The organism is Fredinandcohnia quinoae, from assembly GCF_022427965.1.
Lineage (GTDB): Bacteria > Bacillota > Bacilli > Bacillales > Bacillaceae_L > Ferdinandcohnia > Ferdinandcohnia quinoae.
In genome coordinates, this window is the sequence record NZ_JAKTTI010000003.1 from 57,672 (window position 1) to 114,509 (window position 56,838).

Sequence of the window (56,838 nt, forward strand, 5' to 3'; positions counted from 1 at the left end):
AACTCAACAATTCCAGTGATTGTGATTTCAGCAAAAAATGACCAACACTCAAAATTGGAGCTTTTGACAAATGGAGCAGATGATTACATCACAAAACCTTTTGATGTGAAGGAGCTACTTGCGCGAATTCACATTCAATTACGCCATGCAACACTAGCTTCAGTCAGTAGTCGAAAAGACATTCAATATAAAAATATTGACGTAAACTTAGACACACGTGAAGTGAAGGTAAACAATCAAACTCTACATTTTACTGGACGCGAATACGCCATACTTCTACTTTTTCTAGAGAATCCACAAAAGGTATTCAGTCGCGCCAATATTTATGAAAGTGTTTGGAATGAACCCTATTTTGATAGCGATAAAACAATTAACATGCATATCAGTAATTTACGAAATAAACTCAACCGTGAAGACACAAACTACATTAAAACGATATGGGGCATAGGCTTTAAATTCGATTAAGGAGCGTGAATGTGATGTGGGGATGGATATTTGTATTCATAGCATTGGCGCTTCTTTTTTATATTATTTTCTTAAAGAGAGAACTACGGAAATTGAAGCATGGGGTCAAAGGCATTCCTGCTCGTGCCAGTTATGGTAGTAGACTATATCTCGATTTTCGTGAAAAGACACTAATGAATTTAGTTGATGAATTGAATCGAATGATCGATGCGTTCGAAGAAAAACAGCAGCAAGCAAAGCAAATGGAAGAGAATGTGAAGCTATCAATTGCTGGGCTCTCTCATGATTTACGGACTCCCCTTACGTCCATTAATGGCTATGTTCAACTTTTACATGCGACCACGGATGAAGCGAAGAAGGCACACTATCTGAAGATTATCGAACACTCGGTTATACGTCTGATTGAAATGACCGATGAATTTTATGACTTAGCCCGCATTGAAACAAACCAAAAAGAAATCACATTATCTTCAACTTCTCTCTCCAACCTAGTTGAGGACATCTTTTTATCGTTTTATGAACAATTTGAGGAAAAGAAAATTGAACTGCAATTTCAAGAACAAGTATATGATCCGCAAATTATAGCCGACAAATTGATGCTGACACGTGTCATTCAAAATATCGCTCAAAATATACTTCGCTATGCTAATAGTAAAGCAGTTATTGCCTATGAAAATGCAGAAAACCATCTGATTTTTACCGTTAAAAATGACATCAAACAAGAAAGTAAGGTTGCCATCGAAAAGGTATTTTTGCGTTTCTATACAGAAGTCACCAGTAGAACAAATACTGAATCAAGTGGGTTAGGCCTTTATCTTTCTAAAAAGCTAGTTGAAAAGATGAATGGGAAAATGGATGCAGACCTGAATGATAACTGGTTTATCCTAAAAATTCATTTTCCGACTAATGGAAATCAAACATAATAGAAATTTAACGACCTTTCCTTCTATTTTATAAGGATACAATTGCAATTAGCTGCTGATTGAGCTCTTGGATCGGTGTCTTGAATTCCTGCCGGTGCCATTCGATTAAGATTCCTAGAATCGCATTCGTCTGATAGCTAATCAGATAGTCTATCTTTATACCATGTTCTACTTCCAGCACACTTTCCTTGATTGATTCTTTTATAAATGAACGCAATGTATCAAAAAGTAAATAGTAATACATCATTGGAATTCGTTGATCAAAGATAATTTGATAGAAATCTTGATATTTCTCTACATGATAAAAGATTTTAATCATGTCAGCTTCAATATTCTCAATCGTAAAGTTCGTCTTATAATAGGGTTCCTCATAGGACCGTCTAAAATCTTCAACAATGACCTCAAAGTAATGTTTGAAAACACCATGAACATCGGTATAGTGCAAATAAAATGTGCCACGATTAATGTTTGCTAAACGACATAGCTCAGCAATTGTGATCGACTCTAATGGTTTCGATTTTAATAAGGTTAATAGAGCATGGCGTAAACTTTCCTGTGTTTTAATAACCCGAAGATCCTTTTTCAAAATAATTTCACCCCATTATTGAACAATTTTCGAATTATGTGTTGATTACTCAACATTTTTTGCCTTTTCTGTTGTTTGTATTTCTATTTCCTTTCTATTATAATTTTTATTGCACAGGTGTTCAATATCTATATTGATTATTTGGAGGGGTTTAGGATGAAATTAAAAGATAAAGTTGCTGTTGTAACAGGTGCTGCTTCAGGAATGGGGAAAGCAATCGCTGAATTGTATGCTAAGGAAGGTGCAAAAGTCATCGTTGCAGACCTTAACCTAGAAGGCGCAGAAGCAGTAGTGAAAGAAATCACTCAAAACAATGGTGTTGCAAAAGCAGTTCAAGTTAACGTTGCGAAACAAGAAGACATTGACAACATGATTGATACTGCAGTTAACGAATATGGAACATTAGATATTCTTGTGAATAATGCAGGTATTATGGATGGATTCGAACCTGTTGGCGATATTCTTGATGAACGCTGGGATTTAATCTTTGATGTGAATACGAAAAGTGTTATGAGAGCGATTCGTAAGGCATTACCAATTTTCTTAGAAAAAGAAAATGGTGTTATCATTAATACTGCTTCAACTGGTGGATTAAATGGTGCACATGCTGGAGCAGCATATGGCGCATCTAAGCATGCAGTTATCGGCCTTACAAAAAATACAGGTTATATGTATGCACCAAAAGGCATCCGTTGTAATGCGATCGCACCTGGTGGTGTTGCAACAAATATTGCATCCTCTATGAAAGGTTTCAATCAATTAGGGATGGAACGTACGAAAGCTGTACAAGCCGTAATGCCAAGAATAGGACAACCAGAAGAAATTGCTCAAGTAGCGCTATTCCTAGCATCTGATGATTCAAGCTTTGTTAACGGTACGGTATTCACAGCTGACGGTGGATGGACCGCGGCATTTTAAGATATAATGAAAAATAAAAGGCTCTTAAAAGATTTTTCTTTTTGGAGCCTTTTTTATCCTCATTTTTCTCATAACCAACAGAGTTATAAAAAGTTCCTACTCGAGCTGCTATTCTCACCACTATGAAAAAACCACACACAAAATATACGCACTAAAAAGAATGAAAGAAAGATGGTAATCCAACTAATATACCATTCCCAATGTATGTAATCGATGAGGGCAGTGTATTTTTCGATCAGTACTTCACCCGCAGTCAGCACAGAGGTATACCCGACATAATATCCCAATTGAACGAGTACACTTCTATCACTGGGATACCATACATTAAAAAGGGCACATACAGCTGGAAAAGCATAATACTCATATGTGAAGCTCGTCCGATTAATCGCACTAAATAAACGGACAGGATATTCAATCATGTCAAACTCAACGACTAATAATCCAAAAAGAAAAGTAATAACCTGTTTGAACAAAAAAGCTACTGCAGCAAGTCGAATTTGTTTTACCGCTGTAAAGATAAGAATTCCTGTAGCCATTGCATTCACGATGATGAGAATCCACCATTCAATTCTCATTTACCCAACCGCCAATCTATTAAAAATGAGGCTTTTTCATTATAGAATAAGCTGCAACAAACTCTACTTATATAAAAGAGGAACCCCAAATACAACCACATCCAATACCAGGTTAAGTATCCATATTCTAATAAATCTGTATATCTCTCAATGCATACATCAAACAATGTAATAACAGAAACCCAGGCAAAAAAGTACAAAATTTCATACCACTGACTACTCATTACTTTCTTATTGACGTAATAAATCGAAAACAATACAGGATAAAAAAAGTAATCAATTGTAAGGGGGAGATCTGTTGCTTTAGGAAGCTCCCGCACAGGAGCCGTTAGCCAATCTAATTGAAAAGCAGGCATATCGAAAAGCCAAATCCATGCTTGAAATACCAATATTGCCATTAATCCCCTACGCCACTTTTTTCGGGGAACAAACAGAAGAAAGGATGCAAAACCAATAACCCACATTCCAATTAGTATCAAGTGCTCAATCAGCATGTTTCAGTAATGCCCCCCACCAATAAGATAATGACTCTTATATTATAAGCAAAAAAAGGATTTTCTATTTTTATGAGTCTTATTCCATATATCCTAGCAGATTGGTAAATTGTGTATTTTCTTGGACTCATTCAGCTCAGGGAATCCAATGAAAGCTTTTCCTTTGTATAAATTTATACAAATAGTGAAATCTAAAGAAAAAGTGGAAAGGAGTGCTAAAAGATATGCTTGTATCCGTGGTTCGGATAGGCTTCATATTATCCTGGCTAACTGTTTTTTTCATTCCTAAACAAACAGTGAAAAGATACCTCCCCTCCTCTATAATGGCTGCATTATTAGTGATGACCACTGTATTTATTGGGTCACATTACAATGCTTGGGAAGTGAAAAGCGGCGGGACAAAAACGAGGATTTACAACATATTAAGTGTCATTTTAGGGCCTTTCTCAGTAGGAACCCTATGGATTTTGCGTCTTACCTATGGGAAGTTTTGGCTATATGTATTGATCAATTTCATTCAAAATCTAATTTATGCTAATCCTATCTTAAATTATTTGGATAAAATACGTTTCATAAAATACGTTTCATTCACACGAATTCATCATATGATTGCCTCCATGTCTTACGCCTTGATCGTCTATGGATTTCAATCGTTTCTTGAAAAACCTGTTTCAGATTATTCGGATTGACTAGAAAAAGGAAATGTCCAGAAAGTCAGTAAAAGCTGACTTTTTGGATATCCTTTTTTGTATTAATCTAGCATTTCTTGGTTGAACCCTTGTCACATATACAGTCCTTTTCAGTCTTTGTTAAGCCTTCTTCATGCCTGAACCAATTGCTGTAACACCTCCGCTGTATCGCCATCAATTCCAATAGATTTAGAAGCAATTACTTCTGGAATATATAGCTCCCCTTTATTAAGCGTGATGTAGGTCGCATTTTCTTCATGGCTAGTTAACTTCATAAATGGTGCTTTTATCAATTGGTTTCTTACACCCACACCTAGTTCAAGCAGAACTAACTTTTTACCATGCGCTTTTTCGATAAAATCCTGATAAGCTTGATAGTTTGTTAGCCAAGCTTCACCTCTTAGAAAGTTCTGATCGACTTCGACATGAACCTGCATTGGCCCGCCACATTCTGGACATTTAGGAATCAGATCCGTAGAGACTTTTCCATTCTCTTGGTTTTTGGCCATTTCACTCAATATTTTATCACCTGGATAAATTTGATTATGACAACCATACGTACATTGCAGATTCCGACAATTTCCTTCAATTTCAAATAGACGTTCCTTTGGAAATCCTGCCTGTGAGAAATGGTCATCAATATTAGAAGTGACTACAAAATAGTTTTTCTCTTTCACTAGTTCAAAAAGATTCTTCATAACTGGACTTGCTTCCTCATCATATAAAAAGTAGTCGTACATCCGGCTGAAAAACGCCCACTTTTCTTCTTGAGATGGAAATGGATAAAAGCACCCTTGGATGATGCTTCGAAAACCATACTTTGCACGGAAATCTCCAAATTTCTCTAGAAAGGCTGTGTTCTCTGCAAAAATATGAATACCTTCCGAAATAGAAAGGCCGTTACTTGCCCCGATTACAATACTATCAGCCTCTTGTATTTTTGTTATAGCCTTATAATATTTATCTTCCATATGATTCACCACCCTTAAGCGATTGTGATTTCGTGGCTAGAACATCTCTTAGTACTTGTGCGATATCCTCATGAATGGCAAGTCCTTTATTTTTTAATTGCTCTGGCAGCAATGCGTCGTTTGGATTAATAGTAATATAGTATGCATCCGGCCAGCTGTAAGTCATGTTCCAAAAGGGTTCTTGGATGAACATTGGCGTCATTCGTCCGACGCCCAACTCTAAAAAGAGGACTTTTTTATTATGATTTTCCAGAAGAAATTCACGATATTTACGGTGTTCATCTTTAAATTTAGACCCTTCTAGAAATACAAAGGAACGCACCCATAATTCCATATGACCGCCACACTGTGAGCACTTGGGAACCATGCTGGATGGAATCCATGTCCCTTCGATGTGGGTACACAGTTCCTTTGCCTGTTCCGCGTATGGATAAACACCATCATGGCAGGGGTTTCCACATTGTAAATATGTCCAGTTCCCCTGAATGGCACTAACCTTTTCTTCCGGGAATTCTTGTGAAAATTGGGTATCTTGATTTGTCGTAAGAATATAATAGTTTTTGCCACGTAGGATTTGATTTAAATCCTTATAAGGCTGGCCAATAGGGACTTGCGTTACAAAGTTAATCAAAGTAGCAAGATATGCCCACCGTTCTTCTTCTGTTCGGAATTTATAGTAAAAGCCCCCAAAGATGCTATCAATTCCATATTCTTCAGCGAAAACACCAAAGTACTTTCGGAAGTTTTCATCGTCCAGATACCAGTTATATCCTGCAGCAGCAGACATGCCAGAGGCTCCACCAACTACAACCGCGTCAGCTTCTTCAATTTTTTGTAGCAATGTATCTATATTGTCTTGATATTGTTGTGTTAACATATTTTTCCTCCTATCAATCTATCTAAAATCACCCACGCATACTCCCTCATATTCATAGTAGAATCGTGAGTTTTCTGTTTTAGAAACACAGCTTTACTTGCTTCTGAATGTATTATATAGTTGATATACATTAACGAACAAGTATGCACTTTTTCGACGCATACTATCTTGGAGGATAGCGTAATTATGGTAAAATCAAAAGATACTGATTCAGATAGCCAAGAGCCCTTTTTTGGCTACACACTCTCTATTATTAGCGGCAAATGGAAGCTGCTAGTTATATACCATTTATCGAAAAACGGTACAGTTAGATATAATGAACTTCAGCGTATGTTAGGGAAAATAACGTATAAGACACTTAGTACTACATTAAAGGAAATGCATAGTGATGGCTTAATTCATCGTCAGGAATATCCACAAATTCCCCCAAAGGTCGAATATAGCCTTACTGAAAAAGGGCAAACTCTCTGGCCTATTATCCAAGAAATGTGCCAATGGGGGGAGCATAATCAAGAAAAGTAAAGAAGCAAAAAGGGCATAATACCTCAGTTTTTGAGGAATTATACCCTTTTTTTGTTGATTACGGCCATAAGAATGTACCCACTTACGAGAATAGCCTTAACTCAAATACCCTTCATAAATCTTCTGTAATCTCTGTTCGAATTGACTCATATGGACAATACGTGCTTCCCGTAAGTATTCTTTTCCGTCTATAAATAGAAGCAGCGCCGGGACTGAAAAAACAATGAACCGTTCTGCGATCTCTTCCACTACTGAAGAATTGATATGTGCGAGCTGGATTTCCGGAAACTTTTCCATTAGTTTCTCGACCTGCGGTAAAAGGGCATGACAAACACTACAGTCTGTATGCGATATATAAATAAAAGATAATGGATTGCTGGAAATGAAACTGTCCACAGCATCAATCGTGTGGAGTTCTTCGAAAGTTCTCATCCTGCACCACCTTTCTGTTCATTATATTTTAAACACTCATTAATAATTAAGATTTCTTCCTACTCGCATGGGACCATTATATATGTGAATTACATTCCCATTCAAGCTGAACATTAGACGTATATCTCTTCACGATTTTATCTTGTCGCAGCTAACGGATTCTGTTGTTTAATCTCCTTTATCGATACATGCATCGTATAATTTCCATATTCAAGTAGTTCATTAAGAAAAGAATTTAACTGCTCTTGCGATTTAACTTTTATTTTTATATGGTAACAGCCTTCTCCTGATACCCGGTGGACTTCTAGTACATCGTGGCGATCTTGAACAAAACGGATAAACGATTCATGGTTTGCAGTTTTCATATAAATAATAACAAACGCTGTGTAAGTTAGTCCTACTTTCATTTCATCTACTATTACAGAGTAGGCTTTAATGACACCACTATCCTCTAGTTTTTTGATACGATTTCCTACTGCCTGTCCTGTCATATGGATTTGCTCACCGAGGTCTTTCCATTGAATACGTGCATTTTCGGATAATAACTGAAGGATTTGAAAATCAATGTTATCTAGTTCCATCATAAATTCCTTTCACCATGAAATGATTTAATACATAAGTGTTTCATCAAAGTATCGATAGAAATAACAATATTATTTATCATTATATTGTAACAAAAATTTATGAATGAGGTGGATAAAATGAGTACAGCTTTAATCATTGTAGATATACAGAACGACTATTTTCCAAATGGTAAGATGGAGTTAAGCAATCCTGAGAAGGCAGCCGCTAATGCTGCAAAAGTTCTTGATTGGTTTAGACAAAATAACAAAGATCATATTTTTCATGTTCAGCATATCGCAGGCAGTCCAGAGTTAGGCTTCTTTCTTCCAAATACGGAGGGAGCTGAAATTCATGAAACTGTTCAACCATTAGAAAACGAAAGCATCATCGTGAAAAATTTCCCTAACAGCTTTTTGAAGACTGATTTAGAAAGCAAGTTAAGAGAAAAAGGTGTAACCAAGGTAGTTGTTGTTGGGATGATGACACATATGTGTATTGATGCAACAACCAGGGCTGCAGTTGATTTAGGTTTCGATACTACATTAATCGCTGATGCATGTGCAACTAGAGATATGGCTTATCAAGGTAATGTCGTTCCAGCTGAACAGGTGCAAAATGCGTTTGTCAGCGCACTTGAAAGTATGTACTGCGATGTAAAATCAACTGAAGATTTCCTAAAACAATAAGCTAACTATTAATTCTATATTAAAGGGAGTTTGTTTAAAAACAAGCTCCCTTTTTATTGCATTTGCTTATTTATGCTATTGATTCTTTTATATTTTCTAATCCATAACGATTAATAAATTTAAAAAAGGGTTCTCTTTTCTTGCCCTGCTCAGCATAAATCGTAATGATTTTTTCAACAGCATCATAAAGTTGTTCTGGTGTTAGCTGTTCCATCAAGAGAGTACCTGTTTTGGCATCCTTTCCTTTAGCTTTTCCACCAATATATAGGTCATATCCGTCTCTAACCTTCATTACACCGATATCATTCACTAATGGTTCACCACATCCAACCGGACATCCTGTATAAGCAGGGCGAAGTGTGAATGGTACTTCTTTTCTAGCTATTCGTTTATTAAGTTCAATGGCTACAGGCATTCCTTCTTCTTCCTCACCTTTACAAAAATTGCAGGTTCGTAAGCTTTTTACATAATTCCCGACTGGGTAACATGACAATCCGACTTCCTTGAATTTTTCTTTAACGAGTTCAACCTTCGTTTCTAATACTTCAATGTAAAGCTGCTGGAAGGTTGTTAATTCTAGTTCATCACCATCATTCATGTATTCGGCAATGACAGTCAATTGTTTTGCATTTAATTTTGCACCAAATGAGATTCCACCGTTCACGGCCAATTTGACCTTCTTCTCTTTGTGATCCACTGACATTCTCACATCCTACCAATCTATTTTTCAAATTATTTTAGATATAATCGATAGAGAAAACTACGTAAAATTGTAGTTTTCTCCATGAGTCTTTATTTGTTTAATTTTACTCGTTGTAGTCGTAGTGCGTTTAAGACAACTGATACGGAGCTGAATGCCATTGCTGCACCTGCTACCCATGGTGCAAGGAATCCTACTGCAGCAATTGGAATTCCAATTGTGTTATAGGCAAATGCCCAGAATAGGTTTTGCTTAATATTACGCATTGTTTTACGACTCATTAAAATCGCATCGGCAATACTATTGAGATCACCGCGAATTAATGTAATATCCGCAGCTTCCATAGCTACATCAGTACCTGTACCAATCGCCATACCAATGTCAGCTGTAGCAAGTGCTGGTGCATCATTTATACCGTCACCGACCATTGCTACTTTTTTACCCTGTTGTTGTAGCTTTTTCACTTCATCTGCTTTACCTTCAGGAAGGACTTCCGCAATAACCGAATCAACGCCTACCTCTTTCCCGATTGCCTGTGCCGTACGTTCGTTATCACCTGTCATCATAATGACATGAATCCCCATGCCTTGTAAGCGTTGAATCGCTTCCTTAGATGTATCTTTAATTGTATCTGCTACAGCAACTAGCCCTGCGTATTGTCCATTGATACCAGCTAACATCGCTGTTTTCCCGTTCCGCTCTAATTCTTCCATTGCTGGGAGAACGGATTGTATATCAATACCATATTGCTGCATGAGTTTACGTGTACCAATGACAATACCTTGACCTGATATCGTTGCTTGCACACCATAACCTGGAATTGCTTCGAAGAATTGAACATTTCCGAGTTCAATGCCTTTCTCTTGGATCCCTTGAACAATTGCTTCTGCTAACGGATGCTCGGATTGCTTCTCGGCTGCACCGATTAGTGATAAGAATTTCTCTTCATCTTGACCAGCTGCTACTAAAACATCAGTTAAAACTGGTTTACCATGGGTAACAGTACCTGTTTTATCGACAACTACTGTATCAATACCTTGTGTTTGTTCTAAATGCTCGCCACCCTTGAACAAAATACCAAACTCAGCTGCACGACCAGATCCTGCCATAATAGAGGTCGGAGTTGCTAAACCAAGGGCACATGGACACGCAATAACAAGAACCGCAATTAGTACTTCAAGTGCTGGTGTAAACTCACCAGGTTGAACCCATATAATCCATACTAGGAATGTGAGGACGGCAATCCCTACTACGATTGGAACGAAAATACCTGAAATTTGATCTGCCAAACGTTGGATCGGTGCTTTTGAACCTTGTGCATCCTCAACTACCTTAATGATCTGCGCCAAGGCTGTGTCACGACCTACTTTTGTTGCTGTCATTTTGATGAAGCCATTTTTATTAATGGTTGAACCGTATAAGACGTCACCAGCTTTTTTATCTACAGGTAAACTCTCACCTGTTAACATAGACTCATCAACTGCTGTTATGCCCTCTAACACTTCACCATCAACGGGAATCTTTTCACCCGGCTTCACTAAAATAGTGTCACCAATGACTACTTCCTCTAACGGTACTTCTTTTTCAATCCCATCACGTACAACAATAGCTGTTTTTGCCTGAAGACCCATTAATTTTTTGATCGCTTCTGATGAACGACCTTTTGCTCTTGCTTCAAATAATTTACCTAAAAGAATAAGGGTAATCAGTACCGCACTTGTTTCAAAATAGAGATGTGGCATATGGTGTGTTCCGGCTGTAATAATGGCTTGATACACACTATAGAAATAAGCTGCGGAAGTACCCATGACGACGAGTACATCCATGTTAGCTCCACCATTACGAAGTGATTTATAGGCCCCCACATAGAACTGTTTCCCGATAAAAAACTGTACGGGAGTTGCCAAAATTAGTTGGATCCATGGATTCATTAAGAAGTCCGGTACATATAAGAACGATGTAAAGGAAAAATGTCCAACCATTGTCCATAATAATGGTAACGATAAAATCGCCGATATGATGAATTTTCGTTGCTGGTCTTTAATATGCTTCTCACGGTGATCTACCTGTTCTTTATCTTCTTGTTTTTGGTGTGCCCCGTAACCAAGCTTCTCAACTTTTCCTATGATGTCTGCAATCGTAACTTCCGATGGATTAAATTCAATCGTCGCCTTTTCAAGTGCCAAATTGACGTTTGCTGTTGCAACACCTTCCATCTTATTTAATCCTTTTTCGATACGTGTTGCACAAGCTGCGCAAGTCATCCCTGTAATATCAAATTCTGCTTTTTGCTTTACTACACCATAACCGAGGGCTTCAATTTTCTTCTCAAAGTCAGCCTCACTCAGTTTTGACGGATCATATTTAATTGATGACTTTTCAAGAGCTAGGTTGACCGAAGCTTGCTCGACACCCTCCATTTTATTTAACCCTTTTTCAATGCGAGTCGCACAAGCTGCACAAGTCATCCCTGTAATTTGTATACTCGCTTCCTTTACTTTACTAGCTTCTAGTGTCTCTGTACTCATGGTCTTTTCCACCTCTATCATACCTATAAGGGGTATATTTTTTTGAAAATGAGAGAGTGCTATGAAAGCACTCTTATTCTACGTCATATCCTTGATCTTCAATTGTTTCCTTTATTTTATCTAGAGATACCTTGGATTCATTAAATGCGACTTCAACCAAAGCTTCGTCTAATTTTACGTTTACTTGGTTAACACCTTCTAATTCGCCAACGCTGCCTTCTACTGCTTTTACACAATGTCCACATGACATTCCTTGTACGTTTAATGTTACTGTTTGCATATTTATTCTCTCCTTTAATAGAAATGTTAATTATCACACTATACGATATAGGGGTATAATAACTTTAAATCCGTGTTCAAAAAGGAGGATGAAAAGGACCGAGAAGTTCGAGGCGGCGCAGCTTTGAGTAGCGGAACGTATGTAGTTAATACGTGAGCAACGGAAAAGCAAGCCAACGAAGAAATTCGATGTGTCATATTCACCGGACTTTTTGAACCTCTTTAAAAAAATTTATTTTCTTATTTTTTCATTAGTTTCTGGATGGTAACGACTAATTCGTCTAGAACCTCATTATCACCTTCCGAAAGACGGTCTACGACACACCCTTTTAAATGACCTTCTAGAAGGATTCTTGCTACACTATTTAAAGCAGACTGTGTTGCAGAAATTTGAGTAATCACATCATCACAGTATATGTCCTTCTCGATCATTCCCTTTATGCCCCGGATTTGTCCTTCGATCCGATTTAATCGAGTTGTTAAATCCTTTTTCACACGTTCAGGATGATGGCTTTTTCGACCAGACGTATGACATGCTACTTCTTCAGCTTTATTTTCCATAGCTCAACCTCCTATCTTGATACCATCATAGCATACCCACGAAGGGTATGTAAAGTACTAGTATCAAATTATTAATATAATTTCCCATTACATACAGAATATAATTTGTTATATATGATTACCAAATCATAAAAATATCGGATACTTAATGTAGCAGAACGCCACTCCGTATCCGACCTTACTCTCATCTATTCAATAAATTAGCGAGGATTCCCATTCGGGTTTCCTAAATCATTCGTGGCAGTTTCCACTTCAACATCTATATTGCTGCCATAGACAGATGAATATGTTTTCCAGCCACCGTCGACATTTTTTACAGAGAATCCGTTATTTTTTAAAATACGGCTAGCTAAATAGCCTCTCAAACCAACCTGACAGCTTACGTAAATGGTTTTGTCTTTTGGCAGTTCATGTAATCTATTTCTAAGATCATTCAATGAAATATTGATAGATCCATTTATATAACCAAATTCACGTTCCATTGGTTCCCGGACATCAATTAACAATCCACCATTAGCTATAATTTGATTGACTTCATGCCACTGAATTTGTTCTAATTCGCCTTCCATTACATTTGTTGCAACATAACCCGCCATATTTACAGGATCTTTTGCAGAAGAATAGGGTGGAGCATACGATAATTCAAGATTTGTTAGATCTTCTACTGTTAATCCACCTTTTATTGCAGTTGAAATGACATCCATTCGCTTATCGACTCCATCAGCACCTACCGCTTGAGCACCAAATATCTTTCCTGTCTCTTTGTCAAAAATAAGCTTTAAGGAAATTGGCGCTGCACCTGGATAATAACCCGCATGGGAGCTTGGATGAATATGAATAACCTCATAGGCTGTCCTATTTCTTTTCAATGTTTTTTCATTGTTTCCGGTTGAAGCGACTGTTAAGTCAAATACTTTTGCAACGGAAGTTCCAAGTGTTCCATGATATTTCTCTTTGTGTCCCATCATATTTTTCGCAGCAATACGGCCTTGTCTATTCGCTGGCCCCGCAAGAGGAATTGCCGTATTGGTGCCATTAATAAAATCGACTACTTCAATCGCATCTCCTACAGCATACACATCTTCATTCGATGTTTGGAGGTATTCATTTACAATAATATGACCCCGTTGACCTAATTCAAGTCCGGCATTTTTGGCTAGCTCAGTTTCAGGTCGCACTCCAATTGAAAGAATCGTCATATCTGTTTCGACTTCTGTTCCATCCGATAAGATTATCTTCTTACCATTGTCTGTAAAGAACTGAACTCCATTTTCTAAAATTAAACGTACACCTTTTTCTTGTAAGTGTTTGTGTAAAATACTTGCCATTTCAAAATCAATCGGGGCCATGATTTGATTAGCCATTTCAATAATTGTAACTTCAATACCGCGGTCAACTAGGTTTCTGTTTCATGGATTACTCCCCCCATAAAGTTGGTATTTCCAGCCCCTGTATACCCGTACGGGTATATAACAAGTTAAAAAATTTAATCACATTTAGGTTTTAATACCTTTCTATGTTATTATGTTTGTTTGTATACCCCAATGGGTGTAACGCCATTGGGATAAATCATTACTTTACTAAGCTCATGACCTTTTCTGGGTCAAAGCCTAAAACCCATTGGCCATTTATTTCAGTTTGCGGCATTCCTAATTGACCTGTTGTTTTTACTAGACGATTTGCAGCAGCCTGATCCAATTGTACATTTACTTCATTGAATGATAGTCCTTGTTCTTTTAAAAAGTTTTTCATCATATCACAATATGGACAAGTGCTAGTCGTATAGACAGTAATTTGATTCATAAATTACGGCTCTCCTTTTTCTATTCCTATATTCTTAAAATTAATCCCAAAATTAAGAGGTTGAACATTAATTAACTACTATACTTAGCATTCAACACCTCAAACATTCGAACCGGATCAAATCCAAAAATCCATTCCCCGTTAATACTAGTCTGTGGAACGGAGAATCTTCGTGTTTTCCCTATGAGTTTAATCATTACTATTGGATTAAGATCGACATTTACCTCTTTAAATTCGATATCCATATTGGTTAAAAAACTCCTAACCATGCCACATACTGGACACATCGTAGAGGTGTAGAGTGTGATATCTTGTTTCATTATAGGTAGACCTCTATTTCTTATTTTTGTACTAAAATAAGGGAATCCTGGTTCTTCTCAACCCTCTTTTATCTGTCCTTCAATTAATTCGTGTTAATCGATTACTTCTTGCCTCTGCAAGGACAGTTACTTATTTGATAACTGGCAATATGATATCCCTTGCTTAATAAAAACCTAATCCCTAAATTAAGCTCAAGGTGATCATTTGCAATCACATGTAATTTTTCATTTGGAATTTCTTGATTAAATCGTTTTAAATATGAAAATGGTATACGCAAATCACTTTCATTGTGATTGACATCAATATTATATTCCCTTATATCTAGAACCACAGTGTTTGACATAATTTGGCCGACTTTTTTACAAGGAATGCCTATTACAGGAAAATATCTTTTATATAACATTATACTCAGAAGTAAACCCACAACAATTAATATAAGATAGGTACTCATAGTCACCACCCCTTATACATTAGGATATACCCAATATATACCCTAGTGGGTATTAAAGTCAAGTTCATTTATTCATAAACTTTACACTAACTTCTATTTGTTCTTTCGTTAGTTTTAAAGCTTTTATGAGACCCATCCTCAAAAAACTTTAGTATATTGACTCTCATTTTTTATTCATTACGAGTTATTTCTATTGTCCATCGGTTTTTTGACCTACAAATTGGATGACATGTGACAAGCCATTATGAAGTTCACCTTCGTTACGGGTAACCTCGCCCATGAAGAAGTGAACAATGCGCCACTCAGCAAAGATTTTTAAAAACTCTTCAGGTTTATATAGAAAGTCCAAATCTTGCGGTCCGCCACTTCCCTAGCTTACTTGAAATAAAAGAGACTATCCGTCTGCTTAAGAGGATTGTAATAATGAGGAAACACCCTAGTTATTGGGTTTTGGCTCTTCTATAACTGAATCTATGCTGTGTTGAAAAAATAAAAGGAAAAATTTCCTTTATTTTGTTAAATACTGATATTTCCCTTAAAATACAGGAAGATTTTCCGCTTATATTACCAAAATCAAAAGTTTTTGTCATATTTAGAGCTGATAAGCGGAAAAACTCCGCTTATATCAGCATCTTAAGCCCAAACATATACAATAGCAGGAAATTCTCCGCTTATGAATTCTTGTCCCTCACCAAAATCACCAAAAAATATTGCTTCGTAATACATATGATACAAATAAAGATATAAAGAAAAATAATATAATAAAGGAATCACTTAATTGTATTCCAAAAGTCTTTCTTAGAAATGTTCCAACAAATAGATAGAACTGATTCCAATATGAACCAGCCCCATCCACTTATATATTTCATTTTTACGGATTCCTCACAATTCATAGCCACTCATCAGCTAGTATTCCATAAACAACATGGTCAACATAATGATCATATAACCATTCTGCTTTTCTAATAGTGCCCTCATTTACAAAACCTAGTCTTTCCGGAATACCTCTGCTTTTCTTATTTCCTTCAGCAGCCCTAATTTCTACTTTATTTAATTTTAGTTCAGCAAAAGCATAATCAGTTAATGCCCTTACTACCTTAGTCATAATACCATTTCCTTGATACCCATGCCCTAGCCAATAACCAATATATGCTGTTTTGTTTGACCAATTAATGCTATTAAAGCCGGAAACTCCAGCAATATCCCCTTTAAATTGAATAACTGCATGTAAACTTTTATTTTCGGCAAAGCCGTTAGTACACATTTTTATAAATCCAACTGTATCTTCAATTTTTGTCGTACCATCCAGCCATGGAAGCCATTCTCTTAAATACTCTCTTGAATCATTCGTTAATTCAAAGATTCTTTCTGCGTCACTTAACCCGATTAGCTTTAATGACACATCCTCATCAATTTTATGTATAAACACATGAATCACTCCCAACAATTTAATCTAGCAAACTAGTAATTGTGAATATTCTAACATACAATATAAAATTAGAACCAGCTCCTGGTACAGTAATGCTTTGATACCTCAGGATGATGGTCCTAGTTATACACGTTCTTTCTAATTTCCTTTACTTCCTCAATACTTAACCTTGTCATTTTTGCAATCTTTTCATCTGGAAAATTTTCGCGAATTAGTTCCACAGCGAGATTTTTACGCTCCTCTAATTTTCCTTCTTGTCTTCCCTCGTATCTCTCCTGTTTGAAGGCATCTGCTAGTGTTGGTGATTTTTTCATTTGCTTTGAATGAATCATGTGATTAGCTCCCTTCTGGATTAATGGCACGATTTCTTTTCTTAATTCCCTTGTCAGTTCGTGTGGAATTTGTAATAGATAATCAATGAAGTAACTAACGTATTATTTATGAATCATGGAGTACGATGTCTTTTCTTACTTCCGTTCTGCCTTATATTTTCAAACATCGTTTCAACAAAAAATGGGACACGGTTGTTGCCCCCGAGTCCCACCATCCTTCTCATATATATTTCGCCGTTACGGATCGTTCGCAATCTAAAATGCCTGCAGGTGGACCTTCGTATAGGATTTCTCCACCGCCTGCGCCACCATCTGGACCCAAATCAATGATCCAATCACTATGACGGATGACATCAAGGTTATGTTCAATGACGACGACAGTATTGCCCTTTTCTACTAATTTATCGATAATATTAAGAATTGTAGAAACGTCTGACATATGCAATCCAGTTGTCGGTTCATCTAAAATATAGATACTCCCCTTCGTGCCTAGTTCCTTTGCTAGTTTCAATCTTTGACATTCACCACCTGATAATGTGCTTAGTGGTTGGCCAATTGACAAATAGCCTAGGCCGACTGTCTCCATGCTTTTCAGCTTCGTTTGAATACTCTTCACTTCGAAGAATTCCAAAGCTTCTGTGACGGACATTTCCATGATTTCCACAATATTTTTACCTTTGTATAAGTATTTGAGCACATCCTGCTTGAAACGATCCCCTTTACACTCACTGCATTCTACTTCCATGACATCCATGAAGGATAGATTCAGTTGTACAGATCCAGTTCCACCGCATGTTTCACAAGCTCCCTTTGAATTATAGCTGAATAACCCACTCTCTACTTTATTCTCATCTGAGAATGCCTTGCGAATCGCATCCATAATGCCTGAAAATGTTGCCGGGTTTGATCGGATATTAGCATGAACTGGGCTTTGATCAATCCGAATCGCTTCTGGAAAATCCTTAGCAAAAACTTTATTTACAAGTGTACTTTTACCCGAACCAGCTACACCAGTAATCGACGTGAATACCCCTGTTGGGATACGAAGGCTCTCGTCTTTCAAATTATGTAGACTGCTTTTTCTACTTACTAGAAAATCAGAAACAGGTCTTGGCTTTGCTTTTCTTTCCGATTTACGGTTTAGATAGTTTCCAGTTAGTGTATCTGAGGCTAATAATCCCTCGTAACTACCGCTATACATAATGTTTCCACCACGAGCACCTGCTTTCGGTCCAACATCAATAATATGGTCTGCAATCTGGATGACGTCAGGATCATGCTCTACTACTAAAATGGTGTTGCCCTTGTCGCGGAGCTTAACAAGCAATTCATTTAATCGGTACACATCACGTGGGTGGAGTCCAGTGCTTGGCTCATCAAATATGTACATTAACCCTGTTAGGTTACTGGACAAATATTTCACCATTTTTACCCGCTGAGACTCACCACCAGATAAGGTGGGTGTTTCCCTTGTAAGGGTCAAATATCCTAGACCAATCTCACATAGATTTTTCAAACGTTCGACGATACCGTCAATAATTGGTTTGGCATTTGGCTCGTCTATTTTTTGAAGAACTTCAATTAATTCATCCAATTGTATCGAGGTGAGGTCATAGATCGAATAGCCCTTATATGTAGACGACATCACTTTCTCGTTATAACGAGTTCCTTCACAGGAAGGGCACGTACGAGTTGTAGTATAATCTTTTAGCTTCTTCGCGGCAGCTTTCGTAGTGTCTTTTTCACGATTCACATTTTGCCGCATGAATTTGACAGCTAATCCTTCATACGTAGTGTTCATTTCTTTACCCATGTAATCTACCTTAACTTTTTCTTGCTCAGCATAAACCAGCTTATCAAATTCTTCTTTTGTATAGTCTTTTATTTTTTTATCATTGTCGAAAAAGCCAGATTCTGCATAGGCTTTCCATTGCCATGTTCCTGGTCCAAAGCCTGAAAGTAAAATGGCTCCTTCATTCAGTGACTTATCCATATCGATTGCTGCATCTGTATTTAATGTAATAATTTTCCCAAGCCCTTCACATTTCGGGCACATCCCAATGGGATCATTAAAGGAATACGCATTTGTATAGCCGATCTGTGGTTCGGCAAAACGAGAAAACAGCAATCGCATTAAAGGGTTAATATCTGTAGCCGTTCCAAGTGTAGACCTGGCATTACCGCCTAGTCGCTTTTGATCAACAACAATAGCAGTTGAGAGATTGTTTATTTCATCTGCTTCCGGCCTGCTATATTTCGGTAGAAACTGACGAGCAAAGCTACTAAACGTTTCGTTTAACTGACGTCCTGCTTCTTGGGCAATTGTATCAAACACAATCGATGACTTTCCTGAACCAGATACCCCTGTAAAAATCGTAATTTTACCTTTTGGAATCTGTAGATTAACATGTTTCAAATTGTTTTCTCTGGCATTAATCAGTTCGATATACTCCTGTGTCATTCATTCTCCTCCTTTGGTTTTAGAAATAAGGCATATGTAAATGTTCAATCTGGGAATTCCAATCTTAGCAGTAGAGGGTTTGGAGTGCAAGGGGAATTTTAAATATTTTCATAAATATGAAAAAGCTCCTTATCCCCATTATTGGTAAAATTCGGGAGAAACAGACACTGGAATATAATTTTCAGGAATTGTATATTTTTACAAAAAATAAAAGCTGCCGTAGCAGCTAAGTCTTGAAATACTTTATCCATGTTAGTAAAAGCTCTGTTACCTTTAATTGATATTAAAATGATGGATATGTAATTTTTCCTGTTTCGACTAGTTCCTTCAAACCTAAAAACATATAATGCCAGCCTTGTTCGGTCTCTTTTTTCCAAGCTTCATGTGCTTTTTCAATATCTTTTATGGTCCAACCTTCTTCATGGGTCACATTAATTTCTTGTGTGAAGTTCATTTCGCAGCCTAATTCAAGCGATTGGATCTCCACTGTAATGTCGTCTTCTAAATCACTAAATTGAGGCATTTTGAATGTGAAAACAAGTTTCGTAGGTGGTTCCACCACTTTGTATTCTCCAATAGCTCGGTAATCTTTTCCACCTCGATGATCCACAATTTCCCATGTACCGCCGACACGAGGATCACTCTTCGCCACTTTATTTGTATGTTCCATGGTGAACATCCATTTTTTAAGCATTTCTACCTTAGTCCACGCATTAAACACTTTTTCTGCTGGAACATCAAATTTGCGTTTCATATTAAGGGTTGTTATTGATGTTTTTGTCATACAATCCATCCTCTTCAACGATTATTATTCTGCTATTCTCTAAACCCAATCTTATGTTCTAGTTCATACTTCTGACGCAAGTGATGGCGAAAATGCATACCGACAAGATCGAACCACTCGCTTGCGTTCAGCCATCCAAATCCATCATGCTTAACTTTGTAGTTTGGATTTATAGCATCTACTCTAGATTCCCATTGTCTCAATCTCTTCATTACTTGATCTAGCCTACTCGTAAGGTCTTCTTTACTATCTGAATTACTTGGTGGGGTATTTAGTTCGTCAGGTAACCTGATTTTAATTGGCGGGAACCCTCCAATTTTAAATAATTGCTCACCAAAATCCGTTTTTCCAAGCTCTTGCTCAACCTTTAATGTCGCACAAGTTTCCACATGATCGAGGTACTCCATAGCAACGAGAATCACATGGTCATACATTTGACCAATGGACCAAACCCCTTCTGCTGTTATAGATCTTAGTTGCTCAAGTGAATAGTTTTGCAGTTCGCTTTTGTATGTTTCAATCAGCTCCAAATTGCTCATTTAATCACTCCAAATTAATCCTACTTAGATCAACACACCAGATAGCTTAAAATCCTGCTTCTTCTTTCCTTAAATTGTTTATACACTAGTGAACCTTCGTATACTTTATATTTTCTTTTAGAACTATAACAAAGTACCTCATAGTAAATCATTGTTATCCTCCGGAGACTATATGCCAATGGAGATGTTTGGAGTCTTGATAATCTCCTAAGTTAGTAATAACTCTACAAGCCCCGTTTTCTTCCGTAACCATAGTCGCAACCTTTTTAATCACTCCCAGTAGTTCTAATAATAGTTCGTTATCATTTTCTTCCAATGTAAGTAAAGAAGGAATATGTTTCTTAGGTATAGCAACAATATGGACTGGATAAAAGGGTCTTGTATGATAATAGGCTAATACATTTTCTGTTTCCAACACTTTATTTACTTCGGTTTTTCCACTTAATACTTCATCGCAATAAAAATCTTCAGTCATAATGCCCTCCCAAAATTACTTTATTTTCTTTTATAGCCGATTGGTTTTTTTATAACCTATCGGCTTTTAATTTACTAAATAAAAGGATTTAATACGTTCTAATTTTCATACAAAATAACAGTGCTTTATTCTCTTAGTACGGTAGATAGGGAAATAAGAATTGGTCCAGCGAAATCGGATGCCTCCGCCCCTTTTGGATTATGAAGGCGGAACAGAAAAGCATCGCCCGATTCCGAGGTCCATACGATATAATCACTAATGCCTTCCTTTCCGGAAGCTTGAAGGTAGAGATCCGCGAAACCAAGTGGATGTTCAACCAACTCGCCGCTAAAATTGGACACATCACCGATTTGACTTAGCTCTTCCATACCCGCTACTTCAAGTTTAGTCAAATCATAATCGGATGGAAGTGGTTCAATATCAACGTAATATCCTGGATTACCACTCAATGATAGGTGACCAGTAGTTGCATCAAATGTAAATTTGTCAAAGACATACAAAGAAAATCCTTCCCCTTGGTGTAAAGTAGCCTCTAGTTTCTGATTCCCCTCAGATGTTAGCAATTCAAAGCTTTCGACTGCTGGGCGAGTTTCTTTAGCAGTTGGATTTTGCTCGGAAGAAGAAGGCGAAACCGATTCAGTTTCTGGGGTCTCCTTTTTCGTAGTACTGGAAGGCTTTGTTTCTCCCGTACAAGCACTAAGCATGAAAACGATAACGAGTGCCGAGATACTTTTCCAAATGGAATATCGGCTTTTCATTGTAATCGCTCCTTTCAAATTAGAACTTTTTTTCTAAAGTGTATTTACTCTTACTTTATGCTCCTTAAATATTAGACGGATAAAGGTTAAATTAGTTACTTATTTATTCCCTAAAATTGGCCCATTTCAATGAATTTTTTTACTCATTTTCTTTCACCACATTCTGCCGCTTTCTTTGCCTGGATATATTTTTGTTTTAAATGTTTTTATTAAAAAAACTCTTTAAGAATTGTTTGGATCTTATAGATGGGTGAATTTTTGTATCTTGTGGACTGGTATCAAAGTTGAATAAATCAAATCTTATAGGTAAAAATACTATTGATTTAAATGCACTATATTTTTATTCAAAAGGAGGTTGTTTATGATAAGGAAATGGAAAATGTATTTGATACTGGTTCTGCCTTGGTTAACTGTAAAAAAACTTGGAAAAAACTCATTACTCCGTTTCCTGCCAACTATTGTTTTTAGTGACTTAGTTATTGCATTAATAAGTGAACTATCTCAAAAGTTAAAATGGTGGAAAGTAAAAAATCCGTTATTTCCAAAATTAGCAACTGATGTCTCTTTTGTTTTTGGTCCTTTTACTATTATAAATTTATGGATCTTTAAACTGACATTCAAAAGATTCTGGTTATATTTATTGACCAATATATTTGCCGACTACTTATTTGCCTATCCATTAACAACCTTTGCAGAAAAACTACGCATATATAAAATGGGAAGAATGAGCCGAAAGCAGCTTTTCCTTTTAAGCCTCGCGGTAGCAGTACTTAACTACTTGTATCAATCATTATTTGTTGAACCTTTAAGGAGGAATCAGACGACTGATGATAATAAAGAACCCTAGTTTAGTTGTTATTCAAAACTAAGGTTCTTTTAATAAATATACCCTTTACTTTAAATGTTCTTTCTAATTCCCCTAACTTCCTCCACACTTAATCTAGTCATCTTTGCAATCTTTTCATCTGAAAAGTGTTCACGAATTAGTTCCATTGCAAAATTTTTACGTTCCTCTAATTTTCCTTCTTGTTTTCCTTCATATCTCTCTTGTTTGAATGCATCCGCTAGAGTAGGTGATTTTTTCATTTGCTTTGAATAAATCATATGATTAGCCTCCTTCTCAATTAATGGTATGATTTCTTTCCTTAATTCCCTTGTAAGTGTATTTGGTATTTGTAGTAGATAATCAATGAAGTAAAATAATGCGGTAATGTACAGTTCATGGGGATATTTGTCAGTGTCCAAAGCTGCTTCAAGTAATTTTCTTTTGATTTCAAATCTTTTATTATAGTCTGTCTTTGTTAAATGTAAGTGAATCCCCGCTAAGATTGCTAAGGCGATTGGATTTGATGAGGTTTCTAACGATGGAATAGCTTCATGTGTAAATTTGTACGTATTGTAATGGTATATTACTTTTGTACCGTAAAAGGAATATTGATATGGTTCAGGTTGAAATGAATGAGAAACATCTGTAACAACTGCAATTGCATAGACTTCCGTTGAAAATCGATCATACAATCGGTAGAAATATTGGAACATCCTTTTAGAAAGTTCGGGATCTTGACTTCCCTGAACTTCAATATGGATAAGGATATATTTTTCCAAGCCATCCTTTAAATATACCTTAACAACCTTATCTACATAATTTCTTCCCTTTTTTACTTTTATAATTTCTTGAAACAATTCTTGTTCCAAAAAATCATGTCCCTTCATAAAATCAATTGCCTCAAAAAGATCCGGAGCAAAAAATAGAATAAATTCTTCGAACAAGTCACCAATGACTTTCTTCCAAAGACCATCATAATCAGTTTGTTGATGATTGTATTCGCTAGATTTTTCAAGCACTAGTAGATTTGTCATTAGTTTACCACATCCCTTTTGGAAATATAAGTATTCAAAAATATTATACCAATTAAGAACATATGTTTCTATATATTTTCCGATTTAAAATTTTATACTCTCTTCAATCTATTTATTTTTCATTTTCTCTTTACTTAAGCATAGTTAAAAAATATTAAAAATAAATAACTGAGGCTTAATGAGAGAGGGTTTAAACCACGAAGATATCGAGGGAGAGTTTAGAAAATCAACAAATTTGGATATATGGGATTTCTATACTAGCCGGAGGAGTTTTTGGTCTTGCATACGAGGAGGTAGCGACCAGATTAAGCTGTACAATTTCTCCACTTATAGCCTTTCTCTTGTATGCCATGTTTGCACAAATTCCATTTTTAAAATTGCGTGAAGCTATTTCAAATATGAGATTCATAGTAGCACTGCTAATTAGTAATTTTATAGCAGTTCCTCTCATCGTTTGGTTATTACTATTACTATTTCCACAATCCCCGCCTATTTTATTAGTATTTGTTTGGTTCTTCTTACACCCTGTATTGACTATGTAATAGTCTTTACTCAATTAGGAAAAGGAAATGAGAAATTAATGCTCGCCTCCACACCTATTTTATTTGTCGTCCAAATGGTATTACTACCATTATATTTATGGCTATTTATCGGTGAAGAAATGATAGGAGTTGCTCATGCAAAGCCATTCCTGGAGGCATTTTTATTATTAATTGTTGTACCTCTTCTAGTCGCTGTAATGACCCAAATATATGCTAAAAAAAGCGAGCTCGGAGAAAAAGTATTAGGCGTGACAGCATGGTTTCCCGCTCCATTTATGACCTTTGTATTAATTGTAGTAGTAGCTTCACAAATTGGGAAGGTATACAGTGACATCTCGATTATAGTTCGAGTAATACGATATATGTTTTGTTTTTAATCATTACACCACTTGTATCTTGTCTAATCGCATCCATTTTCGAATTAGATAGTGGGGCAGGAAGATCTTTGATTTTTAGTACAGGAACAAGGAACTCCCTTGTCGTCTTTCCTTTAGCGTTAGCTCTACCTGATCTTGACCATTTCTCAATTGGTCCTTGGTCAAATCGTATAGTTTAAGTAGAACACAAAAGCCGATTCCATCACATACGGGAATTCGGCTCTTTTAGGTTGTTATAACAAAAGATTGTAAAAGATAAAGTCAACTTTTATTATCATTTACTTCAACCGATGTTGGTCCGGTTAAAGTTTTCATTATCTTTGAACGCTCTTCTTCTTTTTATGTGCAGGATATTCTGCAGTCTTTCGTCTCTAAGGTAAATCCCTGCCCATGTTAATATCCCTAAATATACAGGAAATAAAGTATGAGAAAATAAGGGATTATCGATGCGAACGTGTGAAGCGACTACCCCACCCAAAAAACCTGTCAATAATATGGCTCCAAGTATAGATGTTTGTGGAATTGCATATAGGATTACTGAAAGAAATGCAAGAAGACCAATGATTGTAACATGATTTTCAGCAAAGCCCATTTCAACCGTTCCTTCTACACTAACCGTAAGTTTAAACAGCTTCGTAATGCTATCAAACAGCATAAATAGAATAACAATTCCACTCATCACACGCGCCGTCCAGAGCCGACCTTTAGAAATAGATTGATTCATAATATCCTCTCCCTGCTCTTATAAGTTTGATGAAGCAAGTTGAACTAAGGAAATAAGCTGATTGTAATCAGGTTTCTCACCTTTAGCGATTTTCAATGTTTTTCTTTCTGAAGGACCATCAAAGTTTTTAGGAATATCAAGGTCTGTCGTATTAAATATCGTAAAACTGACAGCCTTCTTGGATGTTGAAATTACAGCAGCATATTTACCATTCTTCAAAAAATGAGGCTTTTTGTATTGCATTCTTTCCTGGGCTTCCGGGATAGCTTGATGCACTGCTTCACGAAGATCATCACATAGCTGTAATTGCCAAGGTTCCTCCAAGCTTTTAATAAAATCTGTAACTTCCAGATTCATGAACCACTCCTCCTTCTTCATATGATTTTTAAAAATATTGCCTACTATAACTTTACTAAAGGTAAGTTATTAATCATTATAGTAAATCTTAACTTTACATTTGTCAAATTAAATTAGACCTAATTTTCAGTTAAACTTGACTTTAAGTAATATTATTTATAACATTAAGACAATAAAGGATTATGGAAGGTGAATAAGATTGGGGAAGATCCGCAACGCAGAACGCACTCGTAAATCAATATTAGAAGCAGCAAGAGAAGAATTTTTCGAGAGGGGATATTCAGGGACACGTATTGAATCAATCGCCAAAAGAGCTGGTGTTAATAAACAATTGATTTATCATTATTTTAAGGGGAAAGATCAGCTCGTCAATGAGACCATCAATGACTTTCTTACCTCCTTGCCAGCGGAGCATCTCGCATTGCCAGTTAATCCAGTACAAATTGCTGAGTTCAGATATCATGTAAACCAGGAATATTTGATGGATTTTCTTAAATTTACAGCTTGGGAAGCAATTGAAAAAGGTCCAAATAACTTAAAAGGGGTTCAACAACGCGAAAAGGTTCTTCAGTCATACAACGAAGATATGAAGGCCAAACAAGAAATGGGGTTAGTTCCAAAGGAAATCGATCCTACAATGATTACATTAATGATGTCGAGCATAACAATATATCCTCTTCTTTATCCTGACGTAACTCGTATCATAACTGGTTTAGATCCAGAGGAACCTGAATTTAAAGAAAAATGGACACATTTCCTTCGCCAGATAAGCGAACGAATCTTTCAGTAAAATATCAGAAGTACGTGCTACCGAAATAATATAACAAGTTCTCTTTTGAAGTACAAAAAGAGGAAAAACAATTTAAATGGTATCAACAAAAGTTGTAGATTGGTGAGCAATTAAGGAGACAGAAAAGTTGTAGCTGCGCTTATTCGGATAGATATAAGTTGCCGATTGGCGAACTCTACGGGCGAAGACAGGTGCGTAAGTTCGAAAAAGGCAGAGATGTAAAATTAACTAACGATAATAAGCGCATCTTGTTGAGAGATATGGTCTAGCTAAAAAGATAAGGAATGCATCTCATCTCTCACTGGTTCAACCAACAATTAAACTAAATATACGTTCGTATGCATCATAAATTTTATTTGCCTCTTGATGTTGTTTGAACTCATATTTATATTGACCAACAAATAAATCTAATTCACGAAGTTCAATAAAAATATTCACTAAAACCTTTGGAACCTCTTCCCACGAATAAATCTCGTCGATAATATCGGATATTTCATGATAGATTCTTTCGAATTGTTGTTCATCCATTCCATTGCCATTTTGTAGTTTTTGAAAAAAGTTTCCGTTTTCGTTGATTTTTTCAATCAACCCATCAATCACTTTCGCTTTTTCGGGCTCTACTTCCCCCTTTTCCTTCATACATCTTTGAATCAGCTTTTTAGTATAGTCAGCTGCATTCTTGATTCGGACAGATTCTTCATTACCATATATTAAAGAAAAGTTGTACAGTTCATCATACAGGCCAATTAAAGTATGGACGATTTCTCCCGGAATGCTTGGCCGATTTTCCCATTCATCCGCACAACCGGTGAGTGCCTTAATTAACTTTTCATATTCATTTTCATCGAAACCATTTCTCATTCGCAGCTCTACGAGTAAATTTATTTCCGCCCGTTCTAAGTCTTCTATTAGCTTTTTGTCTTTCACAATCCCACTCTCCCTGAAAAGATCTTTCACGAACTTGCATCAGTTTCATATGATTGCTTATCCCATTTGAATAATCCCTCCAGAGATATTAAAGCTTAAAAAGGGATTTCCAAATACTCGATTAAGTGTTGGCTCTACTTACCGTAAGTGTTACATCATTATCAACCAATGATCCCGTTACATAATCGCGTCCTATACGGACCACTTCATACCAGGATACTATCATTTTAGTAAAGGCTTAATATAAAATATTAATTACTTATTTGTTACCGAGTTGTTCCGCCAATCCGTTCATTATATGATATCAAAAACACTTTCTATCCACTAGTATAGTAATGCTTTTACACACTAGGGATCTTGCATTATTATCGTTCCGGGGAGTGCTAACTTAGTACAAAGTCTATTAAATGCTGACTTTGTGAATGACATCAACATGATTATCCGCCCTGTTATCCTCGGAAGCGGTAAGCGATACCTTGGTTGCATTGGCGCAAGGAACGACTTTAAGCCCATTTATACACAACTCTATGAAACAAGTGGCTCAATAAGACTTTGATATGAGATCGAAAGTAACCAAATAAAATAGACCTAGTTTAACAGCAGAACAAAAAGCCAATTCCTTCGCACACGGAATTTGGCTCTTTTACATACACTTCTTTTATAGTGATTTATTAAAATTTTGGATGGTTTACGGTTTGGTTATCATCCATGTAACACCGAATTTATCAATAACTTCCCCATAATATGCTCCCCATGGCTGCATTGAAAAGGGGTACTTGTTTTCTCCCCCCTCGCCAAGCTTGGCATATGCCTCTCCTGCCTCAGACTCATTGTCATAGGTTAAAGCTAAACTGATGCTACGGCTAGTAGAAATTGGCTCAAAGGAATCGGAGATCATGAGCATATTACTTCCGGCTACCATTAATGACAGATGCATAACTTTATCCTTCATTGCTTCCGGAGTTCCCGGTGCCTCTCCGAATGTTTTAAGTGATACAATTTCCCCACCTAATGACTCTACATAAAAATCCGCCTGGCTTCGAGCATCCTCTGACATTAAATAAGCGTTTAATTGTGTTCCCATTTTTTCAACAACCTTTCCATTTTAATTTGTCTTTCTATATATACGACGAATAGTACTTCATTAAATCGACATAGGAAAAAACTTTTTTATATTTTTTTCAACATAGTAAGATGATCCTGTAAAGCGTCTTCTAGCGCTTTTAATCCTGGGTCTTTTTTGGATTCTAGTTTCTCTTTTAGTCTTCGAATTTCTATCTCATACTTACCTTTTGCCTCTGGAACCGGCATGCTTAACGCCCAATGTAGTGCCTCGTCCTCCGTACTCGCATCAATCACCATATATTCCGTGATAAGGTCTTGATTTACCGGAAGTGAGCCTGTCAATACCTGTGGTTTTCCGCCATCTTTTGGATATGTTATTCTTATACCGTTTGAACTTAACTGAAGTTTTTCATCGGCAAAAAGTACACCTTTCTTAGCTAGCGATCTCTTATACGAGATCATTGCATCGCGGTAATCCTTTCCGTTGGCTAGTTCTGCCTCCAAGTACTCTGTGGCTTTGATTATCAATAAGAATCTCATTATTTTCCCCTCCTTATTTAAGTTGGAAGAAATGATGAGCAGAATAGACTGCTCACTTATTCCTTTACCAACACAACGAATAAGGAACGGGATAATCGACAAGGCTGAGAAAAAAATTTTTTATGCAGATCCTTCTCCACATTCCTTCGCGCGATTTAGTAGAAGGGTTTGTTCACGTTCATTCTGGGTAAGAGATGCAGCACGTTCAAATTCTGTCCGCGCTTCATCAAAACGTCCTAGCTTCACAAGGAGATCCCCGCGAACACTCGGCAATAGATGATATTTCTTCAAGCTTTGGTCAGCATTCAACTGGTCTACAATCTGGATGCCAATGTCCGGACCAAATGCCATGGATATCGCAACTGCCCGGTTTAATTCTACGATTGGCGAGGGCATTACAATCGAAAGCGCTTCGTAAAGAACTGCAATCCGTGGCCAATCTGTCTCCTCAGGAGACGGTGCCTGAGCATGGCAAGCCGAGATGGCTGCTTGCAATGAATAAGGTCCAAGTGAACGTCCTAGCTTCCGGCTGCGCTCTAATGCTGCCAAACCACGGCGAATCAATAATTGATCCCACTGTGCCCGATTTTGATCCATCAGAAGAACAGGTTCTCCCTTTGAATTAACTCGAGTTTTGAACCGAGAAAATTGAATTTCCATTAAAGCAACAAGTCCATGAACTTCTGGTTCATTAGATGCGATTTCGGCAAGGACTCGTCCCAGTCTCAGTGCCTCTTGGCATAGTAAAGGACGGATCCAGTGTTCACCAGAAGTAGCTGAATAACCTTCATTAAACATAAGGTAGATCACTTCAAGCACAGTAGACAGGCGATCATTAAGATCCTCTCCGTGAGGTACCTCAAAAGGAATCTTTTTTTCGTTAAGGGTCCTCTTAGCACGGACAATTCTCTGAGCAATGGTTGATTCCGCGACAAGAAATGAACGTGAAATCTCTTCCTTGGTAAGTCCGCATAACAGTCGTAATGTTAAGGCAACTCTTGCCTCCTGGGACAATACGGGATGACAGGTCATAAAAATCAGACGAAGGAGATCGTCACCAATCTCCCCATCCAGTACTTGATCCACATCTTCCACCGTATATAAATCTGTATTTTTAGCAATCTCTACATACTTTTGATCACCTATCTTCTTTCTTCGCAAAAGATCAATCGCACGCCGCTTCGCCGTTGTCATCAGCCATGCTCCAGGATTGTCTGGTATCCCGGCATGCGGCCATTTTTCAAGAGCAATCACCAAGGCATCCTGAGCTAGATCCTCTGCAAGACCGACATCGCGAACCATTCCGGTTAACTTTGCAATGAGTTTTGGTGACTCTATTCGCCATATCGCATCAATCGTTCTTTGTGTTTGAGGCAAACTCACGCTTTTTGTCGCTCCTCTACATGCTTTCGAAGTGCTGCTTCTTTTTCCAGGAATTCTGGATTATCTGTTAAGTCCACCGCCTCAAAAACCTGTCTAAGCTCAATTTCTCCCTGCCCAAATCCATGAGGATCTGGCATCCGTAATGCCCATTCAATCGCTTCTTCTCTAGATTTAACTTCAATCAACGTATATCCCGCAATTAATTCTTTTGACTCCGTGAACGGACCGTCCATAACCTTTGGTTTACCACCAGCTTCCGGATATGATATCCTGATTCCGTTTGAACTAGGATGTAGTCCATCTCCCGCTAATAATACACCCGCTTTCACCAATTCTTCGTTATACTTTTGCATCGCTTCAATTAGCTCTGGGCTAGGCATTTTTCCTTCCTCTGAATCTGTAGTCGCTTTTACAATCATCATAAATCTCATACGTGATAACCTCCTATTTTTTTATGGTGAAGCTTCATTCTGATTGGTTTTTAACTTTCTACTAAGACGACGAATCACTATGAACAATATCGACAATTCTCAAAAATAATTTTGAAAAATTTGCTTTGCTAATAATTTACTAGTATTAATTGGATAAATCGGAAATCCATTTCTTCTTATATACGCCATAAGTATCTTAATTTCCTTTAAAAATCGGAGGCCATTTTGTCATTTTGTTCCATAATTTTATATATTTAATCAACCGGATTTTATGACAGCAAATCAAGGACAGAAATTATATACATTCCTACTGCTATGAAGCAAATTGGAATGCATCTATTTTTTCCACATAGAAAAAAGCCGCCTAGGAAGGCAGCTGGATTTTCAAGTGTGTTGTAATTTTCATAGATTCATTTTCAACGTCCTGCGGGATTAGCAGGCCATGATAGTGCCAGGAGCAGCATCAATGGTATAAATATCTGACAGATTTTGCTACAACAGCTTGATACTCGGGTTGTTAAAATTAGCCCATGCTATATGACTATCAATGGATCTCACCATTCTATAGGCTACTGGCATAAACCCGCACTTAGGCCAAAATGTTGAAGAAGCAAGGTTGGTTATTCGCCAATCTGTTACTATACTGTTATATCCTTTTTCTTTCATAATCCTATAACCTTCATTCATTAACCTTTTACCAACACCTTTTCCCATTTGAGAATCGGAGGTGCCTGCAATGCTTAACTCAACTCCATTGTCGGGTGTCATCAAATCAGTATTTATCTGATCATATACTTGAAATCCTACTTCCTTCATGTCTTTACTCGCAATAAGACATGTTGGATCATCTTCCTCTACTATACTTTTATATGCGGAATGAATATTGGATACAACTTCAGGTAACGCAGGCTCAAACGTAGGTGTTGAATTTTGATACGATTGAATGATGCTGGACATTTTCCCCATCATTTCACTATCCATTTTATCAGCAATTTTAATCTCTATATCAGATACATGTTCAAAGGGTTTGTAATCCCCGATATTCAATACCCCGTGTACTTGCTGGATAAAAAAGCTTAATCGTTGGTAGGCATCATAGTACACCTGATTTCCAAGTGGGATTATCGTGTAGTGCATAAAGCAGCCTTGCTCTAACCACTTCACTGAAACCTTTGCATATAGATTCCTGATAAGCTCAGAGGATTGATCCATTCTGATTGCGATTCCTTCATAGGGCACCCATATATGCCTGCCTCGAAGGGTGTCAATCTTTATCTCCCCAATGAGATAACCTACTAGTTCATGATTCGTAAATGCTCCAACCCCAATGACTTTTTTATGATTCAACAAGTTTCTAAGTAGATCTGTCGTATATTCTTTATTCAGACAAGAATTTTTTAGAAACGGAAACACTTCAGCTTCGGCATTTTGCCTTTGTATTAACAAATCAGCCATTGCAGGTAGATCATCAATACTAATTGGTTGGAACTCACATCTTTTCATTTCTATTTCCCCAATCAACTTCGAAACCAAGAATCTCTCGATAAAACAAAAAACACTCTTTAAAGTTTTCCGTCAATAGTCGAACATGCGTTAGTTTCATACAATCACTCCAATTAAGAAAATTTTAATGATGATACAATATTCTTCCTTTACTATTAAAAGACCTTTACATTTTCAACAAAAAAGTTAGAGCTCATCTTAACATAACCTTCTTACTCTATGAAATAGCTCAAAAAAAAGACACACCTTTAAAGGCGCGCCTTGGTTTCGAACGATCCAATAACTGCTTAATCCCCTAGTATTTCTAGACTTCAACTCTCCACCTTCGTTATTGCCACTCCCATTGCAAAATGTTTCCAAAGTATATTTTCAACCAATGCGATCTGTGTTTCTTCACAATCTATAATGAGGATGACCTCTGACTGTTTCCCTTTTAATACTCGTTTCCTTTTCCTTATCACTAATTCCATAAAAAGTCTAATTGCTACTCCCACAACAAATCCACTAATGGCACCGATGAGTCCCCAGTAAATGGGACCCCATGACAATTCAAAACCAATGCTTGCACCAATGACAGAAAATGCAGTAGCAAGTGCCATCCCTATATCGATGAGGGATGTTCCATCTGAACGATGAAGGGTATCAAAAAGCCTTCGTTCTTCTGTTCGATTATCGAGGGGAACGGCATATATATTTTCATTTTTAATGCCGTTCTTTCCAAGTGTTGATATAGCTATTTCTAAGTGGATATTACTATCAAACGTTGAAAATATTTGCACATTCATCGTTATACTTTTTGTCCTTTTCGTATTTTGAAATTTTTTGCTTGGAACTTTTCAATTAAATAATTTCTTTGTTCCTTTTCATAAAGTTTATTATTCTCAACCGAATTAATATAAGAGTCATATATCGCAAAGCCATAATGAGAAGGAAGAAATAAGAGCCACTCTGGTTTTATGACGGAGGTAGCTTCCATCACTTTTCCTAAGAACAATAACACAATGGCTTCTTGAACATGTGAATAATGATAAAAGGTAACTAATCCAAGAATAAGAAAAATCGCTGTTAAAATCCTATGAATATATAGCTGTCCGAGACCTGGTATAAAGAATGACCACATGACCGCCACAATTGGGTTTCTTTTATCTAAATAATTGATCTCCAATGTTCCTAAAGTGAATGAATTAAAACGATGATTTTCATGATCTGCCAAAAGATAAACCTTATTCATGTCAACTGTTGTTCGATAACTATCCCAGATTGCAAAAAGATATACCGGGATATACATCAAAAGCCATTTCGTATCCAAAACATCTTTAGCTAAGTCTATGTTTCCTTGGAAGGAGTAAATCATCGCAAGATTAATATGAGCCTTTAAATTTACAAATACTTCCCAAATAAATAAAGCATATCCTCTAAGATATTTTGATAGAAGCAAATGACCGAAACCGGGGAATGCAGCTGACCACCAGCCAATGATATAAGGATTCCGCAAATGAAGTTGAGTCGTTCCAAGAGAACTAACATGAGCTAGGTATCTTCTAGCAGTATTATTATTCTGATAATTATTCATGATAAAGCCACCCTTAGAGGATCTTATTCCTTACTATGATTTCCATAAAGTGGATTCCTTAACCTACCTTTTACGATTATTCATGATTGTAAAAATCAATAACGGACTTGGCTAATGATACGACTTTATCCGAAAGATCTTTTGGTGAAACGATCTTTATTTTGTTTGCGAATCCCAATATAAACTCAATAGCCTCTTGCTTATCATTAAATGCTAGAGTTGCTGGTATCCAATTGTCTTCATTTGGATTTTCGGTTTGTATTACTTTAACAAATTTACCTGTAAAATTAATTCGACTCATTATTTTTGGATGTATTTCTACTTGTACATCATAGTTCGGTAAATTTTGGACAAACTCTACTTTTGATTGCTCCCAGTATGTAGCCAAATTGAAATGAAGCGGTCTTCTTCAGAAACAATGGGAATCCCAGCATTCGTTAATGCATCCATATCTCTAAGGATGGTCCGATCCGATACCTCTAGTTCACTAGCTAATTCTTTCGCCGTCATTTTCCCTCTGTTTTGTAACAAAATCATTATATTCATTAATCGATCTGCTCTCATCAAATCCATCCCTTTAGCAAAAATAAGAATTAATTATTTTAATATGACAAAAGGTGTCGTGTTTTAACCTTATACTTATTTTATGGATAAAGAAAGGAGAATGATTATGAATCAAAATCGGAATGTCGTCTTATTCATTGCATCTAGTTTAGATGGATACATTGCTACAAAGGATGAGTCTCTTCAGTGGTTATTTGATGTAGAGGGTGAAGGTGACAATGGAATCTCGGAGTTTTATGATACTGTTGATACATTGCTAATGGGTAAAAAAACGTATGATTGGTTAATGAAACAAGAAATGGAGGAGTTCCCGTATACAAATAAGGAATGCTATGTGTTTTCAAGATCTTCTTATGAGGATACCGAGAATGTGAAGTTTGTGAATGATGACATAAAAAATTTTGTAAATACACTTAAAAACAAAGACGGTAATAATATCTGGGTACTAGGTGGTGGTGAATTGTTACATTCTTTTATTCAAGAGGATTTAGTTGATGAAATCATTATCACTTTTGCACCAACGATATTAGGGAATGGCATCCCTTTATTTAAGGAAGGAAACCGCCAATTAGACCTCTCTCTGAAAGGAACGAGGAAATTTAATCAATTTATTGAATTGCATTATGAAGTGAAAAGGCAATAAATTCCCACAATATTCTTGGAAAATAAAAGGAATTTAACAAGTTGAAATCGAACTTAATTGAGAAGTGATGAATTAAAATACGATAAGCATGGAGGGGAATGATATGGCAAAAGTAGATTCTTTTATTCAAGACTGGATTCGGCATAGACTTGTATTACAAGAAATGGTTGAATTGATTGACCATAAACATATCGACTTTAAACCTTGGGACAATGCCATTCCGATGGGGGCTTTAATTGTTCATATTGTAAGCTCAACGGATATGTTCGTAAAAACTGTTAAGAATGGTACGTTTACCCCACCAAAAACAATCAATCAATACCAAACAATCGATGAAGTTCGAAGCATTGTTAATCAATTGACCGAGGAGACTACAGCAGATTTGCAGTCGTTGACTGATGAACAGTTACTAAAAGAAATAAATATGAACAATTATCCTGGTACAGGCAGCTTCTGGCTATCAACTGCAAAGGACCACGAAATTCATCATAAAGGTCAATTGTTTACGTATGCAAGAATGGTTGGAGTTGAAAATGTACCATTCTTGGTTAAACAGCCAATAAAAAATATCGATTAACTTGAGCAGTATGCAATCAAAGATTTTATTCCGTTGGTAAGTCAAAAAAAGCGCATTTCTGGAGTATGAAATGTGCTTTTTCTTAATGATTTAGAATCAATTGTTATTTACGATTCAGCCTCTTCAGCTCTATTTCATTTTCTTCAGACCGTTCAAATTTGATAATCGCAAGACCCAATCTAATCAAAATCATCAACATAACTCCTATGCCAACCGCTAAATAAATCATGGTAAACCATTTACTTATATCCGTTTGTGGAATTAATCCGGTATGTATACTAGTCGGCATCAGACTTATAAATGCAAAGTAGAACGAATCTAGCAATGACCAACCCTCTGTTCGATGATAAAACATGGTTCCCGATAGTAAAATAATTGTTAATGTTCCAAGTAGTGTTCTAAATAATGGGTCCTTTCCTAATCGAAAAATAGCTGATACTAATCGTTTTAAAGTGAGGATAAATGAAATCATAGTTGTTCCCTTCAATCGAGTTATTCTTCATTAATTTAACTGTGCTATAGTGTAACATGCCCGACTCAAAAAAGTCGATTCCTATGGAAATCGGCTTTTTAAAGATATAGTAGATGTTACCTATTTTGAATATAAAGCTCTAGTTAACGAAAAATGACAAATAGCCCCACAAACACTAGCCTCTCCACTTAATTAAGTATTAATTATTCTTCAATATAATTCATTACATTTTGAATATAACTGTCCAAAGGCTGCGATGTGTCTACAATCAAACATTTATAATCAGAAGGTTTTTTACTGTTATTAATTGTGTATGTAAAGGCTTCTTCTGATTCAGCTTCTTTTATTTGGCTTATCATTCTTTCGCGATTTTTTAATCTAGTATTAATTTCATTTCGGTCATCAAGATAGCACTCCACATATTTGTAGGTAACATTATATTTTTTTGCTAATTCGGTACCCTTTTCAACCATTACCTCATATAAACAAGGACTATCGAATATTACAGCTTGCCCTTGTGATAAATGAAATTCTATTAAAGACCAATCAATATTATATGAGATTTTTGCAGCAAGATTTCCATCCATTGGTGCTTTCTCTTCCTCAATAGTATGTAATAATGCAGATTTTACAATATCATGGTCAATGATAACCACATCTACTCTAGCTGCAATTTGTCGTGCAAGGGTGGACTTCCCTGAACCAGGGTGACCTGACATTTGAACAAAAAACATATCTTGATACCATCCTTCGATAATTATTAGTAAAACAACTTCATTCATACGATTAATTAATTACATTTCGCCAATTATGTTTTATTTCCTTCTTTTATCTGATTGTTAATTACGATAGCCTTGCATTCCAATGTCTATTATATTTCGTGAACAAACGTAAAAAAAAATCCCACCAATAAAGTGTCCTTAACATAGCGATCACTTTATTAATGAGTATTCTGAAAAAAATTATAGTCTAATCTTAACCTCAGTACCGTCTTTCGCTTTGACATCTACTAGTACAATTCCTTTATAATTTTTTAGTTCCTTGACGATTGGCTTTAGCATTTTTTTGTCTATTGATGGAATCTCAATGTCCAGTTTTTTTCTTTCGAAATGCTCTTTTGTCCATTTATTCGCCTGTTGCTGAAAAAAATGTGAGGATAATATTGAAATACCAATGTTTAGAATGGCATATGGAATTGGGATCGTGAATCGAACGTCTTTTGCTTTTACTTTTATATACATCATTGGCATCACACTATTCAATGATGACAGAAACGGTATCTCCGTTTGCCGACTTAACATCGACAATTTGGCCATCCAATTCGTTTTCGATTGCTTCGATAATAAGGTTTATGTCAATATCCTTTACATATTTTTCTGATTGAGGAATACTTGCTGCGATACTGTGACCAGCCATTAATACGACCTTGACCAGTTTTATAGGCAGATTGGCCGTGACGTTATCACCTTCAGCAGATACAACACGAATTTTTAAGGTTTTATCAAAGTATTTAGTCGGTTTTTCTTCTCCTTTACTTCCTGTCTCTTCTTTCTCTTTTAATACCTGAATCAACTCAGAACCCTTATCTGCATCAATTTTCCCTTCTTGCACCATTGTTAACACTCTTGTAATTTCCTCTTTCATCGTAAATTCCTCCTTATTCTTTTAATAGCTTAATGGCTTCTTCTGGAGTGATTTCGCCATTTTCCAGCATAGTAACAACCTTTTTCTCGTCAACTTCATTTTTCTTCTGTACATATCCAAGTGATGAAATGATCTCTGATAGCTTGCCTCGAACCGTCGGATACGAAATTCCTAGTTCCTTTTCAACTTCTTTGATATTCCCTCTGCATGTTAAAAATACTTCCACAAAATGAAGCTGATCCTTAGATAATGAAGCAAGCTTAGATAATTCAAATTCATTTTCAATCGTAGTGTGACAATGAGAACACTGCAGCTTCGTAATCTTCAGTGTTTTGCTGCAGACAGGACAATTTGTGATTACTTTGTAGGCCATAATGTATTTCCTTTCTTTTATTTGATTTGATTATATACAAATAAATTAAAGTTGTAAATAATATATTTTAATTATTTTTAAATATATAATTAAAATAATTAATTTATGGATTAATATTATTAATACAGTTTTATTTGATATTAATTTTTTTGGGCTAATGAAAATAAATTTTGCATGTAAAAGTCTTTCTGAAGATAAAAAGACGCTTCCCATGTTTAGGAAAAGCGCCCAGTTTCTTTATATAATACATCAATCAAAAATGTTGATTGCTTTTTAAAAGGTAATTACCGTTCTTCATCATTCTCTCTACTTATAGTATATCGTGATTTTCAATTTTTTTGTAGACTATACTTTCGGTCATTCCAACACTATACTGTTGTTATAAATCTAATATAAGAGGTGTCTCAATATGAATGACAAAAAAGATGTCTTAGACAAAGGTCCCTTTTTCCATGGTACGAAAGCAGAACTAAAAATTGGAGACTTATTAGAGCCGCAACATTTATCAAATTACCAAGATAAAAAATCGAACCATATCTATTTTACTGCAACATTAGATGCTGCAAAATGGGGTGCTGAACTAGCAGCATCTAAATCAAAAGAAAGAATCTACATTGTAGAACCACTAGGTGATTTTGAAAATGATCCGAACGTAACTGACAAAAGATTCCCTGGAAACCCAACACGCTCCTATAGATCTAAGTCCCCTTTAAAAATAATAGCTGAATTAGGTTCATGGGAGAGACACTCCGATGAAGAAATTAATCATATGCTTACATCTTTACAAAAATTACGTGAACAAGGAAAAGCAGTAATATTCGATTAATCCCCCAAAAATCTATAATGTCATGACTTTTAAAGAATTTTACATTTACAATTGATTTTCGTTTTCGGCGATGAGCGCTGCCCAAAACCGACGGCCTGAAGGGAATATACCTTGAATGGTAGATTGAACCACCCAGCAAGGAAAGAGTTTTTCCCTTCTCCCGTCATTTAACCCGACTGCTTAGCCACAAACCTACATTTCGGGTAATTACTGCAACCTTTAAAAGCACCATACTTGCCCTTGCGCTCGACTAGATCGGAGCCACACTTTGGGCACATGTTAGCATTAATTTTATACTGGTAAAATCGTTGGGAATCCTTCACATTTTTCACATGCTGTTTTTTCTTATCACTGTCTGCCTTGGTTATGTTTTCTAGTTTGCTAGCAATTCGTCCGACTTCAACTGCTGTTAATTTACTATTTTTGCAGGTATGAATGGTGCTTACGAGACGTGATGAATAAATGACACTCGTATTTGGTTCATTAATATTCTTATTTTTAAGTGTTGCACGATTACTAAATGACACAATAGAATGATAGATTTCTTGATTTTCTATCCCTAAATACTCTTGTAATGCCTTAATATGGCCGTAATTTTGCCATAATGGGTTATACAGCTTTTCCTTCCGCTTATAAATAACCTGTGTCCAATATTTGCTTTTGGAGTCACCATAAATCCAGCCTTTATAATTCTTTGTCTCAATCACAAATATCCCAAATGCTGACACAACAACATGATCAATCTGGGATGCTTTTCTGTTTTTCAGTGGAATTAGTACATCATTAAAGACCTTATACTGCTCTGGATCAAGCTTGTTTAAATAAATGCGGACAGATGCTTCGCCAAGGAATCCTTTTACTTTTGGCGAACCAAGTACAGCTAAACCAACGATTACTAGTATGAATATCACGATCCCCATTGTAACAACCTCTATTTTCATTTCTATATTTTTCTAAATTATACCATGGGAAATTACAGGTTTTCAGAAAATATAAGATAATTTTACTATTATTTAAAATAGTAAAAAGCTACTCAATTAATTGAGTAGCTAATCACTTTGTTGTTTATTAACCTTCACATATAGCACTAGTTTCTTATCAGTCACTAGCTATTGGTGTCCAAAAATCAGTATAACCATTATCAATGGAAAAATGATACAGCTGTTCTAATTTGCTCGGAGTATATATTTGCATATCTTCTCTTCCTCGCATATCAGTCATGCCCAGAATTTGGTTGTTTCTATCTATTAATGCAGATAAATAGTTTTCCTTTGCTAGTTTATCACTTTTCGCCAGATTACAGGTGCTGCATGAAATAACTAAATTCCAGAGTTGGTCTGCTTGAACAAAGCTCCACGGAATAAAATGATCGACATGTGAGTTACTTTTATTTTTTATTTTCTTGCCACAATAGAAGCATTCTCCACCGTAGAATGATTCCAATACATAATAAAAGTGATCCAATGAAGTCCTCTTCGAAACATTCTCAACACTGAGTAATAATTTTGTAGTGTCCCCTTGTTCATTAAATTTTTCTAGAAACAGGGCTAAATGATAATTCGTTACATACGTTAATACCTTCTGAAATCGTTGCATAAAAGAGTAAAATGAACTATTTATTTTAATAAATTCCTTTTTATTATCAAAATCATAAATAGCACCGCTCGTATCACCATATATCGCACCCATTACATTAATCTTACATTTCTTCTTTACCTTCATTATGGTATCTACCTGTAGTTCATTTGATAATTTATCAAATACGAGGCTATTAGGTATTCCGTGCTTTTCTTGTAAGGACAGCAATACATTTTGTACTTCTGCTCTTTTACCGACCATATTGATTTGGTTTAAGTCATGATGAATAACTAAATTCCAATAGATCTTTGCAAAACTGCTAAAAATACGATCATAACTTAACTCCAATTTATCATTCACATTATAGAGGTTCTCAATAATTGATTTGATTAGCACAAACTTGTATGTAGTTGAGTTTTTCGATTTCGGCGAATAGATATAGTTAAAATGTGACCAGATATCCTTATCAGTTAAATAGGCTACACTCATCTCGCCGACTTGTAATTTATGGCTCATAACTCACCTTTTTACTCATGATTAGTCCTCTACCTCAATTAAAAATACCCTTTCTTTAAAGCCGCCTCTTTCTTTCGCTTTTTTCTTGCGAATTTCTTCGACTTTTTCAATTGAAGCACCGTGGCATTCTGCAAGAACATGAAGGATTTCCAACACATCTGCCATTTCTTCTAATGCATCTTCATCGTTCGTTGCATTCATATATTCTTCAAGTTCTTCAAAACTCTTTTTCTTAAGTTCTTGGATGTATTCGTTATTATTTATAATTCTTGTGGAACAATTCTTACCAGTTGCTTCAATAATTTCTGGGATATGGTCTCTAACTAACTTGTTCTATATAGGCATAGTATTCTTGCCTCCCCAAAGTATAGAATTACTTATTAATGATAGTATAGCAATATTATTAGGGAAAGACTTTGATTATTTTGTTAATTTTTGGAGAGGCAATTATATTGAGATTTCCTGGTGAGTAGTAAAAAGACAGGAATACATCCTGTCTTTTTAAAAATACTATTTATTAACTTCTTGTGTTGCCTGCTTTGATACCGGTGGTCGGGATCAAACTTGCTCATGTAATTTTAGGTCGGTAGGTTACAACCACTTTCACTATATTCAATACTTTTGACCACATAAAAATAGGGCCTGCCTGCTTTCGGTGATAGTAACCCTTCAATACATCGAAGGGTATACACTCATTTTAAATTTTCACCTGTCTCCTATCATTTGTTTGATCCATCAAGTAAGTGGGGTTGCTATTTTGTGTTGTACAAAAATGGTTTAACAACCAATTATATTAAAACAATACAATACGTCTACTCTAAGAAATTTATCCCTCGGTTCCATATATTTAGACAACTTAATTTTGCGGTGCCTGTCACAACCCAAAGAATCTTGTTTCACAAAGTTGTTCCACAAGAATATTATTAGATAGTAAAAATAAGCCGATTTCTTCAATGAATATGACTCTTTAGTTAGTGTTAATTCTTACAAGCTCTGCTACACACTCCGCATGGATCGATTGTAGTTGGCAACACATGGGGTGCTGGTGGTTTACAACATTACTTTTATTTCGGAATGTCACTCCGACAAAAATAGACGAGGGAAAATTAAGTCTCCCGTCTATTACATTTAATCAACGATACAATTTACTTGTATCAAATTTAAACGAGTAATAATAGAGAAAATCCCCCGAATGATGATTCGAGGGATATTTCTTATATAGCTAAAACGAAATTATAAAACTAAGCAAAAAATTGATTGGCATATGCTAGTAAGCTTTCCTTTATGCCGCCAAAATCTTGTTGTAAATCAAGAGATACAACTAAAATTTGATTACCTTTAATGTGATAAATATGGTTAGGTTGATTTAGTGCGGTTGTTTTCGCATAAAGTAACATACCTGCAACCGTTTCATCCTGTTCCTTTTTCCAATTATTTATATATGTAAATATTTGATAAAGGTTACCGGATTTTTGTTTTGCAGCTCCACCTACAAACCTTGCCACCATATTCTCAGAATAAAATTTCGCATCCACAATCAATGTTTTTTTATCTTTTTGAAGTACAAGGTCTGTTTGCATAATCGGTAATGCATCTGTTAATTCATCATCAACAATCCACCGAATTTGAGGATGGGAAACATTATATTTCGTTTCACGTTTGAAAAATGCATAGATGAACTTTTCATATAAGGACGATAATCTTTGCTCGTCTTGAACCTCTTTCAACATTTGAGAAGTAGAGCTTTCATCAAATAATAACTGCTCATAAAGATATCTACACACGTCTACAATAAATTGATAACGAATGTTTTGGCGGTTATATCTAACGTTTTTCCAAAGTTTCAATCCTAGCTCTACATCTGATACCTCCGTAAAATAAGGCAACAAACCGTAAAATAATCTACGCACTTTTTGATTTATTTTATTTGAGCGCGATATGTAAACGAGTGTCGCTTTAATAATTTGATTCAACAATATATTCTCAGAGAACTCATCATAAACCACTGTAACTCTCTTATTTACCAGTGCATTTTTCTTTATCGTAGAATTGATATCAATTTTCCCCTTTATAACATTGGAAGTCTCTTCAACATTTATATAATCTTTATTTAAGCCTCCGCGTATCAAAACAGGTATACCAATCGATAAAATTTTTGCGTAAAGCTCTTTGACGTTCTCAAACTTTTCTGTTCCGATTTGTTTATACTCGGAAAGATTTAAAGTTTGATATGCATAGGAAAGCATATAGTATATATTACGAATTGGAATATTATTATTTCTCTCCATCGTAACAACCTCTTAGTCGTACAGCCCAATCGTTTGCTTTCTGTTCATCATCAAACCAATACTCGAATAGCTGTGGAATAATTTCATATTCGATTACTTCCTCTACACGATTTGCGGTATCTACTTTATAAGCATCACCCACAAAGTAGCTATGCCCAATTTGAAAGCCTGTCCCTAGCTCTTCAACAATTTGATTATTTAAGCTTTTAATTTCATCAATGATACGATTTAAAGCTTCTGGATTATTTAATTCGTTTACATACGACTTAAATGTCTCATTTTGGAACGCTGGTTTAATTTCAAAAAACGAAAATCTTCTTCTAAGTGCGTAGTCTAATAAAGCTAAGCTTCTATCTGCCGTATTCATCATCCCCATGATGTATAAATTCGATGGCACAGAAAACTTATCATTAGAATAAAGGAGATTGATTTGCTCACCCCGCTTATCCGCTTCGATAAGCATCATTAATTCCCCAAATATTTTACTCATATTCCCACGATTAATTTCATCAATAATAAAGAAGTAGTCTCGTTCCGGATCTCGCGCTGCTTTTCTAGCAAACTTCACAAACGGACCTGGTTTCAGCTCAAACCCATCTCCTTCAGCTTTTGGACGGAACCCTTCAATAAAGTCCTCATAACTATAGCTTTGGTGGAACTGAACCATATGGATACGCAGTTCATCTTTTTCTTCCATCATTACATACGCTAAACGTTTGGCAATATACGTTTTACCTACTCCCGGTGCACCTTTCAAAATAAGATTCTTCTTATTTTCAAGTAAAGAAATTAGACGTATAAGCTCCTCCTTCTCGATAAAAACATCCGAAAGAAATTCATCCATTGTAAAGGACTCATTTTCTTGTACAGTAGGCTTAGATTCAATAAAACGAATGTAGTAGTCAATTGAACTTCCCGATACGCCTTTATATTTTTTGTAGGATTCGTCTGATACAACGAGATCTTTCAACCGTTTTAGTTGCTCAATATCTGTTTCACCAAAAATTGGAGTATCAAAATGGTGCTCTATATCCTTTATCGCACTTACCTTTTGCGTAACTGTTTTATCATTCAAGCTAACTCCTGTATCTGTAACTTGATTGGATAACCAATTTCGAAATTCATTTATTTCAGCAATTTTTTGATCAATAAAATCTTCATTCATTACTTGATCAATTTCTTGAATAAAATTTGGATAAGGATTTAGACATGTTAACGTTTTTTGGGCAAAAGACTGATGTAGTTCCCACTTTCCAACTTGAAGCCAATCTACTTTTCTTCTATGTTTATACTCTTGTGCTTCATCATCGTAGTAGTAATTTCCCGTAACAACTCCGCGTGCGAGGATTTTCTTAATTCCTTCTTTCACATATACAACGTCGCCTGTTTGAATTTCACGATAGAAATCCCACACAGCCTTTGTATCATTGACAGGGCGCACCCCATCCGCTCTTTGTTCAGCTATTTTTCGTTCAACAGCTTCCTTTGAATCATAGTTTTTTAAATCCCCTAAATAGTCCCAACCAAGTGCAATTATATTTTCTGCGTTGAACTGATCCCATAATCTCGAATATTCACCTGGTGAAATTACCCAATAATTTATGCTGTTATCAATTTCATCACCTTGATTCGCAATTTTCTTCTCTTTTTTAGGATAAGTTAAAGTAGGATTTTCATCATAATATAAAAATATTAAATATGATCGCATTAAAACGCCCCAGTCAGGTATCCCACCTAAATTATCAGGCTTACTTCTTACGCCGCGATTATATTCATCTTCCGCATATTTCTTTCTAAATTGAATTCTTGTTGTACCAAACTTTTCTGGATATCGAGGTGTACTTTTACCAGTTACTAATCTCTCAATATCCTCATCACTTTGTTCCGTCATTTGTTGATAGATATTTTTATATTCCGAATATGATTGATAATCAAAGAAGTTTTCCTTATAGCCACTACCTAATCCGAATTTCCCCAAGAGGTATCCAAGTTTTTCAAGATATGGTGTGTACCACATACCTGTTTTTTCACCTAAATTTTCCGTAACCCATGCTTTATATTTTTCTTTTTGAGTATTCACAACATCATTCATAGCGTACCTCCATTAAAGAATTTATTGTCTTAAATTATAACACTGTACTTCATTAAAAATTGATTTACATCCATTTTGGTTCTCTAGCCTATAATAGGGTAACCCACTGTAGTAATGCGTCAATTCCCTCTGGCACCATTTTCTCCTTTTTCCAAAGGGTAATTCTATAATCCTTTAACAAACAAATAAAGCGACCAAAGCATGGTCGCCACATCTTTAAAATCATACTCTTTCCTTCACCATTTCTAGTCTTTCTTCACTTTCCAATGTTTGTTTAATTAACTGATGAATCTTCTCAATTTCCAAACTAGGATCCTTCCACCAATTTCTACTCCAAACCCGATGGATTTTCCATCCTTTGTTCTCAAGAAACTTCTGCCTATAGACATCCCTTTCCTTTGCAGATGGGGAACTATGATACATCGCTCCGTCGCACTCAATTCCCAGTATATATTTTTGGGGATCCTTGGGGTGCACGATAGCCTGATCAATCCGGTATTTTGACATGCCAACCTGCGTATCTACCTTATATCCAAGGTCCGTTAGATGTTCATAAACTTGTTCTTCAAATGGTGAATCGAATTGAAGACTTTTTTCCTGCCGTTGTGTATTCATCTCCTCATTAAGATTTGATAACACCGCTTCAATCATACTTTTTTGAAGTTTTGATACTGCCTCCGTATATTCTAAATAACTCTTTAAAAATTTCGGCCCCACATTTTTTACATTTGACACGTCAAGTTCATTGGGTTCTATGCTGGAAACAACGTAAATAGCCTCTTTTGCGCGAGTTACCGCCACATTTAATCGATTTTCTCCACCTTGTTGGCCTAAGGTACCAAATCGATTATACACACGGCCATTTACACTTTTCGCATATCCGACAGAGAATACGATAATATCCCGTTCATCACCTTGAACATTTTCGATATTTTTCACAAAGATTTGCTCATCTAATTCTTTTCCCATTACCTGCTGATAGACTGTATTGAACTCGATATCATTTTCAGTTAACTTTTCAATATAATCTTCAATGATCCCTTGTTGCTTCGCATTAAACGTAATAATACCAATTGATTTATTTGGATCCTTCACTAATAATTCCTTTAACAAAATTACTACTTCTTTCGCTTCAACCTCATTACATTGATTGATCCATCTTCCATCAACTTTACGCCACTGAATAGCGGCAGGATTCTTCAGATGTTCTACGTTAGGTGCAATTTGAATGCTTCCATTGTAGTAAGCATGATTGGAAAAATTAATTAATTCCTCTGACTTCGAACGATAATGCCACTGTAACATTTTGCTTGGAAATACGCGTTTAGCTAAATTTAAAAGACTTTCTGATTCGAACATATCGTTGTCATCTTCATCATCTTCATCAATCTGAATACTTCCCCTAAAAAGGCTGTTTGGTGGCAATTGTTTTTCGTCACCGGCAATAATCACTTTTGACCCTCTGTAAATGGCTGGTATCCCATTTTCCACGGTCAACTGTGAAGCTTCGTCAAAAATAACCATATCAAACAAATCTTTTTGCAATGGAAAAATTGCTGAAGCAGTCTCAGGTGAAACAAGCCATACTGGAAGTGCATCTAGTAAGCCTTCTGTGGAATATTGATAAACTAGTTTTCTAACTGGCCAAATTTGTCTTTTCTTCCCTGTCTGATAAATAATGTCCTTGATTACTTTTGAATGAATTTGTTTCACTTCATCCAGTTTATTGATTAACCGATTTTGCAGAACCCTGGCAGACAGTTTTTTCTTTTCCTCCAGTAGATTTTTAAAGTTATTTCTTAAACGTTTGAATTCCTCAGTTCCGACCTTTGTCAGCTCTGGATGGTTACGTTCGATTTCATCAATCCAATGAATGTATGCCGATTGCCTTACAATATCAACCCATTGGTTTGCTAACTCTTTTGGAATAGTATCGATGCCTTTAGCCTTTATACCCTCAATAATCGTTTTTATAAAAGGTAAACTTTCATCCTAAATCCTATCCATATTCCGTATATCCTCGAAATCCTGTATGACAAATTCCTGTTGTTTTTCGAAATCAGATAACGGAATATCTCCTTTTGAAATCTGATTATGATACTGTTTAATTTTTTCTTCTTCAAAATAAGGAGACAATTGCCGTACTTCTTTGGTCATTTCTCCTGATACATTGGAAAGCTCATAAAGAATCTTCAAGCTTTCCCGAAGTTTCGGCCATTCCTTTGAAGACAATCCTTTAAAATTTTCGCCTTCAATTAACTCTTCAACAATCGTTTTTCCTGTAAAAGAGGTCCACCACCATAGTCGAAGTTTTTGGAGGGTTTTTTTCTCTTCCGGATTTAAATCTTCGTATATCTTTTCTAATTTATTTCCAACTGCCCAGCTATATTCGGGAGTAATATCTTCCTGCTCAAAATGCTCAAGATAATGAATACTCTTTGCCGCCTTTTCTGAAACCTTTTTGAAGATCTCAACAATCGTCAATCGATCCTTAATTTCCAGCTTTGCAAATGATCTTCTATCTTTAAGTGGATAATTTTCCTGCCCAAATCTACTATAGTAATCACCGTATGAAAGGATTTTTGTTAAAACTTCATCTAAATTATTCTTATTCATTGCTTTAAGTACACTAGATAAATCTAGAATAATATCTTGCTGACTGACGGGCTTTCCACGTCCATAAAGATCATATGCCCGAAATCCAAATGGTTGTGTTTCATATAATCCCGTTGCAATCGTATTTAGTTCATCTTCACAACTCTGGATTTTATTCGATAGCTGTTCATATTCCACTTCAAGATCCTGAGCATATTCATCTTTGGATAATCGGTTGTGTAGTTTTCGATAAAGTACAGTTCTGTCCTTTTTCTCATCATGTAAAAGACTAACGCTTGCAGATAAGCCTAATCCATCCAATCTCTGATAAACAACATCCAGTGCAGCGCGTTTTTGACAAACCAATAAAATCTTTTTTTGACTTGCAACTGCATTAGCGATAATATTTACAATTACCTGTGATTTTCCTGTTCCAGGTGGCCCATGCACGACCAATCCCTCTGTATTTTCAATGGAATCAATAATTTCCTCCTGTGAAGCATCCGTATCTAGAACAAAAAATTTATCTTTTTCTTCCTTTTTAGGTGACTCATCTGCAAGGGCTGTATCAATTAAGTTATCAGCAGCATACGCTCTATCAACTTCACCAACATTTATTAATTCTCCAACCATTCCTAGGTCCACGTCTCCTTCTTCTAGATGTTGAAGAAAGTCTTCATAGTCCCTTAAAATGGCCGAATTTCCTTGGGGAAAATGCCCAAGGATTGCATGATTATTTAACTGAAACTCACCCTTTTTAAATTGGGGAATCGTGTCTTGAGTATAGTTTTCAAAAGGTTGTATCTCCTTGACGTTCGACCAAGAGATATTAATATTGTATTTTTTTAACCAAATTAACCAACTAAGAAATTCCAATTCCGTCGACTTTTCTACTGCCTCATCATACATTTCATCTGGTACATAAAGATCACTCATTTTTTGCATGGCTAAAAAAAGAGGACGATTTAGCATTGGTTCAGAATCAACCATAGTAGTAAGCATCCACTTTGTCCCATGGGTTTTTATCCTTTCTAATTTAACAGGATGTAAAAATAGAGGTGCGCGTACATACGTCCCATCTAACATTGAACCACTTATGAATGGATATCCAATATATAAGTCATACAACCCAGTTTCGTCTTCTATTGATTTTAAATTACGATAAAGTGTAGTAAGTTTCCCTGACAAATTCAGTGATTCATCATTCCTGACATTTTGTGTAACCAGTTCAACCTTACTGTTATTTTTAATGATTCCTGCAAGGATGTCTTGAGGATTTTTATTAATTTTAACTAATTCACTAAGGTCAAAGTTCCATTTATTAGAGGACTTCAACATACAAATAGACCTATTTCGGCGACTTAGATCATTAAGCCTGTCCTTCAAAACAGTTAGTTTTTCTTTCATTATATATCACCTATTTTTTAGTTAGTTCTTTCATCATTATATCCTTCATTATATTGCTTTAGTAGGTGAGTTAGACATGTTCTATTGGCTTTACATACTTAGATAGGGACGAACCAATAAGTTGTGTAGGTACAAGTTGGAAAAATGGTACCTATCAAGAGGCACGGTAACGTTTCACAGACAGTTAGTATTTAGTTTTGAATAAGTTAGTAGGAAAATAGTAACAAAATCGCCGACATAACGTTTGAAAACACCGAAATTATAAAGGATATAGATGATGGAAAATCAGTTAAGCTTGATTTTACCGTCGTAACATCTACTGATGAAAAGATAAATATTGAAGTTCAGGTTATTAATAATCATGACATGCCCGAACGTATTCTTTATTACTGGGCAAAGACGTATGCATCCTCAATTACCTCAGGTCAGCCGTATACATTGTTAAAACCCACAATCATGATATCTATACTAAACTATCCACTCTTCCCTTCTGAAACTAATTCCTTCCATACTTGTTTCCGTATCACTGAAGATACAGAGCAATTTTTATGGTCCAATCACCTTGAATTCCATGTGTTTGATCTGAGTGCTTTCATGCTACAATGGAGAAAATACAGACGGGAAATACGAAATCAAGAAAAAAATGAACAGATACCATGGCTAATGATGCTTTCAGCCGCAGATTATCGTAAAAGAAAATTTGACGAGGAATTAATAGGTGAATTGGAGGAATGGGCAATGGATAAAGAACAGGTAAGAGAAGCGCTTATTGAATGGGAAACATTAAGTGCTAATAAAGAAAATCGTGTCCTTTATGAAGCAAAGGCGAAAGAAATGCGGGATTTATTAAGTAATCTTGAAGGTGAGAGGCGATTGGGAAAACAAGAAGGAAGACTAGAAGAAAAACATATGACAGCACTTAAAATGCTTGAAAAGGGTTTTGACATTGGAACTATTGCAGAGATTACTGAATTGAGTGAAGATGAAGTTAATAGCTTGCTGAATAAATAGCCTGCCTATATTCAACAATTTTGAGGCACGGGATTCTTCCGTGCCTATAATTGTTCAGCAATGAGGCCGATTTTCTTACCGAAATATTTTAACGATTTTAAACCAATCAGGATATTTTTATATAAAGCATCACAACACATTCTTATTCGCCCTACTCACCAATTATCATGTAAAATCACGTCCCCTTTTTGCATAGTGATAAATGGTAGCATATATAGGTAAGAAATACGAAATAACAGTTAATTCATGACCTTGCTTCTTCCTTCAATTCTCTCTACTAGTGTAAATAAAAATCGATAAATTAACCGATACGCTTCCTCTAATGACATCTCCTCTTGGAACCCCTTCACATTATTCAAAGCGAAATTCAAGTCCCATACACCATCATTTTGATTAAAGATCAATTCAAATTTTCCTTTATCTCCCTGTAACTCTTTACGTAAGTTATCTTTGAGGGATGACTCAAATTTTTTCTGCAGCTTCAATCCTACCATGACGTCGTATGTTCCAAATACGTCATTCACTTCAAACGAAATCGAATCTACGCCGATTTGATCAAACCAATGAGATTCAAAGTATAGAAATTCATTCTTATGTTTTTGAAGGTAGTCAATCGAGTTTTCTAAAAAACCGAATGATTCTGTAGCAATCGTTTCTTCTGATTCTTTGTCACATCTTTCAATGTATGCTTCAAGGAAACGTGTAGTAGGATCTTTTTCTATGAGTGTCACGTCATTTGGAATCAATTCATGTTTTTGAATGTACTCTATTTCCTCTTGATATAGCTCAACCTTTTTTACCGATGGATTACTCATCAACTCTGATGAAATATATTTTTCCATTTGCTTATGTAACATAGGTATATCCTCCTGAAATTGGTGCCTCACCGTAAGTTAAAACTAAGGGGTAAGGCACAATTTTTCGTCTCATTTATTCGTTATCGAGTGCGTCTCCGACCTTGGGTTTTATTGCTTGAATTGCCTTTTGATCGCTTATCATGAGGCTTTCTGTTTGAAGAAAACGGTGCAGCCTTCCTTCCGTCTCGTCTATTACCTTCAGAGCGCTTATCTTCTTTTATTTGCTCACTTGCTCTCTGATAATCCTCACGGTCAGGAATACTTATTCCTTTGATCACTTGTATGTCTAATTTTTGATGGATTCCTTTTTCAATCATTCGGAGGAACTCCATATCCTTAGGATCTATTAACGTAAAAGCAACCCCATCTCCACCTGCACGGCCCGTTCGTCCAATCCGGTGTACATAGCTTTCCACGTCATGTGGAATATCATAGTTATAGACGTGTGTTACACCTTCTACATCAAGTCCCCTTGCCGCAACATCCGTTGCCACCAAAAATTGTGTTTTCGCTTCACGAAATCGTTTCATCGCTTTTTCACGTTTGGACTGTGGTAAATCACCATGCAGCTCGTCAGATTCATATCCGCTGGCAATCAATGCTTCGTGCAGCTTTTTGGCACGAACCTTTGTACGACAGAAGATAATCGCTAAAAAAGGTCGATGTTCCTCGATTAAATGAAATAAAGTGGCTTGTTTTCTCCGGTCAGTTGTCTCAATCACCACTTGTTTGATCTCTTCAACCGTTACTTTTTTCGCTTTCACTTCTATGAACTCTGGCTCTACCATATATTTTTTGGCAAGACTTCGAATTTCATTAGGCATTGTTGCTGAAAACAGCATGGTTTGTCTTGAAGGGAACGTTTCACTAATGATGTCATCTACCTCTGGAAGAAAACCCATCAGTAGCATTTGGTCGGCTTCATCTATCACAATCCTCTCAATCGTTGAAAGGTCAATTGTTCCACGGCGAATATGGTCCAGTAACCGACCAGGTGTTGCAACAACAATATGCTGAGCACCTTTTAACTTCTTTAATTGATGCGCCACATCCTGACCACCATATACAGATAACACGTTGATACCCTCAACGTTCTCGATCATTTTCTTCATTTCCTTTGAAATTTGTAGAGCTAATTCTCGTGTTGGCGTTAAAATAAGTACTTGAACATCCGAGTTGTGCACATCAATCTTTTCAAGAATCGGAAGAACAAAAGCCAATGTCTTCCCTGTTCCAGTTTGTGCTTTTGCAATAACATCCTTCCCCTCAAGTACTGCTGGTATTGTCTGTTCTTGTATAGGAGTAGGGGCTACTATACCTAAAGACTTTAATGTATGGTTAATCTCTTTTCGAATACCAAGTTGTAAAAAATCTACCAAGGCTAATCACGTCTCTCTTCTTGTAATAAAACTAATCTATTTATTCACAGGCTTATCTACTATATCATATTGGTTTGTATTTACAGATTGATTTCGATTATTATGGGTCGCAGGGACAGGTTCCTTGTCCCACCAAAAATAGTAAATCTGTCGTACTAAACATTTACAAATATCGCGCTCTATAACTGGATAGGCTGCACTAAATTGGACGGGCTGTAAACTTAGTGTAGCCTACCTACCCATCCATACACTACATCCCACTTACTTATTAATAATAAGCAAACGTGCAACTGCTCGTCGTACAAAAAGGACCTTGATTTAAATTCAAGGTCCTCAATGGAAGATTATTATTTATATGCTTTCTATATAAACATCGGATTTAGTTTTTTGCCCTTCTTTAGCTTTGTGCATTTGTCTAATGGCATTACCGCCTGCAAGCGTTGTCTCAATTGAGAAATCCTTGCCTTCTTTAATGTATTTATTCACTGATTATATAACTTCTTTTCCAGCTGTTACTCTTTTTGATTCAGGGTTTTCTGTATCTATTCTTCGTGCGATGGCATCTGGATCAATGTTAATCTCAACACTAATTTTGTCAATAATTAAGTTTCTTATTGTACTTTTTCCGCTTCCAATTTTACCAGCAAACACATAGAACATCGGGGTATGTTTATTCATCATGAATCACCGTCATTATTAAAAGGAACAATATCTCCATTAGGAAATTCCTTTACCAACTTGCCGTTCTTCTCATACACAATATAAGTGTTATTTACTTTAGCATCTATTCTTGCTCGCTCACCTGTCATCTTAACCCAATTGTCTGCCCATGCAAATTTTCGTTTTGGTACATAATTTTGCTCTTCCTACCTGCTATACTAAATTGTTATAATAACTTTCCCCTGTGAATGCCCATTTTCAAAATATTGAAATGCCTTTGGAACCTCACTCAAGGAATAGCTTCTATCAATAATTGGCTTTACTTTTCCTTCTTCTATAAGCTTTTTCATCAACTCTAAATCTTTTTGATTTGTCCTCTGCAAAAAGGTGATAAATTTCTTTTTTCCAATCATGGATAACCAGGTGCCAAGCATCATTGTCTGATACATTTGACTACTTGTGCCACCAACATGAATGAATACGCCATTCTCTTTCAGCTTTCTTTTATAGGTAGAAATTGATTGCGAACCATTCACGCCGAAAATTACATCAAAGGTCTGATTATGATTGAAAAAGTCTTCATTTTTATAATCTATCACATGGTCTGCCCCAATGGACCTTAAGATGTCTATGTTTCTAGTACTCACCACAGCCGTCACGTCAGCACCAAATGCTTTCGCAATTTGAACGGCAAAGGTTCCAACACCGCCTGAAGCCCCATGAATTAATACTTCATGTCCAGCTCTTATCATTCCTTTATCCCTTATAGCTTGTAAAGCAGTAGTAGCTGCCATGGGAACAGCTGCAGCTTCGGAAAAGTTTAGATTACTAGGTTTTAATGCCAATGACTTTTCATCGGCAACGACATACTCTGCTAAAGCACCCCAGCCACTTCTAGATAAGTCTCCGTAAACCTCATCTCCAACCTGAAATTGAGTAACTTTTTCACCTATAGCCTCCACTATACCTGCTACGTCCCCACCAGGAATAAGGTATTTCGGTTTCGTAAGACCAAATGCTAATCGGGCGGGCAGTGGTTTTCCTGTTAATAAAACTAGATTACCAAAATTAATTGAAGATGCATGAACTCTTACTAGTACTTGATTTTGCTTAGGTGTGGGTGTAGCTACCTCCCTTATTTTAAGTGTATCTGGTGATCCATATCTTTCAGAGATAACTGCTTTCATTTTCATTCTCCTTTTAATCCTTTTTCAATGATTGTAGACGGAAAATGTAGATGGAGCATTGACTTAAGTTAAGATTTTATTGAATACGTTTTTTAATTCTACTTAAAGACTCTGGTGTCATACCAAGGTAAGTTGCCAATTGATGTTGGGGCACACGTTTGAGGAGATCTGGTCGATTTTGTAAAATCATTTTATAGCGTGCTTCTGGAGATGAACGAATAAATTTTGCATGTTCATTTTGTGCTTTGGCAAGGAAGTTTTCCATCATGCTTCGTGTCATGGTTTCAAGCTCTGTATATTGCTTATACATTTTTTGTTCGGACTCTAGATCTGCAACAACTAATACACAGTCCTCTTGACAGATTAATGAGTAGTCGGATGATTGATCAGGTTCCCCATCATTAAACAACAAAATGGCTTGTTCTTCAGTATAGAAATTGGAAGTAACCTCTTTTCCATCTTCATCTAAATAATACTGTCTGACACATCCTTTCAATACAAAAAAACATTTCTTAGATGGAGAATCTCCCTGTTTGATTAGATAGGTCCCCTTTTTAAACTTCACGATTATTAATTCATTAATAATAGCCTGTTGCTCGGCATCAGTTAGAGTTGTATATTTATCCAAATACTTCATAAGGATTTCTTCCATGATAAGTCTCCTTTTCAAGGTATGGGTTCTTCAAGATAATAGTACCATTTCTATCCATACTGGAATATACATTTTGTAGGCTAATGATGGAGTAAGGTGAAGTTTTAAAAAACCGAAGCAATATTGTGTAAGAAGATATTAGCTAATTTCATGGAACTTTTTTCTCCTCTATAACGTATATGCACTAACTGAGATTCGAACCTATAATTAAAAGGGTGAAGAAGTATGAGAATGTATAAATTACAAGAGGTCATTAACTTATCTGAGGATAAAAAACTTTTGCTAAAAAATGAAAAGGATCAAGAAGTTGGGTTTATACGTCGAGAGGTTATTTCTGGGTATGAAGAAAAACATATTTTTTCCTATACCTCAATGGATGAAAATAATAAGGTGATAGTGGGAATTAAAAAAAGGGGTCTTACAACTTTTTTAACCCCTAGGTATGGTGTAATTACACAGGAACATGAATACGAATTAAAAGATAAGATCGGAAATAATATATTGTATTTTTGTGTAATAGGTGTACTTGAAAATAAAAAAATATTAATTGAAGAAAATTGGGACGGAGATATTGAAATTAAGGTAGAAAAACAAGTAGTAGCTTATATAAGAAAACTAAAGAAAAGTGATTTATTTGCTTTCTTTCAATTTGAAGATCAAATAAAAGAGAATTCTCTCTTATTTTCAGTTACTATATTAATGTACTTTATGTTTAAGATTTATAATAAGGAAGCGGAAATTATTCAATATATTATGGATTGGGACTAAAGTTTCTTTCTTTTACAAAATTGACTATTAAGCCATAAAAAAAGAAATCACCTTAATCTATGTATTTAGGTGATTTCTTTTTAAATAAAATTGATAGTTTATTAGAACATTCATAGAAGATAACATAAAAAACAACAAATCTGTAAAGCGGATACTAATAATCTTCCGACTTACTATCACGAACTTCCCCAGTTACCCATCCAAAATAAAGATCAACCCCATTTACTGCGACTGGTCCAACAACCTCATCCTTCTTGGCTTCCACGTTAAACAATTCTACAAATTCGGCGTAATCCTCATACCACTTTCCTTCCTTACTAAAGGAATGGATAAGCATTAGAGCATTTTTTGCATTTACGTTCTTTGCTTCTTTTATTGCCGAAGCTGTTCGGTGAAATAATTGATATCTTTTGTTTAAGGCATCATCTTCTTTTAGATTCAACAGGTCCAACAAGTACGTTAGCCTTTTTCTTTTTCCCTCACTTGGATTTTCCCCTTTCCACGCTTCAACCCTTTCTCCAAAAGCCTCGGAAACCTTTCCTTCTACCATGATT

General features: G+C 36.0%; 69 protein-coding genes and 2 pseudogenes (2 of these 71 running past the window's edge). 14 read left to right on the forward strand and 57 right to left on the reverse strand.

The window, feature by feature from the left end; all coding sequences use genetic code 11:
• Window positions 1-465 carry the 3' portion of a response regulator transcription factor gene (locus tag MJG50_RS03545; RefSeq protein WP_240252769.1) on the forward strand. It extends 207 nt beyond the left edge of the window, so only the last 465 of its 672 coding nucleotides appear in the window; its start codon lies off the left edge, out of view; it ends in the stop codon at window positions 463-465.
• A 14-nt stretch (window positions 466-479) separates the two neighbouring features.
• Window positions 480-1,388 (forward strand): sensor histidine kinase, encoded by a 909-nt coding sequence (locus tag MJG50_RS03550; protein WP_240252770.1) that lies wholly within the window; start codon window positions 480-482, stop codon window positions 1,386-1,388.
• Between the two features lie 28 nt (window positions 1,389-1,416).
• Here MJG50_RS03550 and MJG50_RS03555 read toward each other — a convergent pair whose 3' ends face one another.
• The gene (locus MJG50_RS03555; RefSeq protein ID WP_240252774.1) at window positions 1,417-1,974 is read right to left on the reverse strand and encodes a TetR/AcrR family transcriptional regulator; all 558 of its coding nucleotides are present in this window, start codon (window positions 1,972-1,974) and stop codon (window positions 1,417-1,419) included.
• Between the two features lie 156 nt (window positions 1,975-2,130).
• Here MJG50_RS03555 and MJG50_RS03560 point away from each other — a divergent pair, with 156 nt between their 5' ends.
• The gene (locus MJG50_RS03560) at window positions 2,131-2,892 is read left to right on the forward strand and encodes an SDR family oxidoreductase (RefSeq protein ID WP_240252775.1); all 762 of its coding nucleotides are present in this window, start codon (window positions 2,131-2,133) and stop codon (window positions 2,890-2,892) included.
• An 83-nt stretch (window positions 2,893-2,975) separates the two neighbouring features.
• On the opposite strand, the gene MJG50_RS03565 is transcribed toward MJG50_RS03560, so the two are convergent.
• The 4 genes from MJG50_RS03565 to MJG50_RS03580 all read right to left on the reverse strand — a co-directional run bounded on the left by MJG50_RS03565 (window position 2,976) and on the right by MJG50_RS03580 (window position 6,498).
• On the reverse strand, window positions 2,976-3,467 hold the full coding sequence (locus MJG50_RS03565) for a CBO0543 family protein (protein WP_240252777.1): 492 nt from the start codon (window positions 3,465-3,467) through the stop codon (window positions 2,976-2,978).
• Window positions 3,464-3,961, reverse strand: coding sequence for a CBO0543 family protein (locus tag MJG50_RS03570; RefSeq protein WP_240252779.1), 498 nt, complete (start codon window positions 3,959-3,961; stop codon window positions 3,464-3,466). The genes MJG50_RS03565 and MJG50_RS03570 overlap by 4 nt, the downstream gene beginning before the upstream one ends.
• An 820-nt stretch (window positions 3,962-4,781) precedes the next feature.
• Entirely contained in the window at window positions 4,782-5,621 is an 840-nt protein-coding gene (locus tag MJG50_RS03575; protein ID WP_240252781.1) for a Sir2 family NAD-dependent protein deacetylase, read from the reverse strand.
• A complete protein-coding gene (locus MJG50_RS03580) occupies window positions 5,611-6,498 on the reverse strand; it encodes an SIR2 family NAD-dependent protein deacylase (RefSeq protein WP_240252783.1) in 888 nt (295 codons plus the stop codon). The genes MJG50_RS03575 and MJG50_RS03580 overlap by 11 nt, the downstream gene beginning before the upstream one ends.
• A 186-nt stretch (window positions 6,499-6,684) precedes the next feature.
• Here MJG50_RS03580 and MJG50_RS03585 point away from each other — a divergent pair, with 186 nt between their 5' ends.
• Window positions 6,685-7,020 (forward strand): winged helix-turn-helix transcriptional regulator, encoded by a 336-nt coding sequence (locus MJG50_RS03585; protein ID WP_240252785.1) that lies wholly within the window; start codon window positions 6,685-6,687, stop codon window positions 7,018-7,020.
• Window positions 7,021-7,116: 96 nt separating this feature from the next.
• On the opposite strand, the gene MJG50_RS03590 is transcribed toward MJG50_RS03585, so the two are convergent.
• Both MJG50_RS03590 and MJG50_RS03595 read right to left on the reverse strand, forming a co-directional pair.
• A complete protein-coding gene (locus tag MJG50_RS03590; protein ID WP_240252787.1) occupies window positions 7,117-7,452 on the reverse strand; it encodes a thioredoxin family protein in 336 nt (111 codons plus the stop codon).
• Window positions 7,453-7,589: 137 nt separating this feature from the next.
• Window positions 7,590-8,033 carry an Lrp/AsnC family transcriptional regulator gene (locus MJG50_RS03595; protein WP_240252788.1) on the reverse strand — a complete coding sequence of 148 codons (444 nt, stop codon included), beginning with the start codon at window positions 8,031-8,033 and terminating at the stop codon, window positions 7,590-7,592.
• Between the two features lie 120 nt (window positions 8,034-8,153).
• Here MJG50_RS03595 and MJG50_RS03600 point away from each other — a divergent pair, with 120 nt between their 5' ends.
• The gene (locus tag MJG50_RS03600; RefSeq protein WP_240252789.1) at window positions 8,154-8,702 is read left to right on the forward strand and encodes a cysteine hydrolase family protein; all 549 of its coding nucleotides are present in this window, start codon (window positions 8,154-8,156) and stop codon (window positions 8,700-8,702) included.
• A gap of 70 nt (window positions 8,703-8,772) precedes the next feature.
• Here the strand turns inward: MJG50_RS03600 and MJG50_RS03605 are convergent, their stop codons facing one another.
• The 16 genes and pseudogenes from MJG50_RS03605 to MJG50_RS03680 form a co-directional block, all read right to left on the reverse strand.
• Entirely contained in the window at window positions 8,773-9,405 is a 633-nt protein-coding gene (locus tag MJG50_RS03605; RefSeq protein WP_275695491.1) for a nitrite reductase, read from the reverse strand.
• An 89-nt stretch (window positions 9,406-9,494) separates the two neighbouring features.
• On the reverse strand, window positions 9,495-11,930 hold the full coding sequence (locus MJG50_RS03610; protein WP_240252790.1) for a heavy metal translocating P-type ATPase: 2,436 nt from the start codon (window positions 11,928-11,930) through the stop codon (window positions 9,495-9,497).
• Between the two features lie 73 nt (window positions 11,931-12,003).
• Window positions 12,004-12,210, reverse strand: coding sequence for a copper chaperone CopZ (gene copZ, locus MJG50_RS03615; protein ID WP_240252795.1), 207 nt, complete (start codon window positions 12,208-12,210; stop codon window positions 12,004-12,006).
• A 239-nt stretch (window positions 12,211-12,449) separates the two neighbouring features.
• Window positions 12,450-12,770 (reverse strand): metal-sensitive transcriptional regulator, encoded by a 321-nt coding sequence (locus MJG50_RS03620; RefSeq protein WP_240252796.1) that lies wholly within the window; start codon window positions 12,768-12,770, stop codon window positions 12,450-12,452.
• A 200-nt stretch (window positions 12,771-12,970) separates the two neighbouring features.
• Window positions 12,971-14,173 (reverse strand): annotated as a pseudogene (locus MJG50_RS03625) (FAD-dependent oxidoreductase); the annotation flags it as partial.
• Window positions 14,174-14,342: 169 nt separating this feature from the next.
• Entirely contained in the window at window positions 14,343-14,573 is a 231-nt protein-coding gene (locus MJG50_RS03630) for a glutaredoxin family protein (RefSeq protein ID WP_240252797.1), read from the reverse strand.
• Between the two features lie 71 nt (window positions 14,574-14,644).
• Entirely contained in the window at window positions 14,645-14,893 is a 249-nt protein-coding gene (locus tag MJG50_RS03635) for a glutaredoxin family protein (RefSeq protein ID WP_275695492.1), read from the reverse strand.
• Between the two features lie 101 nt (window positions 14,894-14,994).
• Window positions 14,995-15,345: a sulfurtransferase gene (locus tag MJG50_RS03640; protein WP_240252798.1), complete on the reverse strand. Its 351-nt coding sequence runs from the start codon at window positions 15,343-15,345 to the stop codon at window positions 14,995-14,997.
• 190 nt (window positions 15,346-15,535) lie between these two features.
• A pseudogene (locus MJG50_RS03645) lies at window positions 15,536-15,712 on the reverse strand (SAM-dependent methyltransferase); the annotation flags it as partial.
• Between the two features lie 522 nt (window positions 15,713-16,234).
• On the reverse strand, window positions 16,235-16,774 hold the full coding sequence (locus tag MJG50_RS03650; RefSeq protein WP_240252799.1) for a GNAT family N-acetyltransferase: 540 nt from the start codon (window positions 16,772-16,774) through the stop codon (window positions 16,235-16,237).
• Between the two features lie 119 nt (window positions 16,775-16,893).
• Window positions 16,894-17,106 carry a hypothetical protein gene (locus MJG50_RS03655; protein WP_240252801.1) on the reverse strand — a complete coding sequence of 71 codons (213 nt, stop codon included), beginning with the start codon at window positions 17,104-17,106 and terminating at the stop codon, window positions 16,894-16,896.
• Window positions 17,107-17,326: 220 nt separating this feature from the next.
• Window positions 17,327-19,567: an ATP-binding cassette domain-containing protein gene (locus MJG50_RS03660; RefSeq protein ID WP_240252803.1), complete on the reverse strand. Its 2,241-nt coding sequence runs from the start codon at window positions 19,565-19,567 to the stop codon at window positions 17,327-17,329.
• 283 nt (window positions 19,568-19,850) lie between these two features.
• Window positions 19,851-20,351, reverse strand: coding sequence for an SRPBCC family protein (locus MJG50_RS03665; RefSeq protein WP_240252805.1), 501 nt, complete (start codon window positions 20,349-20,351; stop codon window positions 19,851-19,853).
• A 32-nt stretch (window positions 20,352-20,383) separates the two neighbouring features.
• On the reverse strand, window positions 20,384-20,890 hold the full coding sequence (locus MJG50_RS03670) for a DinB family protein (protein ID WP_240252807.1): 507 nt from the start codon (window positions 20,888-20,890) through the stop codon (window positions 20,384-20,386).
• 154 nt (window positions 20,891-21,044) lie between these two features.
• Window positions 21,045-21,365, reverse strand: a complete 321-nt coding sequence (locus MJG50_RS03675) for an HIT domain-containing protein (protein WP_240252809.1) — start codon at window positions 21,363-21,365, stop codon at window positions 21,045-21,047.
• Between the two features lie 125 nt (window positions 21,366-21,490).
• Window positions 21,491-22,123, reverse strand: a complete 633-nt coding sequence (locus tag MJG50_RS03680) for a DUF8580 domain-containing lipoprotein (protein WP_240252811.1) — start codon at window positions 22,121-22,123, stop codon at window positions 21,491-21,493.
• A 361-nt stretch (window positions 22,124-22,484) separates the two neighbouring features.
• Here MJG50_RS03680 and MJG50_RS03685 point away from each other — a divergent pair, with 361 nt between their 5' ends.
• Window positions 22,485-22,970 carry a hypothetical protein gene (locus MJG50_RS03685; protein WP_240252813.1) on the forward strand — a complete coding sequence of 162 codons (486 nt, stop codon included), beginning with the start codon at window positions 22,485-22,487 and terminating at the stop codon, window positions 22,968-22,970.
• Between the two features lie 50 nt (window positions 22,971-23,020).
• Here MJG50_RS03685 and MJG50_RS03690 read toward each other — a convergent pair whose 3' ends face one another.
• Together MJG50_RS03690 and MJG50_RS03695 are read right to left on the reverse strand one after the other, a co-directional pair.
• Complete coding sequence (locus MJG50_RS03690) at window positions 23,021-23,983, reverse strand: RpnC/YadD family protein (RefSeq protein WP_240252815.1); 963 nt, start codon at window positions 23,981-23,983, stop codon at window positions 23,021-23,023.
• Window positions 23,984-24,209: 226 nt separating this feature from the next.
• Window positions 24,210-24,539: a hypothetical protein gene (locus MJG50_RS03695; RefSeq protein ID WP_240253058.1), complete on the reverse strand. Its 330-nt coding sequence runs from the start codon at window positions 24,537-24,539 to the stop codon at window positions 24,210-24,212.
• On the opposite strand from MJG50_RS03695, the gene MJG50_RS03700 reads away from it, so the two are divergent.
• On the forward strand, window positions 24,492-24,902 hold the full coding sequence (locus tag MJG50_RS03700) for a hypothetical protein (RefSeq protein WP_240253032.1): 411 nt from the start codon (window positions 24,492-24,494) through the stop codon (window positions 24,900-24,902). The genes MJG50_RS03695 and MJG50_RS03700 overlap by 48 nt on opposite strands.
• A gap of 283 nt (window positions 24,903-25,185) precedes the next feature.
• Here MJG50_RS03700 and MJG50_RS03705 read toward each other — a convergent pair whose 3' ends face one another.
• Together MJG50_RS03705 and MJG50_RS03710 are read right to left on the reverse strand one after the other, a co-directional pair.
• Window positions 25,186-25,626, reverse strand: a complete 441-nt coding sequence (locus MJG50_RS03705; protein ID WP_240252817.1) for a DoxX family protein — start codon at window positions 25,624-25,626, stop codon at window positions 25,186-25,188.
• A gap of 18 nt (window positions 25,627-25,644) precedes the next feature.
• Entirely contained in the window at window positions 25,645-25,983 is a 339-nt protein-coding gene (locus MJG50_RS03710; RefSeq protein WP_240252819.1) for a DUF1801 domain-containing protein, read from the reverse strand.
• A 199-nt stretch (window positions 25,984-26,182) separates the two neighbouring features.
• On the opposite strand from MJG50_RS03710, the gene MJG50_RS03715 reads away from it, so the two are divergent.
• Complete coding sequence (locus tag MJG50_RS03715) at window positions 26,183-26,773, forward strand: TetR/AcrR family transcriptional regulator (protein ID WP_240252820.1); 591 nt, start codon at window positions 26,183-26,185, stop codon at window positions 26,771-26,773.
• Window positions 26,774-27,079: 306 nt separating this feature from the next.
• Here the strand turns inward: MJG50_RS03715 and MJG50_RS03720 are convergent, their stop codons facing one another.
• Window positions 27,080-27,700, reverse strand: a complete 621-nt coding sequence (locus tag MJG50_RS03720; RefSeq protein ID WP_240252822.1) for a hypothetical protein — start codon at window positions 27,698-27,700, stop codon at window positions 27,080-27,082.
• Window positions 27,701-28,067: 367 nt separating this feature from the next.
• On the opposite strand from MJG50_RS03720, the gene MJG50_RS22370 reads away from it, so the two are divergent.
• A complete protein-coding gene (locus MJG50_RS22370; RefSeq protein WP_431307258.1) occupies window positions 28,068-28,256 on the forward strand; it encodes a dihydrofolate reductase family protein in 189 nt (62 codons plus the stop codon).
• A gap of 132 nt (window positions 28,257-28,388) precedes the next feature.
• On the opposite strand, the gene MJG50_RS03725 is transcribed toward MJG50_RS22370, so the two are convergent.
• The 9 genes from MJG50_RS03725 to MJG50_RS22280 all read right to left on the reverse strand — a co-directional run bounded on the left by MJG50_RS03725 (window position 28,389) and on the right by MJG50_RS22280 (window position 34,759).
• Entirely contained in the window at window positions 28,389-28,784 is a 396-nt protein-coding gene (locus tag MJG50_RS03725; RefSeq protein ID WP_240252824.1) for a VOC family protein, read from the reverse strand.
• An 86-nt stretch (window positions 28,785-28,870) separates the two neighbouring features.
• Window positions 28,871-29,305 (reverse strand): YciI family protein, encoded by a 435-nt coding sequence (locus MJG50_RS03730; RefSeq protein ID WP_240252826.1) that lies wholly within the window; start codon window positions 29,303-29,305, stop codon window positions 28,871-28,873.
• Between the two features lie 120 nt (window positions 29,306-29,425).
• Window positions 29,426-30,688, reverse strand: coding sequence for an RNA polymerase sigma factor (locus MJG50_RS03735; protein ID WP_240252830.1), 1,263 nt, complete (start codon window positions 30,686-30,688; stop codon window positions 29,426-29,428).
• Window positions 30,685-31,119: a YciI family protein gene (locus tag MJG50_RS03740; RefSeq protein ID WP_240252833.1), complete on the reverse strand. Its 435-nt coding sequence runs from the start codon at window positions 31,117-31,119 to the stop codon at window positions 30,685-30,687. Before MJG50_RS03740 ends, MJG50_RS03735 begins: the two co-directional genes overlap by 4 nt.
• A gap of 492 nt (window positions 31,120-31,611) precedes the next feature.
• Window positions 31,612-32,622, reverse strand: coding sequence for a GNAT family N-acetyltransferase (locus MJG50_RS03745; protein ID WP_240252835.1), 1,011 nt, complete (start codon window positions 32,620-32,622; stop codon window positions 31,612-31,614).
• Between the two features lie 311 nt (window positions 32,623-32,933).
• The gene (locus MJG50_RS03750; RefSeq protein WP_240253033.1) at window positions 32,934-33,401 is read right to left on the reverse strand and encodes a hypothetical protein; all 468 of its coding nucleotides are present in this window, start codon (window positions 33,399-33,401) and stop codon (window positions 32,934-32,936) included.
• An 8-nt stretch (window positions 33,402-33,409) separates the two neighbouring features.
• Window positions 33,410-34,195 carry a hypothetical protein gene (locus MJG50_RS03755; protein ID WP_240252836.1) on the reverse strand — a complete coding sequence of 262 codons (786 nt, stop codon included), beginning with the start codon at window positions 34,193-34,195 and terminating at the stop codon, window positions 33,410-33,412.
• A gap of 76 nt (window positions 34,196-34,271) precedes the next feature.
• Window positions 34,272-34,583, reverse strand: coding sequence for a WCX domain-containing protein (locus MJG50_RS22275; protein ID WP_345893197.1), 312 nt, complete (start codon window positions 34,581-34,583; stop codon window positions 34,272-34,274).
• On the reverse strand, window positions 34,553-34,759 hold the full coding sequence (locus MJG50_RS22280) for a helix-turn-helix transcriptional regulator (protein WP_345893198.1): 207 nt from the start codon (window positions 34,757-34,759) through the stop codon (window positions 34,553-34,555). The genes MJG50_RS22275 and MJG50_RS22280 overlap by 31 nt, the downstream gene beginning before the upstream one ends.
• A 106-nt stretch (window positions 34,760-34,865) precedes the next feature.
• Between MJG50_RS22280 and MJG50_RS03765 the strand changes: the two genes are divergently transcribed.
• Window positions 34,866-35,402 carry a dihydrofolate reductase family protein gene (locus MJG50_RS03765; RefSeq protein ID WP_240252837.1) on the forward strand — a complete coding sequence of 179 codons (537 nt, stop codon included), beginning with the start codon at window positions 34,866-34,868 and terminating at the stop codon, window positions 35,400-35,402.
• Window positions 35,403-35,505: 103 nt separating this feature from the next.
• Entirely contained in the window at window positions 35,506-35,979 is a 474-nt protein-coding gene (locus MJG50_RS03770) for a DinB family protein (RefSeq protein ID WP_240252840.1), read from the forward strand.
• A gap of 103 nt (window positions 35,980-36,082) precedes the next feature.
• Here the strand turns inward: MJG50_RS03770 and MJG50_RS03775 are convergent, their stop codons facing one another.
• From MJG50_RS03775 to MJG50_RS03795, 5 genes are all read right to left on the reverse strand, one after another.
• On the reverse strand, window positions 36,083-36,451 hold the full coding sequence (locus MJG50_RS03775) for a potassium channel family protein (protein ID WP_240252842.1): 369 nt from the start codon (window positions 36,449-36,451) through the stop codon (window positions 36,083-36,085).
• Window positions 36,452-36,654: 203 nt separating this feature from the next.
• Complete coding sequence (locus tag MJG50_RS03780; protein ID WP_240253034.1) at window positions 36,655-37,185, reverse strand: P-loop nucleotide/nucleoside kinase family protein; 531 nt, start codon at window positions 37,183-37,185, stop codon at window positions 36,655-36,657.
• Window positions 37,186-37,413: 228 nt separating this feature from the next.
• Window positions 37,414-37,695 carry a hypothetical protein gene (locus tag MJG50_RS03785; RefSeq protein WP_240252844.1) on the reverse strand — a complete coding sequence of 94 codons (282 nt, stop codon included), beginning with the start codon at window positions 37,693-37,695 and terminating at the stop codon, window positions 37,414-37,416.
• Window positions 37,696-37,705: 10 nt separating this feature from the next.
• The gene (locus MJG50_RS03790) at window positions 37,706-38,095 is read right to left on the reverse strand and encodes an SHOCT-like domain-containing protein (RefSeq protein ID WP_240252846.1); all 390 of its coding nucleotides are present in this window, start codon (window positions 38,093-38,095) and stop codon (window positions 37,706-37,708) included.
• A gap of 13 nt (window positions 38,096-38,108) precedes the next feature.
• Window positions 38,109-38,468: a DUF2089 domain-containing protein gene (locus tag MJG50_RS03795; RefSeq protein ID WP_240252849.1), complete on the reverse strand. Its 360-nt coding sequence runs from the start codon at window positions 38,466-38,468 to the stop codon at window positions 38,109-38,111.
• 409 nt (window positions 38,469-38,877) lie between these two features.
• On the opposite strand from MJG50_RS03795, the gene arr reads away from it, so the two are divergent.
• A complete protein-coding gene (arr, locus tag MJG50_RS03800) occupies window positions 38,878-39,294 on the forward strand; it encodes an NAD(+)--rifampin ADP-ribosyltransferase (protein ID WP_240252850.1) in 417 nt (138 codons plus the stop codon).
• Window positions 39,295-39,461: 167 nt separating this feature from the next.
• Here arr and MJG50_RS03805 read toward each other — a convergent pair whose 3' ends face one another.
• The 7 genes from MJG50_RS03805 to MJG50_RS03835 all read right to left on the reverse strand — a co-directional run bounded on the left by MJG50_RS03805 (window position 39,462) and on the right by MJG50_RS03835 (window position 49,770).
• Window positions 39,462-40,214, reverse strand: a complete 753-nt coding sequence (locus MJG50_RS03805; RefSeq protein ID WP_240252851.1) for an NERD domain-containing protein — start codon at window positions 40,212-40,214, stop codon at window positions 39,462-39,464.
• Between the two features lie 178 nt (window positions 40,215-40,392).
• Window positions 40,393-41,388: an HNH endonuclease gene (locus MJG50_RS03810; protein ID WP_240252856.1), complete on the reverse strand. Its 996-nt coding sequence runs from the start codon at window positions 41,386-41,388 to the stop codon at window positions 40,393-40,395.
• Between the two features lie 21 nt (window positions 41,389-41,409).
• Window positions 41,410-41,700 carry a nucleoside triphosphate pyrophosphohydrolase gene (locus tag MJG50_RS03815; RefSeq protein ID WP_240253038.1) on the reverse strand — a complete coding sequence of 97 codons (291 nt, stop codon included), beginning with the start codon at window positions 41,698-41,700 and terminating at the stop codon, window positions 41,410-41,412.
• A 929-nt stretch (window positions 41,701-42,629) separates the two neighbouring features.
• Entirely contained in the window at window positions 42,630-43,676 is a 1,047-nt protein-coding gene (locus MJG50_RS03820; protein WP_240252858.1) for a 5-methylcytosine restriction system specificity protein McrC, read from the reverse strand.
• A complete protein-coding gene (locus MJG50_RS03825; RefSeq protein ID WP_240252860.1) occupies window positions 43,663-45,768 on the reverse strand; it encodes a DUF8426 domain-containing protein in 2,106 nt (701 codons plus the stop codon). Before MJG50_RS03825 ends, MJG50_RS03820 begins: the two co-directional genes overlap by 14 nt.
• Window positions 45,769-45,990: 222 nt before the next feature.
• Window positions 45,991-47,481 (reverse strand): AAA domain-containing protein, encoded by a 1,491-nt coding sequence (locus MJG50_RS03830; RefSeq protein WP_240252861.1) that lies wholly within the window; start codon window positions 47,479-47,481, stop codon window positions 45,991-45,993.
• A gap of 279 nt (window positions 47,482-47,760) precedes the next feature.
• On the reverse strand, window positions 47,761-49,770 hold the full coding sequence (locus tag MJG50_RS03835) for an AAA domain-containing protein (protein WP_240252864.1): 2,010 nt from the start codon (window positions 49,768-49,770) through the stop codon (window positions 47,761-47,763).
• 228 nt (window positions 49,771-49,998) lie between these two features.
• Here MJG50_RS03835 and MJG50_RS03840 point away from each other — a divergent pair, with 228 nt between their 5' ends.
• Window positions 49,999-50,781: an Rpn family recombination-promoting nuclease/putative transposase gene (locus tag MJG50_RS03840; RefSeq protein ID WP_345893200.1), complete on the forward strand. Its 783-nt coding sequence runs from the start codon at window positions 49,999-50,001 to the stop codon at window positions 50,779-50,781.
• Window positions 50,782-51,020: 239 nt separating this feature from the next.
• Here MJG50_RS03840 and MJG50_RS03845 read toward each other — a convergent pair whose 3' ends face one another.
• From MJG50_RS03845 to MJG50_RS03865, 7 genes are all read right to left on the reverse strand, one after another.
• Complete coding sequence (locus MJG50_RS03845; protein ID WP_240252866.1) at window positions 51,021-51,638, reverse strand: branched-chain amino acid aminotransferase; 618 nt, start codon at window positions 51,636-51,638, stop codon at window positions 51,021-51,023.
• A gap of 80 nt (window positions 51,639-51,718) precedes the next feature.
• Window positions 51,719-53,017: a DEAD/DEAH box helicase gene (locus MJG50_RS03850; RefSeq protein ID WP_240252868.1), complete on the reverse strand. Its 1,299-nt coding sequence runs from the start codon at window positions 53,015-53,017 to the stop codon at window positions 51,719-51,721.
• Window positions 53,018-53,368: 351 nt separating this feature from the next.
• Window positions 53,369-53,503: a hypothetical protein gene (locus MJG50_RS22065; RefSeq protein ID WP_275695495.1), complete on the reverse strand. Its 135-nt coding sequence runs from the start codon at window positions 53,501-53,503 to the stop codon at window positions 53,369-53,371.
• A gap of 3 nt (window positions 53,504-53,506) precedes the next feature.
• Window positions 53,507-53,695, reverse strand: a complete 189-nt coding sequence (locus MJG50_RS03855) for a dephospho-CoA kinase (RefSeq protein ID WP_240252871.1) — start codon at window positions 53,693-53,695, stop codon at window positions 53,507-53,509.
• The gene (locus MJG50_RS22070; RefSeq protein WP_275695496.1) at window positions 53,695-53,826 is read right to left on the reverse strand and encodes a hypothetical protein; all 132 of its coding nucleotides are present in this window, start codon (window positions 53,824-53,826) and stop codon (window positions 53,695-53,697) included. The genes MJG50_RS03855 and MJG50_RS22070 overlap by 1 nt, the downstream gene beginning before the upstream one ends.
• Before the next feature lie 69 nt (window positions 53,827-53,895).
• Window positions 53,896-54,864: an NAD(P)-dependent alcohol dehydrogenase gene (locus tag MJG50_RS03860; RefSeq protein ID WP_240252873.1), complete on the reverse strand. Its 969-nt coding sequence runs from the start codon at window positions 54,862-54,864 to the stop codon at window positions 53,896-53,898.
• A 76-nt stretch (window positions 54,865-54,940) separates the two neighbouring features.
• Window positions 54,941-55,516, reverse strand: a complete 576-nt coding sequence (locus tag MJG50_RS03865) for a Crp/Fnr family transcriptional regulator (protein WP_240252875.1) — start codon at window positions 55,514-55,516, stop codon at window positions 54,941-54,943.
• Window positions 55,517-55,741: 225 nt separating this feature from the next.
• Here MJG50_RS03865 and MJG50_RS03870 point away from each other — a divergent pair, with 225 nt between their 5' ends.
• A complete protein-coding gene (locus MJG50_RS03870; protein ID WP_240252876.1) occupies window positions 55,742-56,284 on the forward strand; it encodes a hypothetical protein in 543 nt (180 codons plus the stop codon).
• A 154-nt stretch (window positions 56,285-56,438) separates the two neighbouring features.
• Here MJG50_RS03870 and MJG50_RS03875 read toward each other — a convergent pair whose 3' ends face one another.
• Window positions 56,439-56,838, reverse strand: the 3' portion of a protein-coding gene (locus MJG50_RS03875; protein WP_240252878.1) for a DUF6946 family protein. 296 nt of this gene lie beyond the right edge of the window; the window shows 400 of its 696 coding nt (coding positions 297-696); its start codon lies off the right edge, out of view; it ends in the stop codon at window positions 56,439-56,441.

Coding starts and splice junctions, on each gene's coding strand:
- MJG50_RS03790 (WP_240252846.1), bottom strand. CDS start 38,095: ATGAAAGAGGAAATTACAAGAGTGTTAACAATGGTGCAAGAAGGGAAA.
- MJG50_RS03655 (WP_240252801.1), bottom strand. CDS start 17,106: ATGATTCATTCAAAGCAAATGAAAAAATCACCAACACTAGCAGATGCC.
- MJG50_RS03565 (WP_240252777.1), bottom strand. CDS start 3,467: ATGAGAATTGAATGGTGGATTCTCATCATCGTGAATGCAATGGCTACA.
- MJG50_RS03745 (WP_240252835.1), bottom strand. CDS start 32,622: ATGAAAAGATGTGAGTTCCAACCAATTAGTATTGATGATCTACCTGCA.
- MJG50_RS03640 (WP_240252798.1), bottom strand. CDS start 15,345: ATGAGTACCTATCTTATATTAATTGTTGTGGGTTTACTTCTGAGTATA.
- MJG50_RS03780 (WP_240253034.1), bottom strand. CDS start 37,185: ATGTTTTTTGTTCAAATGTCAGGTCACCCTGGTTCAGGGAAGTCCACC.
- MJG50_RS03560 (WP_240252775.1), top strand. CDS start 2,131: ATGAAATTAAAAGATAAAGTTGCTGTTGTAACAGGTGCTGCTTCAGGA.
- MJG50_RS03770 (WP_240252840.1), top strand. CDS start 35,506: ATGGCAAAAGTAGATTCTTTTATTCAAGACTGGATTCGGCATAGACTT.
- MJG50_RS03865 (WP_240252875.1), bottom strand. CDS start 55,516: ATGGAAGAAATCCTTATGAAGTATTTGGATAAATATACAACTCTAACT.
- MJG50_RS03740 (WP_240252833.1), bottom strand. CDS start 31,119: ATGAGATTTATGATGATTGTAAAAGCGACTACAGATTCAGAGGAAGGA.
- MJG50_RS03670 (WP_240252807.1), bottom strand. CDS start 20,890: ATGAGCAATTTGGAGCTGATTGAAACATACAAAAGCGAACTGCAAAAC.
- MJG50_RS03775 (WP_240252842.1), bottom strand. CDS start 36,451: ATGATTTCATTTATCCTCACTTTAAAACGATTAGTATCAGCTATTTTT.
- MJG50_RS03635 (WP_275695492.1), bottom strand. CDS start 14,893: ATGAAACAAGATATCACACTCTACACCTCTACGATGTGTCCAGTATGT.
- MJG50_RS03705 (WP_240252817.1), bottom strand. CDS start 25,626: ATGAATCAATCTATTTCTAAAGGTCGGCTCTGGACGGCGCGTGTGATG.
- MJG50_RS03665 (WP_240252805.1), bottom strand. CDS start 20,351: ATGACAAAAACATCAATAACAACCCTTAATATGAAACGCAAATTTGAT.
- MJG50_RS03620 (WP_240252796.1), bottom strand. CDS start 12,770: ATGGAAAATAAAGCTGAAGAAGTAGCATGTCATACGTCTGGTCGAAAA.
- MJG50_RS03710 (WP_240252819.1), bottom strand. CDS start 25,983: ATGAATCTGGAAGTTACAGATTTTATTAAAAGCTTGGAGGAACCTTGG.
- MJG50_RS03580 (WP_240252783.1), bottom strand. CDS start 6,498: ATGTTAACACAACAATATCAAGACAATATAGATACATTGCTACAAAAA.
- MJG50_RS03660 (WP_240252803.1), bottom strand. CDS start 19,567: ATGACACAGGAGTATATCGAACTGATTAATGCCAGAGAAAACAATTTG.
- MJG50_RS22070 (WP_275695496.1), bottom strand. CDS start 53,826: ATGACAGGTGAGCGAGCAAGAATAGATGCTAAAGTAAATAACACTTAT.
- MJG50_RS22280 (WP_345893198.1), bottom strand. CDS start 34,759: ATGAGAGCAGATCGATTAATGAATATAATGATTTTGTTACAAAACAGA.
- copZ (WP_240252795.1), bottom strand. CDS start 12,210: ATGCAAACAGTAACATTAAACGTACAAGGAATGTCATGTGGACATTGT.
- MJG50_RS03845 (WP_240252866.1), bottom strand. CDS start 51,638: ATGTTACATAAGCAAATGGAAAAATATATTTCATCAGAGTTGATGAGT.
- MJG50_RS03595 (WP_240252788.1), bottom strand. CDS start 8,033: ATGGAACTAGATAACATTGATTTTCAAATCCTTCAGTTATTATCCGAA.
- MJG50_RS03795 (WP_240252849.1), bottom strand. CDS start 38,468: ATGGCCTACAAAGTAATCACAAATTGTCCTGTCTGCAGCAAAACACTG.
- MJG50_RS03630 (WP_240252797.1), bottom strand. CDS start 14,573: ATGAATCAAATTACTGTCTATACGACTAGCACTTGTCCATATTGTGAT.
- MJG50_RS03550 (WP_240252770.1), top strand. CDS start 480: ATGTGGGGATGGATATTTGTATTCATAGCATTGGCGCTTCTTTTTTAT.
- MJG50_RS03605 (WP_275695491.1), bottom strand. CDS start 9,405: ATGTCAGTGGATCACAAAGAGAAGAAGGTCAAATTGGCCGTGAACGGT.
- MJG50_RS03585 (WP_240252785.1), top strand. CDS start 6,685: ATGGTAAAATCAAAAGATACTGATTCAGATAGCCAAGAGCCCTTTTTT.
- MJG50_RS03810 (WP_240252856.1), bottom strand. CDS start 41,388: ATGAGCCATAAATTACAAGTCGGCGAGATGAGTGTAGCCTATTTAACT.
- MJG50_RS03575 (WP_240252781.1), bottom strand. CDS start 5,621: ATGGAAGATAAATATTATAAGGCTATAACAAAAATACAAGAGGCTGAT.
- MJG50_RS03820 (WP_240252858.1), bottom strand. CDS start 43,676: ATGGAGAGAAATAATAATATTCCAATTCGTAATATATACTATATGCTT.
- MJG50_RS03675 (WP_240252809.1), bottom strand. CDS start 21,365: ATGACTGAAGATTTTTATTGCGATGAAGTATTAAGTGGAAAAACCGAA.
- MJG50_RS03610 (WP_240252790.1), bottom strand. CDS start 11,930: ATGAGTACAGAGACACTAGAAGCTAGTAAAGTAAAGGAAGCGAGTATA.
- MJG50_RS03685 (WP_240252813.1), top strand. CDS start 22,485: ATGATAAGGAAATGGAAAATGTATTTGATACTGGTTCTGCCTTGGTTA.
- MJG50_RS03805 (WP_240252851.1), bottom strand. CDS start 40,214: ATGGGGATCGTGATATTCATACTAGTAATCGTTGGTTTAGCTGTACTT.
- arr (WP_240252850.1), top strand. CDS start 38,878: ATGAATGACAAAAAAGATGTCTTAGACAAAGGTCCCTTTTTCCATGGT.
- MJG50_RS03570 (WP_240252779.1), bottom strand. CDS start 3,961: ATGCTGATTGAGCACTTGATACTAATTGGAATGTGGGTTATTGGTTTT.
- MJG50_RS03730 (WP_240252826.1), bottom strand. CDS start 29,305: ATGAGATTCTTATTGATAATCAAAGCCACAGAGTACTTGGAGGCAGAA.
- MJG50_RS03785 (WP_240252844.1), bottom strand. CDS start 37,695: ATGATGTATATAAAAGTAAAAGCAAAAGACGTTCGATTCACGATCCCA.
- MJG50_RS03860 (WP_240252873.1), bottom strand. CDS start 54,864: ATGAAAGCAGTTATCTCTGAAAGATATGGATCACCAGATACACTTAAA.
- MJG50_RS03690 (WP_240252815.1), bottom strand. CDS start 23,983: ATGACAAATCTACTAGTGCTTGAAAAATCTAGCGAATACAATCATCAA.
- MJG50_RS03765 (WP_240252837.1), top strand. CDS start 34,866: ATGAATCAAAATCGGAATGTCGTCTTATTCATTGCATCTAGTTTAGAT.
- MJG50_RS03590 (WP_240252787.1), bottom strand. CDS start 7,452: ATGAGAACTTTCGAAGAACTCCACACGATTGATGCTGTGGACAGTTTC.
- MJG50_RS03755 (WP_240252836.1), bottom strand. CDS start 34,195: ATGAATAATTATCAGAATAATAATACTGCTAGAAGATACCTAGCTCAT.
- MJG50_RS03725 (WP_240252824.1), bottom strand. CDS start 28,784: ATGGGAACACAATTAAACGCTTATTTAATGTCAGAGGATGCTCGAAGC.
- MJG50_RS03825 (WP_240252860.1), bottom strand. CDS start 45,768: ATGAATGATGTTGTGAATACTCAAAAAGAAAAATATAAAGCATGGGTT.
- MJG50_RS03600 (WP_240252789.1), top strand. CDS start 8,154: ATGAGTACAGCTTTAATCATTGTAGATATACAGAACGACTATTTTCCA.
- MJG50_RS03855 (WP_240252871.1), bottom strand. CDS start 53,695: ATGAATAAACATACCCCGATGTTCTATGTGTTTGCTGGTAAAATTGGA.
- MJG50_RS03870 (WP_240252876.1), top strand. CDS start 55,742: ATGAGAATGTATAAATTACAAGAGGTCATTAACTTATCTGAGGATAAA.
- MJG50_RS03680 (WP_240252811.1), bottom strand. CDS start 22,123: ATGAAAAGCCGATATTCCATTTGGAAAAGTATCTCGGCACTCGTTATC.
- MJG50_RS03835 (WP_240252864.1), bottom strand. CDS start 49,770: ATGAAAGAAAAACTAACTGTTTTGAAGGACAGGCTTAATGATCTAAGT.